Annotated in this window: 52 protein-coding genes and 1 pseudogene (2 of these 53 cut by a window edge); 17 read left to right on the top strand and 36 right to left on the bottom strand. The window is 38.3% G+C overall.

Features of this window, described 5'->3' with window-relative positions; all coding sequences use genetic code 11:
• The 7 genes from rsmG to tkt all read right to left on the bottom strand — a co-directional run.
• Positions 1-187, bottom strand: partial view of a 16S rRNA (guanine(527)-N(7))-methyltransferase RsmG gene (rsmG, locus tag ACMAZA_RS00865; RefSeq protein ID WP_435189198.1) — the start only. It extends 425 nt beyond the left edge of the window; the window shows 187 of its 612 coding nt (coding positions 1-187); the start codon lies at positions 185-187; its stop codon lies off the left edge, out of view.
• Positions 184-2,055 carry a tRNA uridine-5-carboxymethylaminomethyl(34) synthesis enzyme MnmG gene (gene mnmG, locus ACMAZA_RS00860; protein WP_435189196.1) on the bottom strand — a complete coding sequence of 624 codons (1,872 nt, stop codon included), beginning with the start codon at positions 2,053-2,055 and terminating at the stop codon, positions 184-186. The genes rsmG and mnmG overlap by 4 nt, the downstream gene beginning before the upstream one ends.
• 107 nt (positions 2,056-2,162) lie before the next feature.
• Entirely contained in the window at positions 2,163-3,224 is a 1,062-nt protein-coding gene (locus tag ACMAZA_RS00855) for a class I fructose-bisphosphate aldolase (RefSeq protein WP_435189194.1), read from the bottom strand.
• A gap of 23 nt (positions 3,225-3,247) precedes the next feature.
• Positions 3,248-4,696: a pyruvate kinase gene (pyk, locus tag ACMAZA_RS00850; RefSeq protein ID WP_435189192.1), complete on the bottom strand. Its 1,449-nt coding sequence runs from the start codon at positions 4,694-4,696 to the stop codon at positions 3,248-3,250.
• Positions 4,689-5,861, bottom strand: coding sequence for a phosphoglycerate kinase (locus tag ACMAZA_RS00845; protein ID WP_435189190.1), 1,173 nt, complete (start codon positions 5,859-5,861; stop codon positions 4,689-4,691). The genes pyk and ACMAZA_RS00845 overlap by 8 nt, the downstream gene beginning before the upstream one ends.
• A 28-nt stretch (positions 5,862-5,889) precedes the next feature.
• Positions 5,890-6,888 (bottom strand): type I glyceraldehyde-3-phosphate dehydrogenase, encoded by a 999-nt coding sequence (gene gap / locus ACMAZA_RS00840; RefSeq protein WP_435189189.1) that lies wholly within the window; start codon positions 6,886-6,888, stop codon positions 5,890-5,892.
• A gap of 21 nt (positions 6,889-6,909) precedes the next feature.
• Positions 6,910-8,898 carry a transketolase gene (tkt, locus tag ACMAZA_RS00835; RefSeq protein WP_435189187.1) on the bottom strand — a complete coding sequence of 663 codons (1,989 nt, stop codon included), beginning with the start codon at positions 8,896-8,898 and terminating at the stop codon, positions 6,910-6,912.
• A 293-nt stretch (positions 8,899-9,191) separates the two neighbouring features.
• On the opposite strand from tkt, the gene ppsA reads away from it, so the two are divergent.
• Positions 9,192-11,555 (top strand): phosphoenolpyruvate synthase, encoded by a 2,364-nt coding sequence (gene ppsA, locus ACMAZA_RS00830; protein ID WP_435189185.1) that lies wholly within the window; start codon positions 9,192-9,194, stop codon positions 11,553-11,555.
• Positions 11,556-11,572: 17 nt separating this feature from the next.
• Positions 11,573-12,385: a posphoenolpyruvate synthetase regulatory kinase/phosphorylase PpsR gene (gene ppsR / locus ACMAZA_RS00825; RefSeq protein WP_435189183.1), complete on the top strand. Its 813-nt coding sequence runs from the start codon at positions 11,573-11,575 to the stop codon at positions 12,383-12,385.
• A gap of 46 nt (positions 12,386-12,431) precedes the next feature.
• Here ppsR and fdhF read toward each other — a convergent pair whose 3' ends face one another.
• From fdhF to ACMAZA_RS00765, 12 genes are all read right to left on the bottom strand, one after another.
• Complete coding sequence (gene fdhF, locus ACMAZA_RS00820; RefSeq protein WP_435189181.1) at positions 12,432-15,146, bottom strand: formate dehydrogenase subunit alpha; 2,715 nt, start codon at positions 15,144-15,146, stop codon at positions 12,432-12,434.
• Position 15,147: 1 nt separating this feature from the next.
• Positions 15,148-16,788 carry an NADH-ubiquinone oxidoreductase-F iron-sulfur binding region domain-containing protein gene (locus ACMAZA_RS00815; RefSeq protein WP_435189179.1) on the bottom strand — a complete coding sequence of 547 codons (1,641 nt, stop codon included), beginning with the start codon at positions 16,786-16,788 and terminating at the stop codon, positions 15,148-15,150.
• On the bottom strand, positions 16,789-17,649 hold the full coding sequence (gene fdhD / locus ACMAZA_RS00810; protein WP_435189177.1) for a formate dehydrogenase accessory sulfurtransferase FdhD: 861 nt from the start codon (positions 17,647-17,649) through the stop codon (positions 16,789-16,791).
• A gap of 3 nt (positions 17,650-17,652) precedes the next feature.
• Positions 17,653-19,332 carry a formate--tetrahydrofolate ligase gene (locus ACMAZA_RS00805; protein ID WP_435189175.1) on the bottom strand — a complete coding sequence of 560 codons (1,680 nt, stop codon included), beginning with the start codon at positions 19,330-19,332 and terminating at the stop codon, positions 17,653-17,655.
• Positions 19,333-19,522: 190 nt separating this feature from the next.
• Complete coding sequence (locus tag ACMAZA_RS00800; protein WP_435189173.1) at positions 19,523-21,070, bottom strand: trimethylamine methyltransferase family protein; 1,548 nt, start codon at positions 21,068-21,070, stop codon at positions 19,523-19,525.
• A gap of 20 nt (positions 21,071-21,090) precedes the next feature.
• Positions 21,091-23,031, bottom strand: coding sequence for an ASKHA domain-containing protein (locus ACMAZA_RS00795; protein ID WP_435189172.1), 1,941 nt, complete (start codon positions 23,029-23,031; stop codon positions 21,091-21,093).
• An 8-nt stretch (positions 23,032-23,039) separates the two neighbouring features.
• The gene (locus ACMAZA_RS00790) at positions 23,040-23,444 is read right to left on the bottom strand and encodes a GFA family protein (protein ID WP_435189170.1); all 405 of its coding nucleotides are present in this window, start codon (positions 23,442-23,444) and stop codon (positions 23,040-23,042) included.
• A 3-nt stretch (positions 23,445-23,447) separates the two neighbouring features.
• The gene (locus ACMAZA_RS00785; RefSeq protein WP_435189168.1) at positions 23,448-24,344 is read right to left on the bottom strand and encodes a dihydropteroate synthase; all 897 of its coding nucleotides are present in this window, start codon (positions 24,342-24,344) and stop codon (positions 23,448-23,450) included.
• A 16-nt stretch (positions 24,345-24,360) separates the two neighbouring features.
• A complete protein-coding gene (locus ACMAZA_RS00780; protein WP_435189166.1) occupies positions 24,361-25,263 on the bottom strand; it encodes a methylenetetrahydrofolate reductase in 903 nt (300 codons plus the stop codon).
• A gap of 23 nt (positions 25,264-25,286) precedes the next feature.
• Positions 25,287-25,922 (bottom strand): DUF1638 domain-containing protein, encoded by a 636-nt coding sequence (locus tag ACMAZA_RS00775; protein ID WP_435189165.1) that lies wholly within the window; start codon positions 25,920-25,922, stop codon positions 25,287-25,289.
• On the bottom strand, positions 25,909-26,613 hold the full coding sequence (locus ACMAZA_RS00770) for a corrinoid protein (RefSeq protein ID WP_435189164.1): 705 nt from the start codon (positions 26,611-26,613) through the stop codon (positions 25,909-25,911). Before ACMAZA_RS00770 ends, ACMAZA_RS00775 begins: the two co-directional genes overlap by 14 nt.
• A gap of 215 nt (positions 26,614-26,828) precedes the next feature.
• A complete protein-coding gene (locus ACMAZA_RS00765; protein WP_435189162.1) occupies positions 26,829-27,542 on the bottom strand; it encodes a type 1 glutamine amidotransferase in 714 nt (237 codons plus the stop codon).
• Positions 27,543-27,651: 109 nt separating this feature from the next.
• On the opposite strand from ACMAZA_RS00765, the gene ACMAZA_RS00760 reads away from it, so the two are divergent.
• Positions 27,652-28,872, top strand: a complete 1,221-nt coding sequence (locus ACMAZA_RS00760) for an MFS transporter (RefSeq protein WP_435189160.1) — start codon at positions 27,652-27,654, stop codon at positions 28,870-28,872.
• Here ACMAZA_RS00760 and modC read toward each other — a convergent pair.
• Genes modC through modA form a run of 3 tightly spaced genes read right to left on the bottom strand, consistent with a single transcriptional unit; the run spans position 28,865 to position 31,382 of the window.
• The gene (gene modC / locus ACMAZA_RS00755) at positions 28,865-29,926 is read right to left on the bottom strand and encodes a molybdenum ABC transporter ATP-binding protein (RefSeq protein WP_435189158.1); all 1,062 of its coding nucleotides are present in this window, start codon (positions 29,924-29,926) and stop codon (positions 28,865-28,867) included. The two genes, ACMAZA_RS00760 and modC, sit on opposite strands and share 8 nt — an antisense overlap.
• Positions 29,923-30,612 (bottom strand): molybdate ABC transporter permease subunit, encoded by a 690-nt coding sequence (gene modB, locus ACMAZA_RS00750; RefSeq protein ID WP_435189156.1) that lies wholly within the window; start codon positions 30,610-30,612, stop codon positions 29,923-29,925. Before modB ends, modC begins: the two co-directional genes overlap by 4 nt.
• Positions 30,612-31,382 (bottom strand): molybdate ABC transporter substrate-binding protein, encoded by a 771-nt coding sequence (gene modA, locus ACMAZA_RS00745; protein WP_435190514.1) that lies wholly within the window; start codon positions 31,380-31,382, stop codon positions 30,612-30,614. Before modA ends, modB begins: the two co-directional genes overlap by 1 nt.
• A 185-nt stretch (positions 31,383-31,567) precedes the next feature.
• On the opposite strand from modA, the gene ACMAZA_RS00740 reads away from it, so the two are divergent.
• Positions 31,568-32,104, top strand: a complete 537-nt coding sequence (locus ACMAZA_RS00740) for a tetratricopeptide repeat protein (RefSeq protein ID WP_435189154.1) — start codon at positions 31,568-31,570, stop codon at positions 32,102-32,104.
• Between the two features lie 26 nt (positions 32,105-32,130).
• Here ACMAZA_RS00740 and ACMAZA_RS00735 read toward each other — a convergent pair whose 3' ends face one another.
• From ACMAZA_RS00735 to ACMAZA_RS00700, 8 genes are all read right to left on the bottom strand, one after another.
• Entirely contained in the window at positions 32,131-33,165 is a 1,035-nt protein-coding gene (locus ACMAZA_RS00735) for a Gfo/Idh/MocA family protein (protein ID WP_435189153.1), read from the bottom strand.
• A gap of 14 nt (positions 33,166-33,179) precedes the next feature.
• Positions 33,180-34,025, bottom strand: a complete 846-nt coding sequence (locus ACMAZA_RS00730; RefSeq protein WP_435189151.1) for a sugar phosphate isomerase/epimerase family protein — start codon at positions 34,023-34,025, stop codon at positions 33,180-33,182.
• 10 nt (positions 34,026-34,035) lie between these two features.
• The gene (locus ACMAZA_RS00725) at positions 34,036-35,190 is read right to left on the bottom strand and encodes a Gfo/Idh/MocA family protein (RefSeq protein ID WP_435189149.1); all 1,155 of its coding nucleotides are present in this window, start codon (positions 35,188-35,190) and stop codon (positions 34,036-34,038) included.
• Positions 35,191-35,205: 15 nt separating this feature from the next.
• Entirely contained in the window at positions 35,206-36,285 is a 1,080-nt protein-coding gene (locus ACMAZA_RS00720) for an ABC transporter ATP-binding protein (RefSeq protein ID WP_435189147.1), read from the bottom strand.
• Positions 36,286-36,448: 163 nt separating this feature from the next.
• Entirely contained in the window at positions 36,449-37,654 is a 1,206-nt protein-coding gene (locus ACMAZA_RS00715; RefSeq protein ID WP_435189145.1) for an ABC transporter substrate-binding protein, read from the bottom strand.
• A gap of 78 nt (positions 37,655-37,732) precedes the next feature.
• Positions 37,733-38,617, bottom strand: coding sequence for a carbohydrate ABC transporter permease (locus ACMAZA_RS00710; protein ID WP_435189143.1), 885 nt, complete (start codon positions 38,615-38,617; stop codon positions 37,733-37,735).
• Positions 38,614-39,537: a carbohydrate ABC transporter permease gene (locus tag ACMAZA_RS00705; RefSeq protein WP_435190512.1), complete on the bottom strand. Its 924-nt coding sequence runs from the start codon at positions 39,535-39,537 to the stop codon at positions 38,614-38,616. The genes ACMAZA_RS00710 and ACMAZA_RS00705 overlap by 4 nt, the downstream gene beginning before the upstream one ends.
• 10 nt (positions 39,538-39,547) lie before the next feature.
• Positions 39,548-41,539, bottom strand: coding sequence for a beta-N-acetylhexosaminidase (locus ACMAZA_RS00700; protein WP_435189141.1), 1,992 nt, complete (start codon positions 41,537-41,539; stop codon positions 39,548-39,550).
• Positions 41,540-41,885: 346 nt separating this feature from the next.
• Here ACMAZA_RS00700 and ACMAZA_RS00695 point away from each other — a divergent pair, with 346 nt between their 5' ends.
• From ACMAZA_RS00695 to ACMAZA_RS00680, 4 genes are read left to right on the top strand one after another with little or no spacing between them, the layout of a single operon-like run.
• Positions 41,886-42,638: a GntR family transcriptional regulator gene (locus ACMAZA_RS00695; RefSeq protein ID WP_435189139.1), complete on the top strand. Its 753-nt coding sequence runs from the start codon at positions 41,886-41,888 to the stop codon at positions 42,636-42,638.
• Positions 42,635-43,783 carry an N-acetylglucosamine-6-phosphate deacetylase gene (gene nagA, locus ACMAZA_RS00690; protein WP_435189137.1) on the top strand — a complete coding sequence of 383 codons (1,149 nt, stop codon included), beginning with the start codon at positions 42,635-42,637 and terminating at the stop codon, positions 43,781-43,783. The genes ACMAZA_RS00695 and nagA overlap by 4 nt, the downstream gene beginning before the upstream one ends.
• Entirely contained in the window at positions 43,780-44,559 is a 780-nt protein-coding gene (gene nagB, locus ACMAZA_RS00685; RefSeq protein WP_435189135.1) for a glucosamine-6-phosphate deaminase, read from the top strand. The genes nagA and nagB overlap by 4 nt, the downstream gene beginning before the upstream one ends.
• A 44-nt stretch (positions 44,560-44,603) precedes the next feature.
• Positions 44,604-45,320: an MBL fold metallo-hydrolase gene (locus ACMAZA_RS00680; protein WP_435189133.1), complete on the top strand. Its 717-nt coding sequence runs from the start codon at positions 44,604-44,606 to the stop codon at positions 45,318-45,320.
• Here the strand turns inward: ACMAZA_RS00680 and ACMAZA_RS00675 are convergent.
• Entirely contained in the window at positions 45,317-45,799 is a 483-nt protein-coding gene (locus ACMAZA_RS00675; protein ID WP_435190511.1) for an Lrp/AsnC family transcriptional regulator, read from the bottom strand. The two genes, ACMAZA_RS00680 and ACMAZA_RS00675, sit on opposite strands and share 4 nt — an antisense overlap.
• A gap of 160 nt (positions 45,800-45,959) precedes the next feature.
• On the opposite strand from ACMAZA_RS00675, the pseudogene ACMAZA_RS00670 reads away from it, so the two are divergent.
• The 3 genes and pseudogenes from ACMAZA_RS00670 to ACMAZA_RS00660 all read left to right on the top strand — a co-directional run.
• Positions 45,960-47,123 (top strand): annotated as a pseudogene (locus tag ACMAZA_RS00670) (PrnB family protein); the annotation flags it as partial.
• 126 nt (positions 47,124-47,249) lie between these two features.
• Entirely contained in the window at positions 47,250-48,260 is a 1,011-nt protein-coding gene (locus tag ACMAZA_RS00665) for an aminotransferase class V-fold PLP-dependent enzyme (RefSeq protein WP_435190509.1), read from the top strand.
• A gap of 42 nt (positions 48,261-48,302) precedes the next feature.
• Positions 48,303-48,689 (top strand): DUF2721 domain-containing protein, encoded by a 387-nt coding sequence (locus tag ACMAZA_RS00660; protein WP_435189132.1) that lies wholly within the window; start codon positions 48,303-48,305, stop codon positions 48,687-48,689.
• Here ACMAZA_RS00660 and ACMAZA_RS00655 read toward each other — a convergent pair.
• Positions 48,686-49,684, bottom strand: coding sequence for an arginase family protein (locus ACMAZA_RS00655; RefSeq protein ID WP_435189130.1), 999 nt, complete (start codon positions 49,682-49,684; stop codon positions 48,686-48,688). The genes ACMAZA_RS00660 and ACMAZA_RS00655 overlap by 4 nt on opposite strands.
• A gap of 28 nt (positions 49,685-49,712) precedes the next feature.
• Positions 49,713-50,285 (bottom strand): hypothetical protein, encoded by a 573-nt coding sequence (locus tag ACMAZA_RS00650; RefSeq protein ID WP_435189128.1) that lies wholly within the window; start codon positions 50,283-50,285, stop codon positions 49,713-49,715.
• A gap of 133 nt (positions 50,286-50,418) precedes the next feature.
• Between ACMAZA_RS00650 and ACMAZA_RS00645 the strand changes: the two genes are divergently transcribed.
• Positions 50,419-51,135 (top strand): SDR family NAD(P)-dependent oxidoreductase, encoded by a 717-nt coding sequence (locus ACMAZA_RS00645; RefSeq protein WP_435189127.1) that lies wholly within the window; start codon positions 50,419-50,421, stop codon positions 51,133-51,135.
• A gap of 59 nt (positions 51,136-51,194) precedes the next feature.
• On the opposite strand, the gene ACMAZA_RS00640 is transcribed toward ACMAZA_RS00645, so the two are convergent.
• Positions 51,195-52,202, bottom strand: a complete 1,008-nt coding sequence (locus ACMAZA_RS00640) for an Ldh family oxidoreductase (RefSeq protein ID WP_435189125.1) — start codon at positions 52,200-52,202, stop codon at positions 51,195-51,197.
• Positions 52,203-52,512: 310 nt separating this feature from the next.
• Here ACMAZA_RS00640 and ACMAZA_RS00635 point away from each other — a divergent pair, with 310 nt between their 5' ends.
• Positions 52,513-53,286 (top strand): carbon-nitrogen hydrolase family protein, encoded by a 774-nt coding sequence (locus ACMAZA_RS00635; protein WP_435189124.1) that lies wholly within the window; start codon positions 52,513-52,515, stop codon positions 53,284-53,286.
• A gap of 13 nt (positions 53,287-53,299) precedes the next feature.
• On the opposite strand, the gene ACMAZA_RS00630 is transcribed toward ACMAZA_RS00635, so the two are convergent.
• Complete coding sequence (locus ACMAZA_RS00630) at positions 53,300-53,827, bottom strand: pentapeptide repeat-containing protein (RefSeq protein WP_435189123.1); 528 nt, start codon at positions 53,825-53,827, stop codon at positions 53,300-53,302.
• A 52-nt stretch (positions 53,828-53,879) separates the two neighbouring features.
• Between ACMAZA_RS00630 and ACMAZA_RS00625 the strand changes: the two genes are divergently transcribed.
• The 3 genes from ACMAZA_RS00625 (at position 53,880) to ACMAZA_RS00615 (ending at position 56,088) form a co-directional block, all read left to right on the top strand.
• Positions 53,880-54,245, top strand: coding sequence for a cupin domain-containing protein (locus ACMAZA_RS00625; protein ID WP_435189121.1), 366 nt, complete (start codon positions 53,880-53,882; stop codon positions 54,243-54,245).
• A gap of 67 nt (positions 54,246-54,312) precedes the next feature.
• Positions 54,313-55,491, top strand: coding sequence for an SRPBCC family protein (locus tag ACMAZA_RS00620; RefSeq protein ID WP_435189120.1), 1,179 nt, complete (start codon positions 54,313-54,315; stop codon positions 55,489-55,491).
• 54 nt (positions 55,492-55,545) lie between these two features.
• Complete coding sequence (locus ACMAZA_RS00615; protein ID WP_435189118.1) at positions 55,546-56,088, top strand: dimethylsulfonioproprionate lyase family protein; 543 nt, start codon at positions 55,546-55,548, stop codon at positions 56,086-56,088.
• A gap of 9 nt (positions 56,089-56,097) precedes the next feature.
• On the opposite strand, the gene ACMAZA_RS00610 is transcribed toward ACMAZA_RS00615, so the two are convergent.
• Positions 56,098-56,790 carry a glutathione S-transferase family protein gene (locus ACMAZA_RS00610; protein ID WP_435189116.1) on the bottom strand — a complete coding sequence of 231 codons (693 nt, stop codon included), beginning with the start codon at positions 56,788-56,790 and terminating at the stop codon, positions 56,098-56,100.
• 220 nt (positions 56,791-57,010) lie between these two features.
• On the opposite strand from ACMAZA_RS00610, the gene ACMAZA_RS00605 reads away from it, so the two are divergent.
• Positions 57,011-57,671: the 5' portion of a bacteriorhodopsin-like gene (locus tag ACMAZA_RS00605; RefSeq protein WP_435189115.1), read on the top strand. The gene runs 44 nt beyond the window's last position; the window shows 661 of its 705 coding nt (coding positions 1-661); it begins with the start codon at positions 57,011-57,013; its stop codon lies beyond the right edge, outside the window.

The following is a 57,671-nucleotide window of genomic DNA, read 5'->3' as shown; positions in this document are numbered from 1 at the left end:
TCGATAGACTATCCAAAAAATGTTTTTTGATTGACTCAATTGGGTCGCGTATTGCACTCAAATTGTAGACCTTATTCCATTTACCAATAAGACCATGATAAGCTAGTAGCTGATCAAGCTGCTCATCTGAAAAAGATATATCCATAAGCTCTGCACCCTCACAAAGCAGACTGTCTATTTCATTCACGAATGCGTTTTATAGGTTTTTAGAAATACAAGGAGTATCGAAATTGATGCAGGAGTCACGCCTTGAATTCTACTGGCCTGACCTATTGTTTCTGGCTTAAACTGATTCAACTTTTGTCTTACTTCATTTGACAACGCTTTAATCTCATTGTAATCAATATTTGAAGAGAGCTTTGTATTTTCATTTTTACGATATTTTTCAATTTCGTCCAACTGCCTTTTAATATAACCCTCATATTTAATTTGATTCTCGACCTGCTCAATAATCAATTTATCTTCTAAAAAGGGTTTAGCCTTTTCAATTTTACTTAGTAATTTGTAATTGATATTGGGTCTTTTAAGCAAAGCTTCTAGGCTATATTCATGATTCAATTTTATTCCAAGCACTTGTTCTGCTTGACTATCATCTGATTGGATCCAAAAAGTCTTTAAGCGTTTTTTTTCATTAGCAACCTGCTCATACTTTCCATTGAAGGCTTCCCAGCGAAAATCATTGATAAGCCCCAACTCTCTCGCCTGTGGTGTCAATCTCTCATCTGCATTATCTTCTCTTAGCAATAATCGGTATTCAGCCCTTGAGGTGAACATCCTATATGGTTCGGTTGCTCCCTTAGTTGTTAAGTCATCAACCATTACTCCAATGTAAGACTCATCTCTCTTAGGAATCCATGCATTCTTTTCTTGAACTTGAAGTGCTGCGTTAATTCCTGCAAGCAACCCCTGTGCCGCTGCCTCTTCGTATCCAGTTGTACCATTAATCTGACCAGCGAAGAATAGGCCAGATATTTTCTTAACTTCTAGGGTCTGTTTTAAACCTCTTGGATCAAAAAAATCATACTCAATGGCGTATCCTGGACGGATTATCTTGGCATTTTCAAAGCCCTTAATTGAGTTCACAAATTCTTCTTGAACCTCATAAGGTAACGAAGTAGAGATACCATTCGGGTAAACCTCGTGAGTAGTTAAACCTTCAGGCTCAACAAATATTTGATGTGAATCACGTTCTGCAAACCTTACAACTTTATCTTCAATTGAAGGGCAATATCTTGGGCCAACACCTTCAATTTTGCCACTAAAAAGTGGTGAGTCTTTCAGGCCATTATTGATGAACTCATGGGTTTTTGAGTTGGTATGTGTTATGAAGCAAGGTATCTGTTCAGGGTGATCTGATGATTTACCTAAAAATGAAAAGCTCGGTAATGGGTTATCTCCCTCTTGTTTTTGAAGAACATTGAAATTAATTGTTCTACCGTCCAGTCTTGGTGGCGTCCCAGTTTTAAGCCTTCCAACGCCTAAATCATAGGATCTTAGTCTTTTAGATAGTATGTTGGCAGGAGCATCTCCAGCCCTTCCGCCCTGATAATTTTGTTGACCAATATGAATTATTCCACCCAAAAAGGTACCCGAAGTCAAAATAACTCTGTCTGCAAAAAATTCAAGGCCCATTTGTGTAACTACGCCTTTAACCCTATTATTTTCTAAAATTAAATCATCGACTGGCTGCTGAAATATTGTTAAATTCTCTTGATTTTCAACTATATTTCTGATTTCGGCTTTATACAATAGTCTGTCTGCTTGAGCTCTTGTAGCTCTTACTGCAGGACCTTTTGATGCATTTAGAGTTCTAAACTGTATGCCAGATAAATCGATTGCTCTTGCCATTGAACCGCCCATAGCATCAATCTCTTTTACAAGATGTCCTTTCCCTATTCCTCCGATGGCTGGATTACAACTCATCTGGCCAATAGTTTCTATATTGTGAGTGATTAACAATGTATCCACACCCATTCGAGCTGAGGCAAGTGCAGCTTCAGTTCCAGCATGGCCGCCTCCAACTACAATTACAGGGTAATATTTACTTTGTTTCATTCTTAATTAGATTTCAATAAAAAAGGGCCCGATAAATCGGACCCTCAATTATACGCCTTAAGCCTATGACTTGATAAATTTAGTCAGGGCATGATTCTTAATCAAAATTAATACTTATATCCAGCTTCAAAAAGAGTCTCTTGTGACGATGGCTGAGAACCGGCAACATAGTCTCCTGTAGAAGCCTCGGAATTAGCCTGACATCTTGCCAATAATGCTTTCTGACCGGCCTCTAGATTTTCTCCATTCCAGGCCTGAAGACAAGATTGCTGTAAGGCTCTTCCATATGAGAAGGTGAGACTTGTAGCACTCTTGTGTTCGATACTATTCATGGTATTTAAGTAAACAGAGGCATCCTCTTCAGTTAAACCTCCAGATAGAAACATGATGCCAGGAACTGCTGCTGGAACGCATCGGTTCATTGTCCTAACAGTCATCTTAGCAACCTCTTCAGATCCAGCTTTATTTTTGTTATCTGCACCTGAAACTGTCATAGAAGGTTTTAGCAATGTGCCTTCTAAAAACACATTATTTTCTGAACAAGCTTTATAAACCTCAACCAGGACTTTTTCTTGAACTTCTGCAGTCTTTTCAATCGTGTGATCACCATCCATAAGAATTTCAGGCTCAATGATTGGAACAAGTCCTGATTCTTGGCAAATCTTAGCATATCGAGCTAAACCCCATGCATTCTCTCTAATTGCAAGATCAGTTGGACAGCCGTCAGCAGTAATTTGAAGAACTGCACGCCATTTCGCAAATCTTGCTCCCTGCTTATAATACTCAGCAGTCCTCTCCGCTAAACCTTCTAAGCCTTTACACCATGTTTCAACTTCATGTGCTCCAGCTAGAGGGCTAAGGCCCTTATCCACCTTGATTCCAGGGATAATGCCTAACTTTTTTATTTTTGAAACCATAGCTTCGCCATCAAGATGGTTTTGATAAAGTGTCTCCTCAAAAAGAATAGCGCCACTGATAAATTTCCCAAGCCCTTCAGTTGTGAACAGCATACCGCGATAAGCCTGACGATTTTCTTCAGTATTTTCTACATTGATACCTGCAAGTCGCTTCCCAATAGTTGGAGTAGATTCATCCACTGCAAGCAATCCTTTACCTTTAGCAGCAAGTTCATTTGCTGTCTGCCTTAACTCTTCTTGATTATTTACCATATTATTCACCTTTTTATTTTCTATTAATAATTTCCATCACCAACACGCAAAATTTTCATCAGATTTGTACCTCCTGATTTATCTTTATGCATCCCCTTCGTAACAATAACTATGTCTTTATCATCCACCACAGACTTGTTGATAAGGTTTTCAATAACCTTACTATTTACATCATTCCAATCATCAGCACTATTTTTTTCTATAGAGCAAGGGTATACCCCTCTATATATAGTAACTTTTTTTAATGTTTTATAATTGTCAGACATCGCAACAATTGAAATGTTTGAACTAATTCTTGACATCCAAAGAGCTGTTTTCCCAGTTTGAGTGAGAGTCGCTACAACTTTTGCACCAAGATGATTGGCTGCATACATTGAACTCATAGCAATCGTTTCATCAACACCTTCAAAATTCTCATGTAGCCTATGGTGTGAGACTTTTGCAGTTGGACTCTTCTCTGCCTCAATACATACATCACTCATAGTTTTAACTGCTTTAATTGGATATGAACCCACCGCAGTCTCCGCTGATAGCATAACTGCATCTGTCCCATCAAGTACAGCATTTGCTACATCAAAAACCTCAGCTCTGGTTGGGATAGGGCTAACGATCATTGATTCAAGCATTTGAGTTGCAGTAATAACAAATCTGTCATTAGCTCTTGCAAGTTGTATTAAACGTTTTTGTTGAGCTGGCAATTGTGGGTCTCCAATCTCAACACCAAGGTCTCCACGAGCCACCATGATTCCAGCTGACTCTTGAATTATTTCAGTAATGACATCATCTTGCAATGACTCGGCTCTTTCAATTTTTGCTATAACGCTTGCGTTTGAGCCTGCCTCTGCCAGTAGTCTCTTAGTTTCTCGAACATCATCAGCATTCACTGGAAAAGAGATTGCTACATAATCTGCGTCTGCTTTAGCAGCTGTAATAATATCTTTTTTATCTTTTTCAGTTAAAGCACTTGCGCTCAATCCACCCCCACGTAAATTAATGCCCTTATTATTAGAGAGGACACCGCCTTGACTAACCTGAGTTATGATTTTATCTCTAGAAATTTTTTTAACCTCAAGAATTATTTTTCCATCATCGAGTAAAAGAATATTTCCAGAATTCAGATCACTTGGAAGTTGTTTATAAGCCAGGCCTACTTTACTCTGATCACCATCATTCTCAGATAGTCCGGCATCAAGAGTAAACTGGTCACCTTTCTTAAGTTCAATCTTTTCTGTTTTAAACGAGCCAATTCTGATCTTTGGACCTTGCAAATCCATCATTAATCCAATAAAAGCATCGTTTTCTTTTTCATATTGTCTTACCTGAGCTATACGTGCAAGGTGCTCTTGTTCATCATTATGAGAAAAATTAATACGCACAACATTAACTCCTGCGTCCAAAATGCCTTTTAAAACCTCTGGATCATCAGTAGAAGGGCCAAGCGTGGCTAGAATTTTAGTTCTTCTCTTAATCATCAGATGATTGCATTCTTTTCTCAAGAATCTCAACAACAGGCAATTTTTTTCCCTCAAGAAACTCTAAAAATGCCCCGCCCCCAGTAGAAATATAAGATATTTTATCTTCAATTTTAAACTTATCTACCGCGGCCAGAGTATCCCCTCCGCCTGCAATTGAAAAAGCATCAGACTCTGCAATTGCTGTTGCCAAGAGCTCAGTCCCTCTAGCAAACTGATCAAATTCAAAAACACCTACAGGGCCATTCCATACAATTGTTCCTGCGTTTTTCATAATCTCACAAAGCTCTGAAGTTGAGTTTGGTCCAATATCAAAAATCATATCGTCTGGAGCAACTGCACTAGAATTTTTACTTTCAGCCGTAGCAAATTCTGAAAACTCTTTACCACACACCACATCACCAGGAACAGGAATTTGACAATGCTCCATTAATGATTGAGCTGTTGGAATAAGATCATGCTCACATAATGATTGACCAACACTATTTCCTTGTGCTGCGATAAATGTATTTGCAATACCGCCGCCCACAACGAGCTGATCAACTACCTTGGAAAGCGCGTCCAATACTGTTAATTTTGTGGAAACTTTTGAACCTCCCACAATTGCTACCATTGGTCTCTTTGGGTTATCAAGCGCTTTACCGAGTGCCTCCAATTCTCCAACTAAAAGTGGTCCCGCACATGATACTGGTGCAAATTCAGTAACGCCATAGGTTGATGCATGAGACCTATGAGCGGTTCCAAAAGCATCTTGCACACAGATATCACATAACGCTGCCATTTTTCTTGACAAAGCCTCGTCGTTTTCTTTTTCACCCTCATTAAATCTAACGTTTTCGCACAGAACTACCTCACCATTCTCCATCTCTATTCCATCAAGCCAATTTGATATGAGCCTAACTTTTTGTCCTAGTAATTTTGAAAGATGATTTGCAACAGGTTGAAGAGAGAATTTTTCTTCAAACTCACCCGCATTTGGCCTTCCAAGATGTGATGTAATCATCACTTTGCCGCCAGCTTTAGAGGCGCTCAGTATGGTTGGCAATGAGGCGACAATTCTTTTATCACTTGTTACTTCACCATTTTTTATTGGAACATTTAAGTCCTGTCTAATTAAGACTCTCTTACCGTTTAAGTCCAGATCAGTCATCTTAAGTAAGTTCATCAAATGCTCCAACTAAATAGAAACAATACTATTGTGAGATATGGCCAGCTAAACGAAGCAAGTTACAAGTGTAACTATATTCATTATCGTACCATGAAACCATTTTAACGAAAGTCTCATCCATAGACATTCCTGCCTCAGCATCAAAAATTGAGGCGTGAGTGCTACCCACAAAATCTGTTGATACAACCTTCTCATCTGTATAACCTAGTACACCTTTCATTGAGCCTTCAGAGGCAGACTTCATAGCCTTACAAATTGCATCATAGTCAGACGCACTATTTAGCTCAGCTGTTAGATCGACTACAGATACATCAGAAGTAGGAATTCTAAAAGCCATTCCAGTTAATTTTCCATTTAACTCTGGCAATACCTTACCGACAGCTTTCGCTGCTCCAGTCGAGGAAGGAATGATATTTTCCAAAATACCTCTACCGCCACGCCAATCTTTCATTGATGGTCCATCCACTGTTTTTTGAGTTGCTGTAGCAGCATGAACTGTTGTCATTAGCCCTCTTTTAATTCCCCATTCATCATTAAGGACTTTTGCTATAGGAGCCAAACAATTAGTTGTACATGATGCAGCGGAGATTATTGACTGGCCATCATATGCATCATGATTAACACCATAAACAAACATCGGCGTACTATCTTTAGAAGGTGCAGATTGTATTACTTTTTTTGCGCCAGCATCAATGTGTGCTTGACAACCCTCTTCTGTTAAGAAAAAACCAGTGCAGTCAATAACAAGATCTGCGCCAATATCACCCCACTTAAGGTCAGCTGGATTGCGCTCTGCGGTTAAGCGAATTTTTTTTCCATCAATGATAAAATTATTGCCTTCAACCACAACGTCTTTACCAAAACGCCCATGAACCGAATCATATCTGAGCATATAAGACAGATAATCATTATCGAGAAGGTCATTTACACCGACCACTTCTAGATTGTCAAAATCCTTATCAATTGCGCGAAAAACCATTCTTCCAATTCTGCCAAAACCATTAATTCCAACTTTAATTGTCATCTCAAACTCCTAAAAAATTAATTAACTTAAAACCTCATCAACTGTAGATAAAACATTCTCTACAGTAAAACCAAAATGTTTAAATAACTCGCCTGCAGGTGCAGACTCTCCATAAGTACTCATCGCAACAATGCCTCCATCTAGGCCTACATATTTATACCAAGACTCTGCAACACCTGCCTCAATTGCAACTCTCTTGACCCCTGGAGTCAATACTGAATCCTTATAGTCTTGATCTTGTTCGTCAAAGGCATTTGTTGATGGCATGGATACGACTCGAACCTTTCTATTATTCATTACTTTTGCTGACTCCATTGCAAGTGAAACCTCAGAACCAGAAGCAATCAGTATTACATCAGCCTCTCCATTACAGTCAGAAAGGACATAACCACCCTTTTCTATGGCTTTTAACTGATCATTTGTTCTTTCCATCGGTGTTAGATTTTGCCTGGAGAAAATAAGTGCTGTTGGTGCTTCGCCTCTAAGCATAGCAATTTTCCAGGAGACAGCTGACTCTATTGCATCACAAGCCCTCCAAGTTTGAAAATTTGGAATAACTCTCATCGTAGCAATCTGTTCTACTGCTTGGTGTGTTGGCCCATCTTCACCGAGGCCTATTGAGTCGTGTGAATAAACAAAAATGGTTCCAATCTTCATCATTGCTGCCATGCGCAAAGCATTTCGCATATATTCCATAAACATCAGGAAAGTTGCACCATAGACTTTAAAACCTCCGTGCAAAACCATTCCATTCATCATGACTGCCATTCCAAACTCTCTTACGCCCCAAGAAATATAATTTCCATTGGCATTTTCAGCATTAACAATAACAGAGCCGGACCAGTTTGTTAAATTCGAACCAGTCAAATCTGCAGAACCACCAAACAACTCAGGAACAATTGGACCCATAGCCTCAATAGCATTTTGCGAGGCTTTCCTAGAGGCTATATTAGGCATATCTTCTTGAGTTTTAGCAATATACTCATCCATCTTAACTGAAAAATTTTCTGGCAATGTTCCAGCCATTCGACGCTCAAATTCAGCTGCTTCATCTGGAAATGAGGCACTATAAGCTCTAAACTTTTCATTCCACTCATCTTCTACATCTTTACCTTGAGCTTTGTGACTCCAGCCATCATATATCTCTTGTGGAATCTCAAAAGGCTCATGATTCCACCCAATATTTTCTCTAGTCTTAGCTATTTCTTCCTCACCTAATGGCGCACCATGACAATTATGTGAACCAGCTAAGTTTGGTGATCCATAACCAATAATAGTTTTCGTACAAATTAATGTAGGCCTATCATCGATTGACTTAGCCTCAATAATCGCAGCATTTATTGCCTCAGGGTCATGTCCATCGACATCAGAAATCACATGCCAGTTGTAGGATTTGAAACGAGTAGGAACACCTTTTTCCATCCAGTCACCAATGTGGCCATCAATTGAAATATCATTGTCGTCCCAAAATGCGATTAATTTTCCTAAACCTAAGGTCCCCGCTAAAGCGCATGACTCATGCGACAAACCTTCCATTAAACAGCCATCTCCCATAAAGACATAAGTGAAGTGATTCACAATTGAGTGTCCTGGTTTATTGAATTGTGCTGCAAGAGTTCTCTCTGCTATGGCCATACCAACAGCATTTGAAATGCCCTGACCTAAAGGTCCAGTTGTTGTTTCAACTCCATCTGCGTAACCATACTCTGGATGACCTGGGGTTTTTGAGTGTAGTTGACGGAAATTTCTCAGTTCTTCAATACTTAAGTCAAAACCTGTCAAATGCAGTAATGAATAAATAAGCATTGAACCATGGCCGTTAGATAACACAAAACGATCTCGATCAGCCCAGTTCGCATTCGATGGATTAAATTTTAGGTGTTTATTCCAAAGCACTTCTGCAATGTCAGCCATACCCATGGGTGCCCCAGGATGACCGCTTTTTGCCTTTTGCACAGCATCCATGCTCAAGGCACGAATTGCATTTGCTAATTCAAATTGTGTAGCCATTATTAAAAACCTATGAAAAAAATTATGAACCCTAAATTATACATTTTTTTTTCTATCATCCAGCTCTCAAAAGCCTGTATAAAGGCAAATATGAGGAAAAATATTCAATTGCAATATAATAACATTGTCGTATTGTGATAAAAAATGGACTCTCGATGAGAATGTCTAGTTCAGCTGCTTTTTTATGTATTAAAATTATACTTTTGGTGAAAAACTCTATTATTACATTTTGTGTCAAAAATAGCTGTCATCCCATCGTATTTCTATATTAGCACTTCAAATAAAGGGGCCTCATGATTGAGAATGTAATCTGGCTAAAAGATGTCGGAATGTCCGATGTAGATAAAGTTGGCGGAAAAAATGCTTCGCTTGGAGAAATGATAAGCGGCCTAGAATCTCAAGGGGTTCGAGTCCCAGGTGGTTTTGCAACAACAGCTGAAGCGTTTGAATCTTTTTTAGAGCACTCAGATCTAAAAAATAAGATTAATAAGCTTCTCTCTGATCTAGATATTACTGACATTTCAGCACTTACAAAAACTGGATTATTGATAAGACAATGGGTTGAAGAAGCCCCATTTCCTGACGAACTTCATCAGTCAATTGTCAAAAGCTATGATGAGCTTACTCAGCAGCTCGGACCTGAAGTTACATTTGCAGTGAGATCCTCTGCAACTGCTGAAGACTTACCCGAAGCTTCATTTGCTGGTCAGCAAGAAACCTACTTAAATGTTAGCGGAATAGAGAATATCTTAACTGCTGTTCGCAAGGTATTTGCATCACTTTATAACGATCGTGCTATCTCTTATAGAGTGCATCAAGGCTTTGAGCACGATATGGTTTCATTATCAGCTGGAATTCAACAAATGGTTCGCAGTGATATTGGTTCAAGTGGCGTCATGTTTACTTTAGACACTGAATCGGGGTTTGATGATGTTGTGTTTATAACATCTGCTTATGGACTCGGTGAAACTGTTGTCCAAGGGTCAGTCAATCCAGATGAGTTTTATGTTCATAAATCAACTTTAGCATCTGGAAAGCCAGCAATCTTATCCAGAAATCTTGGCTCAAAATCAATAAAAATGATTTATGCTGATGACAATGCGAAGTCGCCAGTCACTACAACAGAGGTTGACTCTAAGGATCGAATGAAGTTTAGCCTGAGTGACTCTCAAATTGAAGAACTTGCGCACTTCGCAATGAAAATTGAATCTCATTATGGCAGAGCAATGGATATTGAATGGGCTCTTGACGGCCTAGATGGAAAAATCTACATTGTACAGGCAAGGCCTGAAACAGTAAAAAGTAGACAAAGCTCACAAAATATTGAACGCTATAAACTCCTTGAAACTTCAAAGATTATTGTTGAAGGTAGGGCCATTGGGCAAAAAATTGGTAGTGGCAAAACGAAGATCATTAATGATTTATCCGAAATGGGCTCTGTCAACAAAGGTGATATTCTTGTCACTGATATGACTGACCCTGACTGGGAGCCTGTAATGAAACTGGCGTCTGCGATTATAACAAATAGAGGTGGTAGAACTTGTCATGCAGCAATAATCGCAAGAGAACTTGGAGTTCCTGCAATAGTGGGGACAGGGAATGCTACTGAGCTGCTAGAAAATAATCATGAAGTCACTGCTTCTTGTGCTGAGGGTGATACTGGAAAAGTTTATCAAGGAAAATTAAATTTTGAACATACTTTTTCAGAGGTAGAGGATTTGCCTGAAATTCCAGTCAAGATTATGATGAATGTTGGAAACCCTTCTCGTGCCTTTGATTTTGCGACCATTCCAAATACAGGTGTTGGTCTTGCTCGCCTAGAGTTTATCATCAATAATACTATCGGTATACATCCTAAAGCTTTACTTCAGTTTGATAGCCTTCCTAACGATCTTAAAGATGAAATCATCAAAAGGACATCTTGCTATCAGTCTCCAGTTGACTTTTATATTCAAAAACTAACTGAAGGAATTTCTACTATTGCAGCAAGTTTTTCTGAATCTCCTGTCATTATTCGAATGTCAGACTTCAAATCTAATGAGTATTCTAATTTGTTTGCTGGTGAACTTTATGAACCTCATGAAGAAAACCCTATGATTGGATTTAGAGGTGCGTCGCGCTATATTTCTTCTGATTTTAGAGATTGCTTTGAACTTGAGTGTCAGGCTATAAAAAATGTTAGAAATAAAATGGGCTTGAAGAATGTTGAAATCATGATTCCATTTGTAAGAACCACAACTGAAGCAGCAAAAGTTATTGAGCTGTTAAAAGATAATGGACTTGAACGAGGTAAAGACGACCTGAGAATTATAATGATGTGTGAACTGCCTTCAAATGCTGTGATTGCTGAAGAATTTTTAGAATACTTTGATGGTTTTTCAATTGGCTCAAACGATTTAACTCAGCTTACGCTTGGCATGGATAGAGACTCTGGACTCATTGCAGATGGCTTTGATGAGAGGAACAGTGCTGTTAAAAGTATGATCACTATGGCTATAGAGGCTTGTCATCGTAAAGGGAAATATATTGGAATTTGTGGCCAGGGCCCATCCGACCATATGGATTTTGCTCAGTGGCTTTTGGAGAAACAAATTTCAAGTATTTCACTAAATCCAGATACTGTTGTTGAAACCTGGAATAAACTTGGCCAGCTTTAAAGTGCAATCTGACTGATATGAGAACAGTTTTTTTTATTTCTGATAGGACTGGTATTACTGCAGAGGCCCTCGGTAATAGTCTTCTGACACAGTTTCCTGAAATAGAATTTAAGAGGGTTAATCTTGCATTTATAGATACAGAGAAAAAAGCACAATCGGCAGTATCCCTAATTAATGAGGCTTCAGAAGCTGATGCACAGCCAGCTCTCATTTTTAGCACCCAGGTTTCAAGCGAATATCGCCATCTACTTGAAGATAGTAGTGGAATTATGTTTGATTTTTTTGATACTTTTATTTCTCAACTCGAGACTACGCTTGAAACTAAGTCTTCACATGAAATGGGTCTTTCTCATGGTGTAGGAAATAAAAATACATACTCTGGAAGAATTGATAGCATAAATTTTGCGTTAAATAATGACGATGGTCTGACAACAAAATATTATGACAGTGCGGATATTATTCTTACAGGGGTATCTCGATCAGGAAAAACACCTACTTGCCTTTTTTTAGCGCTTCAGTATGGAATCTATGCTGCAAATTATCCTCTAATCGATGAGGATTTAAATTCCATCAAGATTCCAAGCCCTTTAAAACCATTCAAAGACAAGCTCTATGGTTTAACTATCAACCCTGTTAGACTTCAGAACATAAGAGATGTCAGAAGGTCCAATAGTGGCTATGCCTCTATAGAACAGTGCAGAAAAGAAGTTCGAAGAGCAGAAGATATGTTTGTCCAAAATGATATTTCATTTATTGATACAAGTCATATTTCAATTGAAGAAATTGCAGGGCGCATCCTTCAGAAAAGCAAACTAGAAAGACGCTACTAGTCAATAAATGAGCCAACCCTAAGAACTATTGGGCCGGCTATAACTTTTAAGAAGCTTTTAATACGTCTACAGCTACAATCTTATACTCAGGACATTTAGTCTCTTCATCAGTTACTCCACTGGTAACCTCGTTGATTAATACTTCAGGAAAGTGAAAGGTTGTTCTTACAACTCCCTTCTTCACTCGATCCGTAACCTCAACATCTAATGTTATCTCACCTCTATCCGACTTGAGAGTAGCGCGATCACCAGATGAAAGGTCTTTTGCCTTCGCATCTTTCGGATTGAGCATAATAACATCCTTAGTCAAGATTTGAACATTTGAAGTTCGCCTTGTCATTGTTGCACAGTTGTAATGCTGAAGCTCGCGACTCGTAGTCAGAATAAATGGGTACTCATTCTTATGCTTAGTCAGCTCTTCACTCTCTTTCCAGTCATGGTAATGGAACTTACCTTTACCTCTCTTAAATTCACCAATATGGAGAATTTGAGTATCCTCACCTTTTTTGTTAACTGGCCACTGGAGTCCCATCGGACTAGCACCAAGACCTTCCCAGGTTACGCCTTCAAAAAATGAAACAACACTTGATACTTCTTTAAGAACTTCTGCCGCATCAAAGTCTGGCTGATCGAAACCAAGCTTACGCATCATTTCAACTATGATTTGTCCATCTGTTTTGGTTCCTGGCAAAGGTTTAACCGCTGCATTCACCTGCTGTATCCTTCTCTCGGTATTGGTGAATGTTCCACTCTTCTCAAGAAAGGTTGTTCCAGGTAGAACCACATCAGCCATCTTTGCAGTCTCACTCATAAAAATTTCCTGAACAACTAACAAGTCAAGACTTTGCATTGCCTTAACAACGTGATGAGTATTTGGATCAGTTTGAACAACATCCTCAGCAAAAATCCATAATGCTTTCAGTGAGCCATCTATAGCGCCATCAAACATTTCAGGAATCTTTCTGCCTGGAGTTGTTGGCGTTGGAAGTCCAAGCTTATCCTCATAGAAATCTTGAACTTCTTTCTGGTCCATCCACAAATAGCCTGGGCCATGATGGGGCTGACATCCCATATCAGCTGCCCCTTGAACGTTGTTCTGACCACGAAGTGGGTTAACTCCTACTCCTGGTCTACCGAGGTTTCCAGTCATCATTGCTAGATTTGAAATCAGCATCACTGTCTTTGTACCCTGAGAGTGCTCAGTCACGCCCAAGCCATGAAATTCCATTGCATTATTAGCCTTAGCGTATGCAAGTGCGACAGCCTTAACGTCTTCTTTATCAAGACCACTAATCTCTGCCATTGCATCAACGTCTAGTTTCATAATTTGATCTAGAAACTCTTCTCCACCTTCACAGCGATCTTGAATAAACTGATGATCAACTAACCCGGCCTCAACAATATAATATTGAATCATATTCAAAACTGCTACGTTGGTACCTGGCTTCAGCTGCAAATGATGGTCTGCCATTCGGGCTAACTCAGTCCTTACAGGATCAATAACTACGAGAGTAGCTCCTGACATTGCTTGCTGCTTAATCTTTGCTCCAGTTACAGGGTGTGCTGAAGTTGGATTTGCACCAATAACCAAAAGAAGATCAGCCAGCGGAATATCTGCAGTAGAATTGGTACCTGCTCCAGTCCCAAAGCTTTGTTGCATTCCCCAAGCAGTTGGAGAATGGCAAACTCGGGCACAGCAATCAATATTATTAGTTCCAACAAGTTGACGTATCATCTTCTGAAACATGTAGTTTTCTTCATTTGTACATCGAGCAGACGAAATTCCAGCAATAGCATCTGATCCATGATGTGTTTTTATTGACTCAAATTTATCTTTGATAAAATCTAATGCCTCGTCCCATGAACACGGAGTTAATTCACCATTTTTTCTGATTAGTGGTGATGTAAGTCTATCCTCATGATTATAGAATTTAAAAGCATAACGCCCTTTAAGACAGGTATGCCCAGCATTAACTGCATCTTGAGGAGCGCGGATGGAAAGAACCTCGTCACTTTTTACAGCGACCTCCAAGTTACATCCAACTCCACAATATGAGCACGTTGTTCTAACTGTTTTGTCAGCCTCAATCGATTTAGATTGAAAGACATCAGAGATTGCTGATGTTGGACATGTTTGTGCGCATGCCCCACAAGATACACATGAAGAATCACCAAATAACATATCATTATCTGTAGTAATTCTGGACTCAAATCCTCTTCCAGTCATTGTGAGTGTAAATTGCCCTTGCACCTCATCACACGCACGAACGCACCTTGAACAATTTATACATTTTGAGAGGTCCATTCTCATATAAGAGTGAGACAAATCCTTTTCACGATCACAATGATTCGCTCCTTTTGCATATCTGATTTGACGAACACCGACACTTGCAGCTACATCTTGAAGTTCACAATTTCCATTGACCTCACAAGTTAAACAGTCTGGTGGATGATCACTCAAAACAAGCTCAACAATATTTTTGCGAAGTTTTTTAACGCTCTCCGAATTAGTAAAGATACGCATACCTGGAGTGACTGGGGTATGACATGAAGCCACTGTCCTTCTTGGTCCATCTTCTGATTGTTGAACCTCTACAGAGCATACCCTGCATGCTCCATAAGGATTTAGATTATCATCATTACAAAGGGTTGGTATTATCTTATCTCCAAGCGCCTTATCCGTAAAAGCTAAGATTGAAGATGAGTCATCAAAAGGAAACTCAACATCATCAATAAATACTCCTTGCGGGTTTTCTGACATACTATTTCTCCATCAAAGGTTTAAACTCGTCACCACAGTGCTCGAGTAAATTTCTAATTGCAAGGGGTAGACCGCCGCCAAGAGCGCACAAAGAACCTACCTCCATTGTTTCTAATAGATCATAAATCAATTCTTCTGAAAATTTTTGATTGTCGTCTATAGCAGAACCAAGCATTTCCTTACCACGAGTAGAACCTAAGCGACAAGGGAAACATTTTCCACATGATTCATGCGCTGTAAATGCAAATAAATGTTTTGCATACTCTACTGCAGAGAATGATCTAGGAATACAAACAAAGCTTGCATGTCCTAGTAAAAAACCTGCATCAGCGAAGACCTCAAAGTCTAGAGTTAATGATCTCAGAATATCAACTGGAACAATCCCTCCAAGTGGGCCACCAATCTGAATAGCCTTGATGTCTTCGTTAAAACCCCCACCAATCTCATCAATGATCCTGCTTAATGGTGTTCCTAGGTCGACTTCATAGAGGCCTGGATTATTAAAATGACCATCAAGTGAAATAAGTTTAGTCCCTAAGGATCGTCCATTCCCTATGTTCTTATAAGAATCACTTCCATACTTAAAAATTAAAGCAACAGCCGCCAAACTCTCTACATTATTGACCACGGTTGGTTTTTTATACAGGCCCTCCACTACAGGAAATGGTGGTCTTACATCAACCTCAGCCCGTCGGCCTTCTATTGAAGCAATTAGAGCTGTCTCCTCTCCGCAGATGTATGCACCTTGACCCTCAACAACATTCATATCAAAATCAAAACCACTTCCTAAGATGTTATTACCTAAAAGATTCAAGTCTCTTAACTTGGATAGGGTTTCATTTGTAATATCAATCGACTCAGGATACTCCCCACGAATATACATGAAGCCTTGCTTTGAACCAATGATGTAGCCACAAATAACCATACCAAAGAGAACCTTGAGTGCTTGCTCTTCAAGCAAATATCGATCAGAATAGGCGCCGGGATCACCCTCATCAGCATTACAAACTACATACTTTGCCGGTGCATCTTGGTCACTACAAAACTCCCATTTCATCCCAGTAGGAAAACCAGCTCCGCCTCTTCCTCGCAGCCCCGAATCCTTAAGGGTATTAATCAAATCATTTTTGTCAGTTTGAAAACATGTCTCAAGCAAATCTTTAAAGTCTTTGAAAGTTGAAAAAGCTTCATTCTCAACTAAAAATGAGGTGTCAGAAAAGGACCTCATTGTATAAGAAGTACTCTTGTGTTTACCGTCTATAATTTCATCCAATTGATTAATATCATCGCCGGAGTAGTTTTCACCATTGTAATAAAATGCACTATTTTCATAACATCTACCCAAGCAAATCATCTCACCAACAGCATCTTGACCGAACTTGCTCTTTAATTTTTGAGTGACATCCTCCTGAGTTCCTCTGCACATACAGGCACTGCCAGTGCATACATAGGCTTTCTTATTTTTAAAATCTTCGCTTAAGAAGTCATAAAAACTTTTTGTACTATGAATAGTTGAAACGCCCAGATTGTATTCACCCGCAAGCTGAGCATCACTGGTTTCATTTGGGCTTACAGATATTTTGCCAAATAAACTATTTTTATCGTCTTTCTTCCCTGAAAGCAAACTAATGTTTCTAGACATTTAATCTCCGAAAGTTTCACTGATACGCCAATTACCAGTGTATATATTATATTTGTTTTTCTTAATGAAACCAATTAATGTGATATCAAATTTTGTTGCTAAATCAAGAGCCAAAGAGGTTGGTGCTCCTATTCCAACTATCATTCCGATACTAGACATGACAGCTTTTTGAATGATATCAAAACCAAGGCGTCCTGAACACATGACAAATTGCTCTATTGGTTTCAACATATCATTGCAACGGACGTGTCCAATAAGCTTATCAAGAGCATTATGCCTGCCAACATCTTCTGCCAAATGTAATACTTCGCCCTCTTTTGTTATTAAAGCGCTAGCATGAACTCCGCCAGTATTTGCAAATTGCTGCTGCTTACTTTTCAAAATATCAGGCAACTGACTAATTAAATCAATATTCACCATTGGACCCTCTTGATTAATTTTTGGCTCGTAAGCAATTTCAATCGCGTTCAGTGTTCCTTTGCCGCATACACCACAACTTGAATTAACCATAAAGTGTCGCTGTAGGTTTTTTAAATCTAATTGATTACCCTTTGTAAGAGTAACAATTAAAGAATTATCAACATCATATTTACCTTTATTTTGTCCGTTAACCTCTATTGAATCAATTGCAGTTTTATCCAGAATAATTCCTTCAGAAAATAAAAGTCCACTAACTAAACTTTTGTCATCTCCAGGCGTCCTCATCGTCACCATCAGTGGCTCAATAATCCACTCACCATCTTTAAAATATCTTACAATAATCTCAAGCGGCTCTTCAATTGCAATACAATCGCTAGAACTCTCTCGATTTGAACCATCTACCCTATGGATCTCATAATCAACTGACCCAATTGTTCTCATGTCTTAAAATAGCCCTTGAACTAATCCATTTTCATCTAGATGAATCTTATCTGCAGCTGGAACTCTTGGTAAGCCTGGCATTGTCATAATCGCACCGCAAACCACAACAACAAACTCAGCACCGGCAGATAATCTTACTTCTCTAATCGAGAGTGAATGTCCAGTTGGTGCTCCAAGAAGCTGTGGATCTGTAGAAAAACTATATTGTGTTTTGGCAATACATACTGGAAGATTTCCAAACCCATTCTCCTGGAACCAATTGAGCTTATCTCTAACCACCTTGTCAGCCATAACTTCATCAGCTTGATAAAGTGTCTTGGCTATTGTTTCAACTTTCTCTAGTAGTGGAAGTTCATCATCATACAAAGTTTTAAATTGAGATGCGCCTGAATCTGCCAACTTTGCCACCTTTTCAGCTAAATCTATTGCACCATCTCCGCCATGCTCCCAGTGACTTGTAACACTGACCTCAACATTAAACTGCTCGCAATAATCTCTGATGGCTTGGAATTCATTTTCTGTGTCAGATACAAATTTATTTATACCAACCACCATGGGAACACCAAACTGGCTTAGATTACGAATATGTCTACCCAGATTTGAACATCCAGCCTTGAGCGCCTCGACATTTTCCGAGTTTAAATCTTCTTTAGATACCCCACCCTGATGTTTTAATGCCCTAACAGTTGCAACTAAGACCACAGCATCTGGAGCAAGTTCAGCCTTACGACATTTAATATCAAAGAATTTTTCCGCGCCCAAGTCTGCTCCAAATCCAGCTTCAGTTACAACATAATCGGATAACTTGAGAGCTGTTTTAGTTGCGATAACTGAATTACAGCCATGTGCAATATTTGCAAAAGGGCCTCCATGAATTAAAGCAGGGTTACCCTCTAAAGTTTGAACTAGGTTAGGCCTGAAAGCATCCTTTAAAAGCACTGTCATTGCCTTATGAGCATTGATTTGTTTTGCTCGTACCGGTGTCATCTCTCTAGTATAAGCAATGATAATGTTTCCAAGTCTCTCCTCAAGCTCTTCCAAGTTTTGCGATAAACAAAAGATAGCCATAACCTCAGATGCAACAGTAATATCAAAGCCATCCTCTCTTGGATATCCATTTGTTGAACCTCCCAACGAGGAAGTAATAGTTCTCAGAGATCGATCATTCATATCAACAACTCTTCGAAACGCAACTTTTCTACTGTCAATATTTGTTGAATTTCCCCAATATATATGATTATCAATCATCGCTGAGAGCAGACTATGAGCTGATGTAATGGCATGGAAGTCGCCCGTAAAATGAAGATTAATATCCTCCATTGGAATCACCTGAGCATACCCTCCACCAGCTGCACCACCCTTCATTCCAAAACATGGGCCTAAACTTGGTTCGCGAAGACAAACCGTAGTTTGTTTACCAATCTTATTAAGACCATCAGTCAGTCCTACAGAAGTTGTTGTCTTTCCTTCTCCGGCTGGAGTAGGAGTGACAGCAGTAACAAGAATAAGCTTTCCATCTTTATTACTTTGGACGCCATCAATTGCACTCCATGAAATCTTAGCTTTGTCATGCCCAAAGGGAACTAGGTCCTCCTTATTAATGTTGAGCTTTGCTCCAATATCATTTATATGTTCACCAGAAACTTCTCTAGCAATGTCAATATCTGTTTTGTACTCGCTCATTTCTTCTCCCAATTGCGATGTAAAGCATAAAATAAAGAAACAAATCCATGACCACTAATCATTTTGGTGGCAAGAAATTGCTTTTTTGACGTAAGATTTTTAGTCTAGATATTATCTTACAAATTTTTTATGCTATTAATAATTAAATTCATAATAGCTTGAATTCTAATAAATCTGAGATTCGTCCCTTTTAAACATTAGAATCCTCAAAACTATCTTTTCTACTCTTCATATATGCAAGTAATGCCTTATCAATTTCTGGATCTAGTGGAGGCAACTCATAGTCTGAAAGCATTTTCTTATAAATCCCATTTGCAATCAAGGCTGTATCTCTTGAACCGTCTTGAACCCACTGTTCAAAACTATTATCGTCAAGAACATCTGACATATAAAAAGCTGTCTTAAAATTTCTCTTGGTGTGTTCACATCCTAAATAATGCTTAGGCACATCATCTGAAAAACTTCCAATTTCTCTAATTGCCTCCATTGCCTGACCATTTTCAGTCATATCAATTCCCTCAGCAGAAACTCGCATCATCCCAGCTTGATCAGCATCCATAATAAATTTTTCATAACTCATGCATAATCCACCTTCAAGCCATCCAGCAGTATGAAGATTAAAATTCACACTTGCATTCAGGGTTGCTTGCATAGTGTTAGCTGCTTCATAGCCTGCCTGAGCATCTGGCATCTTTGCTCCATTAAAGCCACCCCCACTTCGAAATGGAACACCCAATCGCCTCGCTAATGCTCCAGAAATATTCATCATATGTGCGGCCTCAGGAGTGCCAAAAGTTGGCGCCCCAGATTTCATAGACATTGCAGTTACAAAATTCCCATAAATGACTGGCGCTCCTGGTCTAATGAGCTGAGCAAATGCCATTCCTGCTAGTCCTTCTGCCAGGCTTTGCGCTGCAACACCTACTGCAGTTGTAGGAGCCATAGCTCCTGCAACAATAAATGGTGTTATTATTGTTGCTTGATTATTTCGTGCATAGACTTTAAGTGCGCCCAACATTGTTGCATCAAACGACATTGGGGAACTAGCATTAATTAAATTAATCAATACACAGTTTTTATCAACAAACTCATCTCCGAATACTATTTTCACCATATCAACTGAATCCTGCGCTCTTTCTGCAGCAGTAACAGAGCCCATGAAAGGCTTATCAGAATATTTAATGTGACTGTACACCATATCGAAGTGGCGCTTATTAACTGGTAAGTCAACTGGCTCACAAATGGTTCCACCTGAATGATGAAGATTATCTGACAAGTAAGCAAGTTTAATAAAATTCCTAAAATCCTCAATTGTTGCGTAGCGTCGACCCTCATCGAGATCATGAACAAATGGGGGGCCATAAGCAGGCACTAAAACCATATTGTTACCCCCAATCTCAACATTTCTTTCAGGATTTCGTGCATATTGAGTAAACTGCTTTGGCGCATTATCTTGAATTAGTTTTCGGCACATTCCTCTTGGAAATCTAACTCTCATACCATCAACACTTGCGCCAGCTTTTTCAAGGATATCAAGTGCCTCTTGATCTTCAGAAAAAACAATGCCAATCTCTTCTAGAATGGTATCTGCATTTTCTTCAATAATACTAAGATCATCATCACTTAGAATACTGTAGTGTGGTATTTTTCGTTTAATATATGCAGGCGCTTTAGGAATGCTATTTGAATCTGATTTTTCTTCAGATCCACCTCTACGTCTTCTTCTTTCTCTAGCCATTTAAATTCTCCATACTATAATTATGACACTCGTTTTCGGCGTCTAACTTTTTTGGTTTGTTGTTGCTCTACTGGTGATACACTGAACTTCATTGCTTCAACAAAAAACTCCTGAAACCTTGGTTCAGTAGCGGTTTCAATCTTCACTACCTTGTCAACAGCTTCAATAATTGCGTTACGCTTATTAACATCCAATAGCGCTGCACTTGCTCCGATACCTGCAGCATTTCCTACTGAAACGATTTTTTCAGCAGTTGAAGTTGGAATAATATCCAGCAAAGCAACATATCTAGCATCTAAATGCGCTCCAAAAGCACCTGCTAGCAGTATTCTATCAAAGTGATCACATTCGAGATAGTCCATCAGTATTGATACCCCTGCAGATAGTGCAGCCTTAGCCAACTGAATAGATCGAATATCTACTTGCTCAATATAAATTGATTTATCACCCTGATCAACTAATAAAAAACGAGTGGTATTTCCTTTTTTTGAAAAAAGCTCAGGTGCAATTGACTCAACAAAAAGCCCACTTTGATCTATTATCCCAGCTTCGGCAAATGCAACAATGGCCTCAATAATTCCACTTCCACAAATTCCAACCGCCTTCATTTGAACTAATTCAAAATCTGGCTCATCTGACCACGCATCACAGCCAATCACTTTAAAGCGAACCTTTAAAGTCTCTTTGTCTATTCTCACTCTCTCAATTGCACCATAGGTTGCTCTAACACCAGAACTAATTTCAGCACCTTCAAAAGCAGGGCCTGTGGGTGAGGAGGTTGCATATACTTTGCCATTTTTGGAAAGCATAATTTCAGCATTTGTACCAATATCAACAAGTAAAGTTGTTTCGGAATGCATGATATCAATTTGGCTAAGATAGGCAGCTGCAGTATCTGCACCGACATGTCCAGCTATTAGAGGAAAAAATGATAATCTCGTTTTTGGATAAAGTTCAAAACTTAAATCCTTGGCATCAACATCTAGCCAGCTTCGAATAGAGAGAGTGAAAGGAGCCTGTCCCAATTCAACTGGAGAGATTCCAAAAAATATATGGTGCATAATTGGATTTCCAACTAGAACAACTTCTAGTAATTTATCCCATTCCACCTCAAGGTTTTCGCATGCATCATGAAGCATTTCAGTGATTTTTGTTCTAACAGCAATTGTTAATTTTTCATCCCCACCTTTATTCATCATCACGTATGAAACCCTACTCATTAGATCTTCACCAAAACGAATTTGTGGGTTCATTGCTGAGGATTCAAAAACTAATTCTCCATCTTTTAAATCATAGACATACAATGCTAGAGTGGTAGACCCTATATCAATTGCCGCGCCGAATATTTGAAGTTTTCCTTGAGGGTATGCAGCGACAATTTGTTTATTATCTCGAACTGCAACTGTTAGATTTCCTTTGGTTTCATGAATTAGAGGCTGCAAGCCTCTTAAAAGATTAAAGTCAATCTTTGCTTTAACACCTTGTTTGTCTAGTTGAGCAACTAAGTTTTCAGATGCAGATGGATTCTCATCAAGGGTTGACTCGTCCAGAGTGCAATCAAAAAGACTAATTGCACTTGCAACTGTATAATTCTGCTTTTCATTTTTTTTACTGATATAGGCTTTATGCTCTTGACTTTCCTCGGGAACATCAATCACAAGGTCGCCCTGAATACAAGATTGGCAAGCCAATCTCTTACCCTTATAGGTTGGATTATCAATTATTAATTGTTTTTCAAGCCTAGTGACAGCACTGACATTATCAGGTTCACACTTAACGCCAAATTTTGAATGTTCGCCCTCAGAAACTTCAATCCAACATTGATGGCACTGGCCATAGCCCCCACATAATGAGCGTATTGCAACTCCAGCATCCTGGGCAACCTGAAGCAAAGTGTCTCCAAATTCGCCTTTAAATTGACGACCTGAAGGGGTAAAACATACTTGAAAATTATCTTCCATCTCTATTATCAATCAATATTACTTTCACCATATCCTTTGAATTGAGGGCTATTAGAATTGATATTGTAATAACACCCTTTTTCTTCAACAAATATATGGTGCCAAGTTTTCAAACCCTTTGAATCCTCGAGACTGCCTGCTGTTACGCTTATAGTAGACTTGTCATCATTCTGCCAAAACATATTGGCTCCACAATTATCACAAAAGCCATGTCTTGAACCTTTGTGAGTATAAAACCACTTTATCTTACCCTTGATCTTAATGTTATCTCTACTTACTTGAGAGGCAGCCATAAAGTGTCCAGTCATTTTTCTACACTGTTCGCAATGGCAGTATGAAATGTCATTTAAATCATACGCTATATATGACGTCTTTCCACAAACACAAGAACCTTTATACTCAACACTCGGCATAAATTATGCGCGTCTCCTTCTTCTCCTTTCACCTCTGGGATTATCACCCTCTTTTGCAGGTTCTTTATAGGCCGATATCCAAGTCGTACAACCCTCATCCACTCCAGTTAAAACATCACCTGCTCTAATTGCTTGCACAAGCTCTGGATGCAAAGGATTAACAATTGCAGAGGTCATTCCTGCAGCAATTAGCATCGGCAAGAAAGCATTATTTATTCCATTCCTTTGTGGCAATCCAAAACTTACATTGGATGCGCCACAGGTAGTATTTACCTTTAACTCACTTCTGAGCTTTCTTACTAATTCAAAAACTTGATTACCAGCTTGAGAGATTGCACCGATTGGCATGACCAGAGGATCAACTACTACATCTTGAGGTTTAATGCCATAATCAGCTGCATGCTCAACAATCTTTTTAGCAACCTTGAATCTTTCATTTGGATCCTCACTGATACCAGTCTCATCATTTGAAATAGCAACAACCGCAGCATCATATTTCTTCACTAAAGGGAGAACACGTTCAAGAACCTCAGTTTCACCGGTAGTAGAGTTGACAAGAGCTCTACCTTGATAAGCTGCCAATCCAGACTCAAGCGCCTCAATAATTGATGAGTCAATTGATATGGGAACGTCTACAACTGCCTGCACGCGCCTAATAGACTCAGCAAGAATCGCAGGTTCATCAGCCAAAGGAATACCTGCATTGACATCGAGCATTTGAGCACCAGCTTCAACTTGTGCTATTGCATCAGCAACTACCCTTGAGTAATCCCCTTCCTTCATTTCTGCAGCTAGAATTTTTCTTCCAGTAGGATTAATCCTTTCTCCAATCATTACAAATGGATGGCCAAAGCCGATTGTTACCTCTTTGGAGGTTGATGATAGTGTCGTTGTTGCCAATTTATTTACTCCTAAGTTAGTTATTTGTTGCGCTCTTTATCCATGAAGCATTAACATTAATCCCTCCCAATGGGAAAAAATGAATATTGGTAATATTGAAGCCAGGATTTGCTTTTTTGTGCTCAGCTAGAGCTTCTAAAAACTCATTTGGCTCAAAAGGTAGTAGTAACTTCTTAACATCTTTTGCTCTTTTTTGCAAAACCCTAAGTGATGGTCCTACCCCGCAAGCAATGGAAAACTTAATCAATGTCTGCAATTTAGCAGGTCCAGCAACCCCAATATGAATTGGTATATCTATTCCTTTCGAGGTCAATGAATTCGCCCACTCAATAACAGGTTCAGCCTCAAAACAGAATTGTGTAGTTAAAGCCAAAGCAATATCAGTCCGTTCTTTAAATTTCTGCTTCCAACTTAAGGCCGCATCAACATTTTTATTTGAGCCATCGGAGTCAATATCTTTATTACCCTCTGGATGTCCAGCAAAATGCAAGTGTTTAAAATTATATTTTTCAAATAATTCTGTTTCAACAAGCTGCATTGAGTTTTCATAATCCCCATGAGGCTTACTGACTCCTCCAGCTAGAAGCAGCGCTTGTTCAATTCCTGCCTCACCCTGATATCTATTTATCCAGTCATCGAGCATACTCTTATCTTTAATGATGCGAGCTGGAAAATGAGGCATCACATTAAACCCCTCACTAGCAAGTCTTTTAGCAGTTTCAACCATCTCCTCAATAGGCACACCCTCAATATGGGCTATATAGATTCTAGTGCTCTGGGGCAATATTTCAGTGAAACTCTCAATTTTTGAGGCAGTACGGGGCATAACCTCTATTGAAAAATCACCCAAAAAATCTTTAAGAGATTCGCTCACCTTTATATTTTCCTCTTTTGAGGTGAATGCACTTAAAATTGACATAATTCTTTCATCCTAAATAACTCTTAACTTAACAACCCAATGTCTATTTCTTCAAAAACAGAATCAAGACTCCCTGTTCCTACTAGCCTATATTCATAATCAAAACCAAAATCCTTAGCGTATTTCTCTGCATCTTTTTTCCAATCATCATTTTCTGTTTGAGCCAAATAAACAAGTTTTTTATAATGCTTAAAGTAGGCATCAAAAAGTTCAGGATGCTTATCAAGTCCAAGACCTTTAATCATTATCCTGTTGAAATTTTTAACCAAATAGTCGGTCAGATAAAAAGTTCCTATTTCCTCTTCTGAAAGTTTTTCAAAAGCATCTGTACCTGCAAAAAATTCATAGCAATGAGCTCCCTCTATTCGTTTCGCCTTATACTTATTGAGCACCTTATCAAGCGCCCCACCAGTTCCACAATCAGCATAGGCTATATATACTTCCTTATAAAGATGAGCATTCTCAGACAAATACTTCTCCACACCTGGTGCAATTAATTGGGGGGAGTTGTGCCAACTAGCAGGTAAGCATTGAATGTTGACTCTATCTGAAAACGAAGGGTTTTGCTTTAACAATCTTAAAAGATCGTAAACAAGCGCACCACAACCTAATACTAATCTTTTATTATTTTCATCAACAACTGCCTTATCTGTGAGCACGGTTTTTACCAAGGCCGCGGACATGTTCTTCGGCCATTTCAGCACTTCTTGCAGCATCACGACCATAAGCAGGCACACCAATTGAATCAGCAAATTCTTGATTCAAAGGAGCGCCGCCACACATTATGTGTACGTCTTTTCGCATTCCTCTTTTTTCCATTTCCTCAACAACAACTCCCATGTAAGGCATTGTTGTGGTGAGTAATGCAGACATTCCAAGGATAACCGGCTCATGAGTATCAACTGCCTCTAAATAGTTTTCAACAGGATTGTTAATGCCGAGGTCAATGACCTCAAACCCTGCTCCCTCACACATCATCCCCACAAGGTTTTTACCGATGTCATGAATGTCGCCTTTAACAGTACCAATAACAAACTTTCCTAATGATGTATCTTCAGCTGATTCGGCAAGTATAGGTCTTAATATACTCATACCGCCCTTCATCGCACCAGCACACTTTAAGACTTCTGGAACAAAAAGAATACCATCCCTGAAATCTATTCCTACAATCTTCATACCACCAACTAAGGCTTCACCTAGAACGTCGTTAGCATCCCATCCTCTTGAAAGTAGAATTTCAGTTCCCTCAGTTACTTCAGCATCAAGACCATCATAGAGGTCATCTTGAATTTGCTCAACGAGCTCCTTATCATCAAGATCATTTAGGTCAAAATCGTCTTCTTCACTCATTAGCCAACCCTCGAAATGTTAGGAATAAATTTAACTTTAAAAAAACGGAAAGATACCTTGAATTAAATTCGGTGTCAATCATTAAATTTACATTTTAATCTTTTTTCTTTTGAGGAAAAAAAATTGACTGTTAAAGCCTTTTAAATCAATGTTATTTGTGAATATTGACATGTCCAAAATCAAATGAAAAAAACGACAAAAAAAGTTGAAATAAACTAAACTATTTGTCCCATAAAGTTGTCATAAATTTGCTTAGCGCAACTTAAACATTGACTAATATTTTGATCAGTTTTTTGCTTGAGTTCTGATAAGGCGCCCTGACCCAATGTATTTCTCAGCGCTTCTGCATATTCTGGAATGGCTCCCCAATTGTCAACAGTATCCGACTCTATTTCTACGTGATACTGCATAGACCAAGCATTCTTTCCAATTCGCATTGCTTGTATTGAACATACATCTGAATTCGCCAAAATAATTGCTCCCTCAGGCGCCTGAGCAACCCTGACAGAGTGCCATTGGAGGCATTGCTGTTTCTCTGCTGTTCCTTTAAATAGCGGATCTTTTTTTCCTTCTTCAGTTAACTCAATCTCAAGCACGCCAATTTCTGGAATTTTTTGGGGTCCACAGGTTCCGCCCAATGCATCAGCAAGCAACTGATGCCCCAAACAAAGACCAAGATAAGGCTTTCTTAAATCTTTAACCCAGTGCCGAATTGCAGCTTTTTCATCAACAAGCCAAGGATTTTCCTCAATATCCCATACATCCATTGGACCACCCATTACCCAAAGTGCATCATAATCATCAAAATGTGGAATTTTATCACCGCGATGCAAATAAACAGGATCCCAATCAATGCCGTCCTCGGCTAAAAATTGTCTCAGTGATCCAGGGTGCTCACAATCAACATGCTGAAAAACCAATACTCGCATAGAAACCTCTCTTGGATTAATGAAAAGAACTAACTCTCATCTTAATATTAATAAGTAGGTTCGTCAAATTATATTGGTTATACTGTCGGAAACTATTCTTGTTAAACAAATGGCTCATCATAAAAAAATAATTAGTTTAGCAATTTTATTGGCGAGTGTTCTTTTGGCTATTAACTTTGGCTTTAGATCTTCACTTGGTCTTTTCTTAAAGCCTGTGTCAGAAACATTCGGATATGGACGCGAGGTTTTTGCATTCTCTCTAGCACTTCAAAATCTATTGTGGGGCTTGTCTCAACCCATAGCAGGTGCAATAGCAGATAAGTTTGGTACCTCTAGAGTTATTATAGTGGGCTCGATTTTCTACTCTCTAGGCCTTTATATTACAGCAACCGCTGACAGCTTTATTGGCCTCCACTTAGGAGCAGGAATTCTTATTGGAATGGGTATCTCTGGAACAGGCCTAGGCGTTGTTCTGCCAGCAATGGCAAGGATGGTTGCTCCTGAAAAAAGAGCTCTTGCACTTGGAGTAGGAACAGCTGCAGGCTCAGCTGGTCAGTTCATTTTTATTCCTGTTGCAAGAGAGTTTCTAGTTGCCTATGGGTGGCAAGTTGCACTGATCTTGATGGCGATCGGAGCACTAGTTATGATTCTTTTTTCGCCCGTATTCAAGGGTGATGTGAAAACTAATATTACTGTTGATAATGAACCTCAACAAAACCTAAAAGAAGCTCTGAGTGAGGCTTCTGGACACATTCATTATTGGCTTCTCATTGCTGGATTTTTTGTGTGCGGGTTTCAGCTAGCCTTTATTACAGTTCATATGCCGTCTTACCTTGCGGATAAGGGGTTTGATAGCTCTGTTGCAGCAATTAGCTTATCGATTATTGGTCTTTGTAATATTATTGGCTCACTCGTCTCTGGTCATCTATCTGGAATCTATTCAAAGAAATGGATTTTGACTTATATCTATGCAGCAAGGTCTGTTGTGATTGTCTTGTTTCTTGTTATTCCAATTTCTACACTTACAATCTATGCATTCTCTTTTGCTACTGGCCTTCTATGGCTTGCTACAGTTCCGCCAACTTCAGGATTGGTCGCCCAGATGTTTGGTTTGAGATTTATGGGAACTCTCTACGGAATCGTGTTCCTAAATCATCAAATTGGCTCATTTACAGGTGTTTGGCTTGGGGGCTACCTTTTTGACACAACTGGTTCATATAATCAGGTCTGGTGGTGGGCTGCAATAATTGCAGCTATTACTGCGCTTATTCATGTCTTTATTGATGAAAGGCCTATCCAAAGACTCAGAACCAATCTTCAGACTAGTTAAGAATCGCAACGCTTTTAACCTGAACAAATACGCTGGATCCTTTGTCTAGTTTAAGAGAAGCTGAAGACTTTCTAGTCAAGCATGCAAGCAATACAACTCCGTTCAATGTCAGTCGAACGATGACTTGAGCATTCCCTTCAGGAACTATCTCTTCAACAACTGCTGGAAAAATATTTAGAATACTTGTATCAGACCGCTTCTTTTTTGTAATACTAACATCACGTGCTGCAACTCTTATTCTGACAAGACTGTCTATTGGCAACGCATTATCCGGAACAATAAATTGTCCACCATTAAATTCAAGATGCATCAAATTAAAATCAGTATCACGACTAATCACTCTGACCTCAAAAATTGATATTGCATCACCACTGTGAGACAAGGGCATTTCAAAACTAGTCAACATCTCATTAATTGGTCCATTCCCAATAATTTTTCCATCTTCAATAAGCATAATGTGGTCTGCTAGTCTTGAGGTCTCATCTTGTGAGTGAGTTACATAAAGAATTGGAATCTCTAATTGATTATGAAGACTATCGAGGTAGGGAAGAATTTCATTTTTACGCTTAAGGTCAAGAGCTGATAGAGGCTCATCCAAGAGTAAAATTTTGGGATTAGTCAATAACGCTCTTGCAATTGCAACCCGCTGCTTTTCACCACCTGAAAGCTGACCTATTCGCCTATTCAGTAATGATTCAATATCTAGTAAAGTGTATATTGAATCAATAAAAACTTTTTTGAGCCCAGTTTTTCTTTTTGTTACGTAATTAAGGTTGCCACTTACATCAAGATGATCAAATAAGCCAGCATCCTGAAATACATAGCCGATCTGACGTTTATGTGTTGGAACAAAATTATCATCTGTTTGCCAAATTGAATCGCCAACTTTAAGAAAACCTGAATCGCTCTTTTCAAGACCTGCAATAGCTCTTAATAATGTTGTCTTACCTGAGCCAGAGGGTCCAAAAATAACGGTTATACCCTTATCAGGTGTAGTGAATTTAGCATCTAATGTGAAGCCTTTTAACTTGATTTTTAACTGGCATTCAATCACCAGTCCCTGCTCCTCATTAGTGAAAAATGACGATTAAAGAGATACACAAAAATTAGCATTACAAAAGAAGCTACCAGTAAACCACCAGCTAATAAATGGGCTTGAGAATACTCCATTGCCTCAACATGATCATAAATGGCTATTGATAAAACGCCTGTTTCGCCTGGAATGTTTCCTCCAATCATTAGCACAACTCCAAACTCACCTACGGTATGGGCAAATCCGAGAACTGCAGCTGTTATAAAACCAGATCGTGCTAATGGAACAGCAACTGTAAAAAATCGATCGATATTTGATGCTCCTAAAGTTGCTGCCACTTCCAAAGATTCACTTCTAACTGTGCTGAAAGAATTTTGAAGTGGCTGAACTACGAAAGGAAGTGAGTAAATTACAGATCCAACAACTAGGCCACTGAAAGTAAAGGCAATTGAACCCCCTCCAAAATATTCTAAAACTCCAGCTAATGGACTATTGGAGCCTAATGTCATTAGTAAATAAAAGCCTAATACGGTTGGCGGCAGTATCAGAGGCAATGCAATAATAGCCTCAAATACAACTTTAAATTTAAACTTTGTTTGCGATAACCACCAGGCTAGCGGCGTTCCAATAGCAATTAATATGGCTGTACTGAGTAAAGCCAATTTAATGGTAACACTAATCGCTGAAATATCTGTTTCACTTAACATTAGGGTAAATCATATCCATTTTTTTTAATTAGATTTAATGCCTTCTCAGATTTTAAAAACGCAATAAAGTCTCTTGCCAAAGTGCTATCTCTTAAAAGCACTGCTTGCTGTTCAATTGGATTATACAACGACTGAGGAACTAGCCAAAAAGAGCCGCCTAAATTAAAATTTGAATCTAAAATTTGAGAATATGAAACAAATCCCAACTCTGCATTTCCGCTGCTGACGAATTGAAATGTCTGTGCAATATTTTCTCCTCTTACAATTTTTTTATTCAAATCTTGCCATAACTTCATGGACATAAGTACCTCTTTAGATGCTATTCCATAAGGTGCAATTTTAGGATTGGCTATAGCTATAAATCTAAAATCTTCATCAAAAAGAGCCTCTCCCTCTGAATCAATGAATGGACTTCTAGGGCTCCAAAGTGCAAGCCTTCCTAATGCATAAGTGAATCTTGATTGTTCTCTGATAGCTCCTTGCTCCTCGAGTAATGTTGGTCTTATTTTATCAGCTGAAAAAAACAGATCAAAAGGTGCGCCATTGATAATTTGGGCAAAGTGTTTTCCCGAGGAGCCTGGAATAAGAACTATTTCATTTGCTTTAGAAGTATCAGTGTTTTCTAATTCAAACTGGACAATAATCTCCTGCATCGTTGAATAGAAATTACTAGCCACTGCAATTCTGATTTCACTGGACAAAGCTTGAGTGATAAAAAGAAATTGGCAGGCAAATATCAACACAAAGACCTTTAACTTAGCATGCAACATATAGATTTTTGGCATTTTAAAATGATTAGCAAATGTGGGGTCAATCTTAGCAATTTGGTAAATACATTCTATAGTGAATAACTCCTCTAATTGTTATAATTGTCCCCATTCAAAGCTGCATAATTAAATTCAATTATGTTAATATATTAAGGATTAGTAAGAATGCAGAAAATTAAAGGAAAATAATGTCTAAAAATCATGTTTTATTAGCTTTTTTATGTTCTTTTTGTTTTACATTAAGCGTCTCAGCCGACTACATTGATGGACAGAGAGCTTATGCTAGTGGGGACTATGAAGGAGCTATACTTGAATGGACCCAAGTCGCACAAGATGGAAATGCCAGGGCTCAATATAATCTTGGATGGATGCATGCAAACGGAAGAGGCATAGCTCAGGACTTCCAGGAAGCAATTAAGTGGTATACAAAGTCTGCAGAGCAGGGTAATGTTAATGCACAATACAATTTAGGCAATCTCTATCTTCGGGGACAGGGTGCCACTCAAAACGATAACCTGGCGTTTAGTTGGTTCATCAAGGCAGCAGAACAGGGTGATGCGCCTGCTCAATACAATCTTGGAAGAATGTATCTTCTTGGAAAAGGTGGAGATAAAAATTTTTTAGAGGCTAGGTTTTGGATTAAACAGGCCCTAGAAAATAATGATGAGTACATTGGGGCACTTGCTCAGCAAGTTTGGGATGATTATAAACTTGGCACCTATTAGGAAGTATTAAGCCTAATTAATTTGATTTAAATCTTTATCGAAACCAATGAACAGGTTTCTATACTCGTCTTTTCTGCCTCAATAATAGCAATAGTCTCTGAAGCCTGCCTCAATAAATCAAGATTTGTAGAATTACCTGACAAAATTTCATCGACAAATGTGCGTATCTCAAATTCATAGCCCATGCCTTCTTTTAAATTAATTGATTCTGGCTCAGAGCCAGATCTAAACAGTTTAAGGGTCTCATCCTGCTCTAAAAGATAACTGAGAGTTCCATTCTCAAAATTAGCAGTGTACGACATATTAAATCCATAACCCTCTTGCATAGTCCATGATCCTTCAGAGCTAACTAGTGGTGATAAATCTGATTGATTGTAAATATAATGAGTAGCAATATGATCAATCCCTCCACTTGGCCCTTTATAGCCTTGACTAAAAACTGCCTCTGGCAAGCCTAAACAGTAACTAACAAAATCAGTGTCATGCACATGAAGATCTAGAAGCGCTCCGCCGCATTGATTATGGTCAGAGTAAAAAGCGCCGCCAGGAAAACTGGTTTGCCTCTTAAAGTTAAGAGACAAGCATTTACCGTAAGCATTTGAATCTATTGCTTCCTTGAGAAAAACCCAAGCAGGCCAATATCTAAGACACATTGCTGACATAACATATTTGCTAGATTGTTCTGCCAATTGAATTATTTTTTTAGCCTCATCATAAGTTCTTGCTAAAGGTTTTTCGACCAAAACATGCTTTCCTTTTGAAAGTGCTGCCTCTACAAAAGTAAAATGAAGGTCTGTTCCAACGCAAATATCAACTATATCTATGTCAGGATTTTCAATAAGCTCCATACCATCAAGATATTTTATTGCACTCAATCCAGTAACACCCCCTTCAGCTTGACCGCTTATATTGCCCTCAGCTTTAGAAGAGCCATCAAGCCTACTCTGAATTGAATCCGCAATAGCAATCACCTCAACTTCTTTTATTTTTAAATAAATGTCCAAATGAGTTGATCCCATACTACCAAGCCCAATAATTCCAACCTTAAGTTTGTTAGCCATATCGTTAAAAAAGTCTATTTGAAATTAAATAATTGATCCATTGCTGCTGAGGTACGAGAGAGAATAGTCTCGTCCCATGGAAGCATTTCAGCAATAATAGTGCTCTTGTACTGGATAGCATTTAAAGCCGCTATTGTCTCTTTCCACGGAACATCGCCCGCACCAATATCACAAAAACTGAAGCTACCTATCCAGTCAAAATTCTCCTGAAAATCTTTAATCTGAACTCTTTTAATTCTTGAGTTGAGAAGCTCTACCCAGTGCGGTGGATATTGCTGATAGCCAATTAAATTTCCTATATCTAGATAGACACCTAACCTGTCCGAATCAAATGAATCTACAAAATCTCTGAGCTCAATGGGTGAGTAGAAAAAACCATTCCATACATTTTCCATACACAAATCAACATTTAAATCCTCTGCTATTGGCAACATTTGATTAATAGCCTCTCTAAGTCGATCCAGGGCTTTGTCATATCGAACTATATCCGTTGAAATTGGACTTTTGACAACTCCTGGAACGAAAAGCAGAGCTTTGCAGTCAAGGAAGCTTGCAACTTTTAATGCATCCTGATGAAGTTTAATTGATTTTTCTCTTATCGACCTGTCATTACTTGTTGGACTCACTCCCCAACTCATTCCAGTAGCAATGCTATCAACAAAAATTCCAGAGTCATCAATTTTTTTTCGAATTATTTCGCATTCAGCTTTTGAGGTGTTTGTATTGATAACCCCTTCACTTGAGACAGAAAGTTCAAGTGCATCAAAACCATTTTTTTTAGTTTGAGATAAAGCCGACTCTATAGATTCATTGTTTGAAAGACCATTCTCAAAAGAGAGATAACTTATACCTTTAATCAAAACCTACTCCTTAATATAATGAATCGAGCTCTACCCAGGTTTTAGTCATGTCGACAATCTGACCAGTCTTCATACTCTCATCAATTGCCATAGCGACAAGACCTGCTGCTATTGCTTCTTTTGGGCCTACTGGCAAAGAGGTTGATTCTCCTCTTAAAAAACTAACAATGTCTTCACTCATTAACTTGTCTGCACCATAGTGAGCTGGATAGTTGCCAGTCTCAGAGGAAACTGGAACACTAAAATCATGGTCCTCAAGACACTCACCAGTACGAGCATCTGTAACTTTAAGACCGCCTCTACCAAAATCTCCTTCAGCCATGCCTCTAGACCCAATAACGCAGAAACGCCTCTGCTCATCAGGAACATTGATACTTGTATGGAAAGTAAACGTTACATTATTTGGGTATTCAATTAATGCATTTTGGTGATCTATTATGTCAGCATCGCTCGTGAAAGGATTGTCAACGTTTTCCCAATAGGACAGCTTTTTTTGATAGACATCATCATGCTCACTTCCCTCAGGCTCTTCTGAAGGTATAAAATTATCTCTTCCTCCAAAACTAACAACTCTCTTTGGCCTATCTCCAACAATTCCATTGTATAAGTCGATGTCATGACAGCACTTTTCAAGCATAAAGCCACCTGAATATTTTTCAAGCCGTCGCCAATCTCTCATAAAAAATGAGCCATGATAAGGCGCTATGTGCTCATTAGCTTCAAGTGAAGTTATCTTGCCTAGCATGCCATTATCTATAACTCTTCTCATTTCACGCATATGAACTGAGTATCTTAAAACAAGCCCAACAATTAATTGATTTTCGCCAAATTTTTTAATTAATTTAGCAAGAGCAAAACTGTCTTCTTTAGTTGTTACTATTGGCTTTTCTGAAAAGACCTTCAGGCCTGCTTCAAGCCCTAAACGAATATGTTCTAAATGAAGGTGATTTGGAGAAGCTACCCACAGAAGATCAAGATTAGGCCCTTTAATCATTTGATCAAGAGACTGGTATTGGGTTAAGGAATTGGAATGCTCTTCAATAATTGATAAGCCACATGGATCAGGATCTACATAACCAACTAGTTCCATTTCTGGCATATCTTCCATAATCATTTTAAGAACATTTCCAGCCCTTAAGCCAAGTCCAACGATACCTGTCCTCATGATTAATCTCCTATTCTAAATTCTTTTAAGTGCTTGACCTGCTAGATTGAAAGCATGGCATTTATTTGAATCTATCGTAAGATGAATCTCATCACCCGGCTTAATAACTGAATCACTAGGCAGCACTGCACAAAAATTACTATTATCTAAGACAGAACCATATAAGATAACAGTTGCTCCAACATGCTCTACAACATCAACATTCATTGGAACACCTCCTTTATTAGACACTACAGTATCTTCAGGTCGAATCCCAATTTCTATACTATCACCGTCTTTGGTGTCTCCAGCCTCTAAAGGTATATTCACAGTAGAATCGCCAAGAGTTGCTGTCAATTTACCCTTGTTAATTTTTGTATCACTTGCTTGTAAAAAATTCATATTAGGGTGGCCAATAAAGCCAGCGACAAATTTTGTTTTAGGGTTGTGGTATAAATCCATTGGGGAGCCAACTTGTTCAATCACACCATCATGCAAAACTACAATCTTATCTGCCATCGTCATCGCTTCAATCTGATCATGCGTGACATAAATCATTGTTGAATTTAAATTTTGATGAAGTTTAGCGAGTTCGACCCTCATATCACCTCGAAGAGCTGCATCTAAATTCGATAACGGCTCGTCAAAAAGGAACACTTTTGGGTCCCTAACAATAGAACGACCAATCGCCACCCTTTGACGCTGCCCACCTGAAAGTTGACCAGGTTTAAAATCTAAACGATCTCTTAATTGCAAAATATCGGCAGCTTTAAAAACCTTTTCCTCTAATTCTTTTTCATTAACTTTTGCAACTCTTAGAGGAAAAGCAATATTTTCAAAAACTGAAAGATGGGGATAAAGTGCATAAGATTGAAATACCATAGAAATGCCTCTCTCGACTGGAGGTGCATTCGAAACATCATTGCCGTCTATAAGTACACTGCCAACGGTTGCCTCTTCTAGGCCGGAAATAATTCTCAGTAAAGTTGTTTTTCCACAGCCTGATGGTCCAACAAAAACAACAAACTCTTTATCATTAATCTCAAGATTAATATCAAACAAAACTTCAGTTTCACCAAAGCTCTTACTAATATTTTCGAGTTTTACAGACGCCATATTGCTTTCCTAACTTAAGCGTATTTCATACGCATTTTTAAAATAATTAAATACTTTTGACAAAGCCTGCCCTAAAAGAACGCTCAATAAATTAAACGTACTTTTAATGCTCACCTCATTAAATTCAGGGGCAATTTTCATTACCCCTGATTAGTTTCTAGACTTACAGACCCTCTGCTAGAGTTTCAGCAGCCTCTGCCACTAGATCAGCAGCAGATCCCTCGCCCAAGATTATGCCTTGGATGGCGCTGTTGATACCTGCCTGAAGTGCTTTAAAGTCCTCAAACATTGGCTCTGGTCCACCACTACCAATTGGATCAACAAAAACTTTCCAATAGTCAGTTGTGTAGTAGACATCATCCATCATTTTCTCATACTGCATGATTGGAGTTAAACCCCAGCTCATGTCAAGATCGTACTGAGCCTCACCTGATGAAAGCATTGAAGCCAATTCCATTGCAAGATCTTCATTTGCAGAACCTTTAAAAACCGCAATTGAGTCAGTGATTAATAATGTTCCACTTTCACCACTTGGTCCAGCGGGAATTGGAACTACGATTTCAGCAATGTTATCATTATGCTGTCCAGCGCCCCATGGTCCATTGATATACATTCCAATTTGACCATCGTTATATAACTGAGTCAATTGAGAACGCTCATATCCAGATGGTCCTTCCTGAGCAACACCAGCCAATTTGCCAACAAACTCAAGTGTTTCGACAGTTTCTGGACTGTTAAAAGTAATTTCTCCAGTATCTGCATTACTTACAGAACCGCCATTACTATAAAGATAGTTCAAGAATTGGTGCATTGTATTGTCAAAGTCTTTAGCAGCTAAGCCAACACCTGCAGCTGAAGTATTGTCATTAATTGCTTTAGCCATGTTATACATACCTGCCCAAGTCTTTGGAGCTACACATGCCATACCTGCCTCTTCAACTAAACCACAGTTGATGAACAAAGCTTTTGTAGAAAAAGCGTGTGGGAATCCCCAAGTTTTTCCACCATCAGTAACTGTATTGAGAATACCTGGCTGATACATGCCTTGCTGTTCGTCGGAAATATCAACTGGAATAATCAATCCACTACGTGCCAATTGCTTTAGGGTACGTGAGCCCATGTAAGCAAGACCTACAGGATCACCAGCAGCAGCTAATGTCATAGATTTATCCTGACAAGTTCCCCATGGAACTGCTTCTGCATTGACTGTAACACCCGAGTGCTTGGATTCAAAAGCAGAAATTACTGCTTGATCAGCTTCACGAATTTCACCACCGCACATAATCATGTGAACTTCCTCAGCCTGAACTGGAGCAATTAAACCCGCTCCAATTACTGCCAAGAAAAGTGCTTTAGTTATATTTTTCATTTACTTCTCCTTTTATTTTTACAACAAATTACTAGAATAAAATAGATCTAGTAATACTAAATGTGAGTATTTTAATTCTCACTCCTTTACTGCGCCTGATGTTAATCCTGCTATCAAATGTTTCTGCATAAACAGGAAAATTAACAACACGGGCAGAATTCCTACAAGACTTGCGGCCATCATTTCGTTCCACAATACGTCTTGGTATCCAATAAATTCAAATATGCCGGCTGGAAGTGGCATATAGTCTCTATCTTGATTAAATGTAATCGCAAATAAGAATTGTTGTGCATATGCTCCAATAAACATAGCAACACCGACCACAATTAATCCTGGGACCGCTAAAGGCAATATTACACGGCGCAAGGTATAAAGTCTAGATGCTCCATCTACAAAAGCAGCTTCCTCCAGCTCATAAGGAATTTTTTCCAAAAATGACTTGAGCAGCCAAATTCCAGTTGGTATAAGAAATGCTACCCCTGGAATAATCATTGCCCAATAGGTGTTTAATAAACCATAAACCCTTAATAGTTTGTATAGAGGTATTAGAAGCACAGCGCCTGAAAACATATTCACTGCAAGAAATAGAGTAAGACTTGTCGTTTTTCCACGAAAGTCAAATCTCGCATAGGCATATGCAGCAGGAACAATAAAACACATAGAAAAAAATGTCACAGCAGTTGATAAAAATACACTATTGAAAATGTACCGTGGTAACTGAGGAACAGTAACCCACATATCTCTATATGCTTGAAAGCTCATTTTGTCAGAATAGAAACGACTCATAAAATCCATAAAGGTCATAGTTTCACCAACAGGAACATCAGGCCTACTAAACAAATGGGTCAAAGGCCTCAATGAAGCAATAAACATCTCTACAAATGGCAGAAGCATAAATAGAATGAACAAAGCAAGAGAAGAATAAATCCCTATTTTTTGTAGGAATGTATATTTATCCATCATTTTTGAACTCCAGAATAACCATACCTTTTGTTAAGCTTATCAAGTACCGTCAAATAAATTAGAGAGAATACTCCGAGTATTAAAACAACTAACACCGCTCTTGTTGCGCCTGCGCCAAACTTGTAACTAAAGATTGCAGTCTTAAAAGTATCAATAATTAATGTAGTAGTTCCTCCACGTGGGCCACCTTCAGTTAATATCCAAATAATTTCAAAAGAATTAAAGGTCCATATTGCAGAGAGAAGAGCCATTGAGACTATTGTTGGCATAATTTGAGGCAAAGTTATTCTTCTAAAGCGATACCAACGAGAAGCACCATCAACGTATGCGGCTTCATAAAGATCTCTTGGGACACCTTGAATTGCAGCCAAAAAGAACAGGGTTACCATTGGGGTTCCAATCCATACATCAGTAACAACCGCAGAGTAAAAAGCACTTTGTTTATATGCCAAGAAACTGAAAGGTCCATCAGTAATGCCGACCATTTCTATAAAGTTTGAGATGAGTCCAAAATGGCCATTATATAGCCACAACCACCCAAAACAACCTATTGCTATTGGTACTATCCATGGCGGCATAACCAGAGCACGAAAAACACCTCTAGCTCTTATGTTACTTGCAAGTAAAGATGCTCCAATTAACCCCAAAACTATCTTCAAGCCAACTGATAAAAACATCCAGTAAAAAGTTCTTGTTACAATTGATGGAAACTTTCGACCACCTATTGCCTTTTCATAGTTTTCCCATCCAATATATTCCGCCCCACCCATGAGTGTACCTAGATTAGAATTTGTAAATGAGAGTCTAAAAGTTTCATAAAGAGGCCAAACGACTATCCAAAACATGACCAGAGCTGCAGGCGCAATAAGCGCCCATGCAAAAAGCGTGGTGGTTTGAGATTTAGTTTTAGGTTTAAGCATTTGTATCAAATTACTCATTGACCAATGCCTCCTTATTCATTGCTGGATCGGACATCATATCAAAATTCTCTGGCTTATAAAAGTCCCATTCGATTTTTTTAAATAGGTTTCTGTAACTACTCAATACTAAATCATTTAATTCGCCGCCACTCCTTCTATTACTTTGGCTCGACCAAGCACTTTCTGATAGACCTAAAATTCTTGGACACAGCATAGACTCCATTTCATAGTCTTGAAGAATAGTTTCACACCATAGATGGCCCTGAATACCCTCAACATTTGCTTCAAGCTCAGGCTCATCCTTTGGAATAATTGACCAATCTAAAGTTTTTTCAAATGGAATAACTGCTGCCCAGTTTGCTCCTCGATCCGCATAGTTTCTACTTTGAGCCATATCAAAATAAATAAACTCAGCTGGACACAGTACAACTTTAAATCCTTGCCGTGCAAGGCTAATACCAGACTCTAAATTCTGCCAAGAAAATAATAACTTATCTATCTTCACATCCTGATGCTTTCCATCCTCAGCCTCTTGCCAAGCGGCAGTTTTTTTATTGTTTAGTTCTACTCTCTTTGAAAGTTTATTAATAAACCATGAGGCTACATCTTTGCTAGTATTGAGATTATGCTTAGACTTAAGAGAATCAATGGCAGGAGATTTACTCCATGCATCAGGCGCAATCTCGTCAGCTCCTAAGTGAATATATTCACCTGGAAATACTTTACATAGATCATCAATTACCTTTTCCAATATTAAAAAAGTATCTGGCATAGCTGGGTTTACTGTGTTTTCAGTATATCCCTGGACTGAGACTTCATAACTTTTATCCTCTGGATCTCGCATACTTGGATAAAGTTTGACGAGTGACATATTATGTCCTGGCAGGTCAAACTCAGGCATTACTTCAATGTAGTTTTCTGAAGCCCTATCAATAATTCTTTTAATCTGAACTAAGTCATAACAGCCTCCAGATGGAAATGGTCCAGATCCGAACACAGGAGGTACTAATTGACCATCACCTCTTGTTGAGGTTGAAGTCGCGATTTCATAATCATCATCTAATTTAAATCGAAATGCCTCATCATCTGCTCCATGCCAATGAAACTTATTGAGTTTAAATAAGCTCATTAAATCTAGAAGTTTTAAAATACTGTCGGCAGAAAAGTAGTGTCTTACTGTATCTAAGTGTTGTCCTCTCCAACTAAAGCGAGGCTTATCAATTATTGCTCCGCAGGGCACTAATTGATGATAGGTTTGAGCTAGTTGCATTAGAGAGATCAGGCCATAATAAATCCCAGTTTCATCTCCCGCAATAATCTCAATGACATCACTGGTGATTATAATTTCATAGGAAGACTCATCCATTGACACAAGGTGTTTAATCTTAACTGAGGTTGAGGCATTGCTGATTTCATTATTTATTTTTTCAGGAAACAAATTAAGATTTATGCGTTTTCCTAGCTGACATGCAGATTCATAGGCACTATGAATTATTGAGTTATCGTCAAAGAAAACATTGACAGGTGGACATAGGTTGCACACTCCTGCACTCGCAGTCCATGAATAAGGGTGTGGCACCAATCGTAGTGATTCATAATTTAATTTATCTCCCGAAATATGGGGGATTGGTGCCACGGAGGAGATTCTTTCTAAGTCTAAATCTATAACATTTAAGTTTAATATTTCTTCATTTTCTGTTTTTAAAAAACATCCTTGAGGAGACCATCTATAATTCATCGGCTTGTGTCTTGTTTCTTCATAAGCAAACTTAAAGCTCCATTCATCGCCAGGTTTTAAAACAAACCCAGCATTCGGTTTTAACTCAGCATATCCGCCAGAGCTAAAATGTAAAACGCAGTTATCTATGATCTTCACAGGTGCGAGCACGCTAAAGCAAAACATAAAGCCTTCAATTGATTCATTCGAATTATTAATCAGCTTAGAGCAAAAATAATTCTCGGAATTGATTGATGTTTTAATTACAAAATCTGTTGTACTCATCTTCAGTTCTCGCTATCTTAAAAAAGGCTATTTCTCACTAATTATGAGTACATAGCTCATTTCAAATTGGTAATATAATGGTATTATATAACAGGAATTTAATAAAAAACAAATTAAATGCTCAAAAAAAATTGTTTTTTAGTTTCTATCACAATAAAGCCAAGTAGATAAGCCTTATATATTGAATTTTTAATCTTGTTTTAAATATATTGATCTAATATTTTCTCAATTATATTTTGTTATAAAGATTGACTGCTTGTAAATAGTCAGTTTATAATAATACCAATTAAATACCAATTTTTAATAATTTATCATATTATTTTAAATTTAGTAAACTAAAGAGATTATGGCTACTAATGACAATTTGATTAATTTTTTAAAGCCATCGAGTGATAGCTCTGAATCCTTATATAAACAATTATCTCGATCACTCAATAATGCCATCCAGGAGGGTCTCCTGAGTCCTGGAGATGCACTTATTCCAGAGAGAGACCTGGCCACTAGTTTAAAAATGTCTAGAATTACTGTTCGTAAAGCTATTGATCAGCTTGTTGAAATTGGCCTGCTTGTCAAAAGACAAGGAGCAGGAACTGTTGTCTCTGAAAATGTTGATCTTGTGCTTCATAAAAACCTTTCATCTTTAAACAGTTTTACGGCGGATATGAAAAAAAGAGGGCTTGAGTCATACTCAAGAGTGGTTCTTAGGGAAGAGGGAAAGGCCTCACCAAAAGAAGCCTTAATTTTGAATTTAAATGAAGGTGATTTGGTTCACAGACTAAATCGAGTTCGCTACCTGGTTAATGAACCACTACTCTATGAAATAGCAGTCATTCCTGCCTCTATTATTTCAATCACATCAGCATTGGATAATTCTCTTTATGAATTATTAGAATCTAAAAATATGAATCCTGTAACAGCAAAGCAAAATATTCATGCCATCATAGCCGATGATAATCTTGCAGATAAACTTGAAGTGACCCCAGGCAGTGCTGTTTTGTTTGTTGAGAGGCGCGGCAAGGATGCTAATGGACGAGTAGTTGAATATACTCAGTCTTACTATCGAGGCGATCGTTATGATTATGTGGTAGAACTGGGATGAAAAAAGCACTGACAGGGGCTCAACTTTTTTCTGGCAAAGAATTGGCTGACAATAAAGCACTTTTATTTGAAAATGAAGAAATTATTGAGATAGTTGATGAATCTCAGATTCCACAGGATTTTGAGACTCAAAATTTAAATGGTGGCATTCTCTCTCCTGGCTTTATCGACCTTCAGGTCAATGGTGGAGGCGGTAAGCTATTTAATAACTCGCCAGATAAAGACAGCCTAAATACAATAATAAGTGCGCATCAACATTTTGGCACAACTAGCATTATGCCTACCGTGATTAGTGACTCACTCAATGTACTTCAAGAATGCACAGACACCATTTCAAAAGAGATTCATAACAATCAATCTCTGTTGGGCGTTCATATAGAAGGTCCATTTTTTAATGTTAAATATCGTGGGGTTCACCAAAAGCAATACATCAATACTATTAATGCCACCTATATGAGTCTATTTGAAACATTGAATGAGTTCCCTGTGATGTTGACACTAGCGCCTGAATGCATTTCTATTAAACAACTTAAGAGCCTAAAGTCATTAGGATTTAAAATCTTAGCTGGCCATACAGATGCAAACTATGATCAACTTGAAGAGTCTATTAAGTATGGGTTAGATGGCTTTACACATTTATTTAATGCAATGGGTCAAATTTCTGCTCGAGAGCCTGGAGTTGTTGGCTCTGCATTAGATTTTGATGAAGTCTGGGCTAGTATTATTGTTGACTTACATCATGTACACCCATCCTTAATTAATTTATCATTTAAACAAAAGCCTGAAGGTAAACTGTTTTTTGTCTCTGATTCGATGGCTACCATTAACCATGGTGAGCCCTCTTTTGAGCTTTATGATGAAGTAGTCAGTGAATCCAAAGGACGAATTATTAACTCTGAAGGCAAGCTAGCGGGATCCTCTATAACGCAAATTGATGCGATAAAAAATGCTTACGAGAAATGTAACATTCCGCTCGAGAGTGCAATCTCAATGGCAACGCTTTACCCAGCTGAGTATATAGGCGTATCTGACCGCCTAGGGCAACTCAAAAAAGGCTACAGAGCCGACCTTGTGCATTTTAGCTCAGATTTCAAAATCCAAAATGTCTGGTTAGCGGGCAACCCAATAGAGCGCATACAACCATGAGAGTAGTCATCCTTCCAACAGAGGTTGAGGCCAGTAATTTTGCAGGTCAATTTATTACAGATTATATAAATAATAACAAAAATCCTATTGTTGGATTAGCAACAGGTGGCTCAGTTCTTTTGACTTATGAAGCATTGATAAATCATTATAAAAATGGAATGCTTAGTTTTAAAAATACTATTACTTTTAACTTAGATGAATACATTGGCTTACCTCCAAATCATATTCAGAGCTATCGAAATTATATGAACCAAAAGCTATTTGATCATATTGATATTGATCCAAATAATGTCTATATTCCTGAGTGTTTTGATGAAAACTTTGACTCAGCTAGCTCAAACTATGAAGCTAATATAGCTAAACATGGAGGCATTGGTCTTCAGCTCTTAGGGGTTGGATCGAATGGGCACATTGGTTTCAATGAACCTACTTCGAGCTTACAGTCTAGAACAAGAGTTAAAACATTGACAAAAAATACACTCTCAAAAAATGCTCGTTTTTTTAAGCCTCATGAAAACCAGCCATCACTGGCACTAACAATGGGAATTGGAACCATCATGGAAGCTAAAAATATTCTGCTGATTGGCCTGGGTAAACATAAAAGCAAGGCGGTTGCAGATGTCGTAGAAGGTCCACTCTCTGCATTTTGTCCTGGCAGTGCTCTTCAAAATCATCTTAATGCTACTATAGTCTTAGACAAACTTGCGGCCTCAGACCTCAAGCTCTATGACTACTATTTACAAACTGAAAAAATGAAGACTAAATACAACTGCTAAAAATTGAGTTATAATTTTAGTATGAATGAACAAAGTCTTGAGATATGAGCCTAATCTTTAAACAACTCTTTGAAAGAGAAAGTTGCACTTATACTTATTTGATTGCTGACAGTGAAACTAAAGAAGCGGCTATAGTTGATGCAGTAGATATCATGATTGATAGAGATACAGCTCTACTTAAAGAGCTTGATCTAGACCTGAAATTCATTATTGAAACTCACATACATGCAGATCATATTACGAGTGCCTGCCCCCTTAAAAAATATTATCCAAAAGCAAGAATTGTCATTGGAATGGAGAATGTTGATGCTGAGGCCTGTTCAGATATTATGGTTAGTGAAGGACATATCTTAAATATTGGACAATATCAAATCACAACAATTGAGACGCCTGGACACACCGTAGGGTGCATGTCATACCTTGTTGAAAATAAACTATTAACAGGGGATACGCTCTTTATTAGGAGTACCGGAAGGTGTGATTTTCAGGGTGGCTCTGCTGAATCTCTCTATGAGTCTATTCAAAAACTATTTAAACTTCCCGATACTACTGAAGTCTATCCTGCTCATGATTACAATGGGCTTTCAGTGAGTACAATTGGAGAGGAGAAAAAATTCAATTCAATGATAAGAGAATCTTTTGATCAAGAGACTTTTATAGAGAATGTTAATAGTCTAGATTTAGGCTTGCCAAAGAAAATTAAAGTTGCAGTTCCTGCGAATCAGAGCTGTGGGCTTATATCAGCAAACGCCTCAGTCTAGAAAAAACTAGATTTTTTTTCAGTATTATCTATCGGCAGTTCATATCTGGCAAAAGTCTGCTTAAGTACAACAGTAGATTCAATGCTTGAGACACATCTTAAATTTCCGATTGATTGTTTAATAAAACTTTCATAACTTAGCAGATCTCTAGAGATAATTTTTAAAAGGTAATCATGGGATCCAGAAATGACTGAGCACTCCTGAATCTCAATTAATTTCTTAACAGCACTCTCGAACATGTCAGCATTAGCATTAGAATTCTCGGTGAGTCGTACAAAAACATAGACAATAGCATTAAAGCCAATACTGTCGGCAGAGATGTTTGCAGAATACCCACTAATCACACCTGATTCTTCCATTTTTTTGACACGCCTTAAACAGGGCGTATCAGACATATTGAGTTTTGTAGCTAATTCTGAAATTGGCATTCTTCCATTTTGTTGAAGTAATGTCAAGATACGTAGATCTTTCGAGTCCATAGTAATATTCATTATTATTATTTGTATTATTAGCTATATTCTATATTAATTATTATTATTTTAGTGATTGTATTCAATATAATTTTAATTATAAGTTGATTTTAGTTAAATAAATTTAAAGAAGAATGATAAGATTTGCTTTTTTAAATAATCTTTGCTCATGACGCCAAATTCAATTGCTTTTGATCATTGGATAAGAAATAGTTTTGTTGAAATGAATACAGAACTTGAATTTCTTTATAAAAAACAGCCTGAACGAATCAATGTTCATTTGGTTGGGGATGAGCTAAAGAAATCAATCGAAAATGAGGGCAGGGAATATATAAAAAAACTGCTCTATGAAGGAAATACGGACGAGGGATTTGATAGCGCTTTTGATTTATTGGGGAATGTTGGTCTCTATATGGCCTCTTGTCGAAGACATGAAATTACCGATCCCTCTAGAGATTCATCTTCGCCTCTTAAAGAAGCATCTGGACTAGCGATGAATATTGGCGCCTCAATTGGTGTCACTCCTCGATTTGCAACAGCCCACCTATCCACACACAATAAAGCGATTAATGGTGTCTATAAAAGTTTTACAACTCTTCCTGCTGAAAAATTCTTTCTTGATTACAACACTAAAGCCATACTCGCATACAAGAGAGCTGGTGACGCCCTTCTAAAACTCCACTCTCTAGGAATATCACATCCTATGAGTGAAGAGCTATTTGAGGTGACAAAAGAGTCACTTGAAGAAGTTATAAAATCAAATCAAATTCTTTTTGACAGACTTGATGTTGATGATTTTTTTTATTGCGTAAGGCCATACTATAAGCCTTATCATGTAGGATTCCAAGTCTACCGTGGAGCAAATGCTGGCGATTTTGCTGGAATTAATGTCATCGACATACTTTTAGGACTTTGCCTCGCAAAGGAACCAGCCTATTCTCAAATGCTTGTTGATAAGTTTATGTATATGATGCCGGAAGATCAGGCCATTCTCAGAGACTGCATGAGACGATCAAGTTTTATGGATGAGTTTTTAAACACGAAAAATGTAAATCAATCATGGTATAAAAAAAATTTAACGCTGTTTTTAGAGTTATGTGAACTACATGGTGATGCTGCAAAACAACACCACAATCAACTTGTTAAAAAATACATTGCTGCTCCGTCAGGTGCTTTAAAAGAGTCTCAGCTAGATAATATTACGGCAAGTGGACCGCCACTAGAAATTTTAATTAATTCACTGGAGAAACTCAGAGATAGAAGAGCTGCAGCAGACCGAAAAGATATACCTTCGAGGCACCATGATATTAAAATTCTCAAAAAGAAACTTAAAGACAAAGAGTCTTCGTTAAATACGTTAAAAAATGATTTCATATTAACAGAAGCCAACTATCTTTTAAGTCATTCAGTTGGAAGGCCACTCAAAGAAACCGAAAAGTTTTTTAATAATCAGTTTTTTATGACATGGTCCAACTCTCTGAGTGAACCCTGGAATGATTGGCTTCAGTCAATAGAAGACTTTACCTCAGAACTCTCCAAACTCTTTAATGCTAAATCAACGGAATTCTGCCCTCAAGTCAATTTATCCTCTGGACTTAGTAAAATAATATTATCTCTTCCAGACACGCAAAAGAGCACTAGAACTGTTCTAATGAGTGAGATAGATTTTCCAGGAATGGGCTTCACGTTAAAAAAATCACTCCCTGAGGGCTCTGAAGTTCGATTTATACCTTCCAATGAGGATGTCACAGATCTTGAAGTTTGGAAAAAATACCTGACCAATGATATTGATATAGTCTTCGTTAGTCACGCTTACTCAAATACGGGCCAGATCTCACCTATTTCAGATGTGATTAATCATTCAAAATCAAAAAATATAATCTCCATACTTGATATTGCTCAATCTGCAGGAATTGTTCCAATTGATTTAAACATCCTTAAGCCAGACTTTATGATTGGCTCATGCGTCAAATGGCTCTGTGGTGGTCCCGGTGCAGCTTTTTTGTGGGTTAATTCTAATCGCTTGCCTTTTTGTAATCCTCGAGATGTGGGCTGGTTTAGCCATGAAAATCCTTTTGAGTTTGATATTCATGATTTTCGCTATACAGATACTGCATTAAGATTTTGGGGTGGAACTCCATCAGTTGCTCCTTATATTACCGCTACGAATAGTATCAAATACTTTAATCAATTAGGAATCATTAAAGTTAGAGAGCACAACCAAAAACTCATTAAGGTTGTTGAAGAATCTTTCGATGATGAATTTGTATCTCCAAGAAATGAAGCAAAGCGAGGCGGCACAATGATTCTTAATTTTAAAAACTACCAAGAGAAAATTTTAAAAAGTCTTAGTGATCATAAAATTAGTGTTGACCTTCGAAGTCAAGGAATTAGGCTATCGCCACACATTTATTCGGATGAGGATGATATGCATCAGCTTATTGATGTCATTAAATCAACTAAGTTTTAAATAGTCTTAATAGGTGCCTAATAGTTATTAAAATAATCATCTATGGATATTACAACTCCCGCACTTCTCTTCCCTGCAATCTCTCTTTTGTTTGTGGCCTATACAAATCGGCTTCACTCGCTTAGCGTCTTAATTCGTGCAATGACAACAGAAGGAAGCGATGAATCTAAAACCAAGCATGCAGATGAACAACTGAATATTCTAGAAAAGCGCGTGATCTATATAAGAAGAATGCAAGTATTCGGTGTTATGAGTTTTATCTTTAACTTAATGACAATTATTTTGGTTTATCTCAAATACTATTTATTTGCCAATTACGTATTTGGCTTTGGACTTCTTATGTTATCTGGCTCGCTCTTTTTTGCACTCCTAGAAACTTTGATATCTACGAAGGCTTTGGACATTCATCTGGAAAATTATAGGTCTTAAGACTTATTACCCATATTGTCAGCAATCAAACAGACCATCTCAAACATGATAGAGTTTGCAACATGTGCTGTAATCTGATTAGGTGAGTCAACTGTTGGCATCAGACAGACAACGTCACCACCAATAATATTTTTACCTCTTAAACCTTGAAGCATTTTAAGAACATCTGGCATCTTGAAACCCTCAATTGCCGGCTCTAGATTAGAGACTCCAGGTGCTACGGTCACGTCTAAACAGTCTAAGTCAAATGTAATGTAGATTGGCGCATCACCAACACGCTCTTGAATCATTTCTATACATTTTTCAACACCGTATTCATCGTACTGATCCTTGGTAATAATTTCGTATCCGAGCTCATAACTTGAATCAAGCCAGTCAAGCGTTCTGGTATTGCCCCTAATGCCAACCTGTATGCTTTTTGACGCATCAACAAATCCATCTCTGACCAAATAGCTCGCCCAATGGGCCGCTGATTTAACAGCACCTAGGAAATGATCGAGCTGATGAAATGCATCAGTATGAGCATCAAAATGAACTAGTACTGCTTTTTCACCATTTGTGAGTTTGGACTTGGGGCCTGCAATGGCCTGCAGAATTCCTCCAGTAATTGAATGGTCACCGCCAATTGAAATAGGCCTAACACCCGACTTTGCAATGACATCATAAAACTCAGTAATGCGCTCAATACATTGCTCATTATTGTTAGCTTCGGGAAGGGGAACATCACCAAAATCTCTAATTTCACACATCTCCCAGGGAGAGATTCCAAACTTTAAGTGTCCTCTTCTGCCCTGAGCTGAAATATTTCTAACTGCCCTAGGTCCCAAATGCTGATCGCGCTGTGTTGTCCCATTCCCGGTGCTATGTGGAACGCCAACAAGTGCAATATCACAGCCATCAGTCTCAGGCTGATGAGGACATCGAAACAAAGTAGGAACGCCCCACCAATAGAGGCCATTCATCATTGCGGAGTTGTCTCTTGTTTTCTTATCCATTATAAATCTTAGTATTAGTCATCAAATTCTACTCAAATTTTTCACTGACTTTTAAAAGAATAGCTTCTTTGTAAGGCACCTCTAATTCCTGTGATGCCCATGCGACAAAACCTAAATCAACCTGTTGCCCCCATGTTTTGATAGGGTTTTTGAATGAAGTAACAGTGGTTTCAGTTGGGGCTGAAAGAAATAACTCCATCTCAGCAGCATCAGATTCCTCAGTACTGTCCTCAGTAGCCACATACTCACTAATATTAATAAATTTTGCGACATCAGTCATCCAGTAAATGCACCCTCTATATTCCTCAGCAAGATTTACGCCTTGAATGTATTCTTGAGTGAGCTTTGTTATAGCATCTGTCTGAGCTTCAGTAATTTGACCATTGGTCATTTCCAAATCCTCATTATCATCAATCATATGATAAGCATAGACTCTATTCATTAATGCCTCACCCGCAGTTAGGCCTGCCATTTCAGGTCTTATGAGCTCAATATAAATAAGAGCTGAGCATCTAATTGCTCTATCAGCAACCTCTTTTTCTGCATATATAGGCGAAACCAATCCAACTAAAAGCAATAATATAGGGACTATTTTTTTCATAGATTTAGGAAGGAGTATGAATAAATAAACGTTAAAGTATAAACAAAATAAACACTTAAATCACATCTAAATTACATCTTCATTAAGAGGTCATAAGTAAAATGAAAATTATTTTTTAAAAATAGTAGTATATATGTCAGATAAATATCTTATTTTTGGTGCAACTGGATCTATAGGCTCTAGTCTTGCTCAACAACTTAAAGATTCAAATCAAGAAGCACACCTTATTTCTAGAAATGAAGATGAGCTCAAAGCCCTTTCTGAAAAACTTGGATTTAGCTTCACTGTTGCGGATGTTTTAGAGGATGGTTTTATTGACCAAATTAAATCTGATGTCTCTGATAATATTATTAAGGGACTTGCATACTGTATTGGTTCAATTGACCTTAAACCATTAAAAAGAGTTACTGAATCTGATATGAATAAATGTATGAAACTTAATCTTTATTCTGCAATCGAGGCGATTCAAGGCTTTCAAGATAATCTAAAAAATAATCATGGATCAATCGTACTATTCTCCTCTGTCGCAGCACAAAAAGGCTTCACAAATCATACGATAATTGCTTCAGCAAAAGCTGCTATTGAGGGCTTAACGGTTACCCTTGCTGCGGAGTTTGCCCCAACTATTCGCGTCAACTGCATAGCCCCAAGTCTGACTGATTCAAAAATTTCTCAGTCAATGCTTAAAAGTGAAGTGGTTGCTGAGGCACTTGCTAAGGCGCACCCTCTAAAGAGGCTGGGCGAAGGAAAAGACTCAGCAGCGCTTGCGAAGTTTCTTCTGAGTGACGAGAGTGCTTGGGTGACAGGGCAAATAATTGGGGTTGATGGCGGAAGATCAGCCCTAAGCTAACTCAGCCGCCATAAAAGACAAGAACTAGCTAGTCTGTGATAACCAAAGGAAAGGCTAATTTAGGTTAAATCACTTATCTTCTCAAAGAGTTCTTTTGAAATGGTTATGCTTTGCGAACTAACGCGCAGTTTTCTTTTTTCTAATCTCTTATTGCCAGGCAACCTAGTTGAAGGCTGCTCAAGAATAGAATCAACAATGGTTTCAGTTCTTTCTGAGAATCGCTCGCCCGAAAAGAAGCTAGGATCAATTGCAATAATAAGCTGACCAACGCCTGGTGAATCACCTTCGGCGTTAAGAAAAGAGCTAGCCTCAAAACCAAAGTTAGATCCAGTTAATCCTGCAGCTAATATTTCAACCATTAAAGCTAGTGCACTTCCTTTTGCATCTCCTATTGGGAGCATCGCTCCAGCTAAAGCCTTCTTTGGATCTGTCGTTGGTTTGCCATCACTATCAATCGCCCAGCCCTCAGGAATTTTTTCATTTTGCTGATTTGCAACCATGACTTTTCCCCGAGCCACCTTGCTCAGGCTCATATCAATAACGAGCGGCGCCTCATGTTCACGTGGCGTAGAAAAGGCAATAGGATTAGTTCCAAATAAAGCTTTTGTCCCGCCCCATGGCGGAATAGCCTTAGGCGTATTTCCAAACATTAGGCCAATGAGTCCGTTCTCAGCTAAGATCTCAACATGTCTTCCTGCTTGGCCAAAATGATGAGAGCGAGAAATACTTGCCGCTGCAATACCAAATTTTTTACAGGTTGAAGTAATCTCTTTAAGAGCCAAGGATATCGCAGGGTAAGCAAAACCATTATTAGCATCGATCCTTATTACACTTCCATTAGAGCTGAGAATTGAAGGCGCTTCATTTCCATTCACTTTGCCCGATGTCAGTTGCTCGACATAAGAGGGTATTCTTGATAAGCCATGACCAGACTGTCCATCAAACTCAGCGCTGATAAGTGCATCAGCCACCTCTTTTGCATTATCTTCAGATGTCTTATTATTGACTAGGGCATTAAATGCCAAATCCCAAGCTTCTTTTTCAGAAATTTGAACTGTTTTAACCATCGATAGTTCCTATAAATTTAGAAGGTAAATTATAGTTATGTTGAGTCTTATAAAGTATATTTATTTGATATGTTAAAGTTCTCATTAAAAACAAGAGTCAATCTTTATTTGAGTTTTGGATGGCTTTTATTTTCATTTTTTATAGCAACGACCTATTCAAAGCTCAACAATCAAATCATCCTCGGATGGTTTGATTTCTTAAATGTGTACTGGCATATCTTTTATATTGTTGGCGCCCCAGTATGGTTATACTGGATTGTATTTAGACCTTACAAATGGATCAAAAAAATTCGTAGTGGTAGGAATAAAAATGAAACTTAATATCGGTATTTTCCAATATGAAATGCAGGATGAAAATCCCTTCGAAAAAATTAATAGACTAGAGAGTCATTTAAATAGGAATGATAAATTAGACCTAGTTGTCTGTCCTGAACTCTTTATTTCAGGATATGGAAGCCTTGATAATATTAACAAATTTAGTGAGAATCATGACGGCAAATACGCTAAAAAAATAAGCACTCTTGCCAAGAAATCTTCTACAGCGATTATCTATGGATACCCTGAAATATCTAATAATCAACTATATAACTCTGCTCAGCTTTTTGATAGCGAAGGTCTATCGCTAGCCAATCATCGAAAAAAACTTCTGCCGCTAACAGCAGATGAGTCGAAAATATTTACTCCTGGTAAAGATAGCTCAATCTTTTCAATAAAGGGAATCAAATCAGCCATCGTTATTTGTTATGAACTAGAGTTTCCTGAACTAATTAGAGATTTGGCTCTTGAGGGTGTTGAATTAATTATAGCCCCAACTGGACAGTCGTCACATTGGCCAGCAGCTGCTCTTCATAATTGCAGAACGAGGGCGTTTGAGAACGGAATATTTGTGGCTTATGCCAACTCAACTGGACAATTAAATGGCATCAACTTTATTGGCGAAAGCAAAATTATTGGCCCCAATGGTATAGATATTGCAAACGCAAATATCGGCGAAAAACTAATCTTTGCGAAGATTGATACTGATCAAATCAACTTAGTACGAGAAAAGCTTCCTTACCTAAACGACTCAAAATCGCTTCAATAAGTTAATTTAGCTTTTACTGGCAGGATGAATTGTCAATACCCCAAGGCATTAATGTGTTGCATAGAAAAGCGCCATCTAAAATTGCATCGCTCAACTCTGCACCTCTCAAATTAGCATTAGTCAAATTAGCTTGGGTAAAATTAACACCGTTTAAACTCGAAAGGCTTAAATCTGCCTCAATGAGATTTGCACCAGCTAGGTTGGCGCCATCTAAGTTTACTGCAAAAAGATTAGAGCCGAAAAGATTTGCATTTTTGAGGTTTGAACCATTTAATTTTGCGCCAAAAAGACTAGAGCCCTCTAGATTTGCATTATAGAGATTTGCATTTGAAAGGTCTGCCGATATAAAGTCGGCACCTGAAAGAAATGCATTATTTAGATCTGCCCCAATAAAATTTGTGTTTCTTAAAAGACACCCCTGGCAACTGTTTAATGAGTTTAATTTAATAATATTCTCATCTATATTCTGCCAATCATTGTTGCCATCTGCATAAGTTAATCCACAAAAAGAAAGAATGATTAATGCTAATATTTTTTTCATTTTGTCCCTAATATGTTAAAGTTAACTTGCATAATAATATAAAGGAGAGAAAATGGCAAACTTAGTGAAGAAATCATTCGACAAGCCTGATGATCTTGTTGCGCCGGATAAAACTCGAGCAGAAATTCTTGAGTTTGGAACGATCAAGGCTGTCAAAGTAACTGCGCAACCTGGTTGGACATGGTCTGAATGCATCAAACCACATGTTGGTGGTGAGAGCTGTCAAGCTGGTCATTTAGGTACATGTGTTCAAGGCAGTATGAGAGTGACTCATGATGATGGAACAGAAATGACTATTAAAGCTGGTGATGTTTACTCTATTTCACCGGGTCATGATGGAGAAGTCATCAGTGATGAAGCATTTATTGGTTATGAATTTAATAATCAAGGCAAGTCATTTGCAGTTTGGGATAGCTAAAGCTTTATCAAAGTAAACTAATTTTCTGTCTTATTGACAGAGTTTTCTTTCATGATACAATTTTTTCATGAAGATAGAGCCTGTTCTAAATACTTACACTAATAAGTCTCTTAATGAGTCTCTTAGTAGCCTTCAAGAATGCTCATCTCAACCTTTTGAAGAATCATCTCCAATCCCTCCTAGTAATAATCACTCGATTCATTTCTATAATCATGAGCAGGATAGAATCTTCAATCAGGAGTGGATTTGCATTGGTCGTTGTGATGAGATTCCATTAACTGGTGACTTCCTGACCCATGAGATTGCTGGGACTCCTGTGCTTATTGTTCGTCAAGATTCTGGTGAAATCATGAGTTTTGTTAACGCCTGTGCCCATAGGTTTACATGTCTGTCAAAAGAAAAATCAGGTCACGCGTTTGCATTCTCATGTCCAAATCATGCATGGACTTATGGAATAGATGGTCAATTAAAACATGCCCCATTCATGGATATGAAATCAAACTTTATTATGAGTGATCATAATTTAGAAAGACTTCATACTGAAATCTGGGAGGGTTTTATTTACGTATCTCTGTCAAAGAAGCCAAAAAAAGGTATAGCCAAGTCGCTAGATGCACTCAAGAAAAATATTGTTGGTCGATACGAGATGGCTAGCTATAAAACAGTAATTAGGGAGAGCATGTGCTGGAATGCAAACTGGAAAAATCTAGTTGAAAACTTTACTGAAAGTTATCATGTTCCTATTGCCCATCCTAAAACTTTTGCGGGCCATGAAAAACAAATCAAAGATTATGAGTGCGGTGAAGATAGTGATCATTACTGCTACCACTTTGCGCCTCAAGAATTAGAAGAGGGATCAGGTGCAGCTCATCCACTCAACACAAACCTCAAAGGTAAGTGGCGTCGAACCATGGTTGACTTCTGTGTCTTTCCAAATCATCTCGTTACCCTGATGCCAGATTATCTTTGGTGGGTCTCAGTAATGCCTAATGGTGTTGGTAGCTTTAAGGCAACCTGGGGGGTGGCAGTCCCTCAAGAAATACTTAATGATATTGCTGAGGAAGATTATGAGAGATGGGTTAAGGAAAAAATAGATTACATGAATACAGCAAATGAAGAAGACAGAGTACTTGTTGAAAGGCTCTTTCAAGGAAGTCAATCTGTAAGAGTGCCTCAAGGGACTTACCATCCTATTGAAAAAAATCTGTGGCAGTTCACGAAGTATCTTTCAAAAATAACGGCCTAGTTTGTAATGGAGCCATTAAAGCAGCTATATTTGTCTCTATCAGAAATATTTAATTTGGAAGACCGTAAAGGCGGCAAGCAAGCAGCAGATGCACTTATTGATGCTAGTCATCAAATAAAAGAGCCTAAAACATTTACAAACCCATTTTTAGATGAAGTTGAATCTAGTCTCAACATACAAGGTCACTTTTTAAACAGTCTGGTTTTAAAAGCATCTCCGAATATTAAGTGGACTAGTTCTGATTTAAGGGAAGGGAGAATACCGGATGATTTGGCAAATCAGATGCCGATGGCTGAACTAGTGGGACCTGATGGTATTTTTTTCAATGACACTGTTCGTGTCGGTCTGTGGCTTCAGAATAAAAACATTGTCTATGGACCGAGACAGCATGCAGCCGAGGAAACATTTTTCATTTTTAATGGAGAAGCTTCGTGGACAACTGAATCGAATGAGTCAAAAGTTCAAGGGCCAAATACCTACATTTATCACCCCTCTAGCGTTCTTCATACTTCAATAACCACTAACTCATTCGTCTTTACCGCATGGCGATGGTCTGGCGACATAGGCTTCGAAAAATACTCACTTCACACTAGATAAAATTAATCGCTAAATTGAATCAGGAACATGGTAGTTATACTCGCCAGTTGATGACTGATCATATGCATAGGTTAGTCTTTTCCACTCCTGAACCTTTGGCATTCTACCCATTGCATTGTAGAGGCTTGTAAGCCTTTCAAAAGGCTTTGACAGATCATGAGGTATCCCATCAAGAACGCCCTGTGCAATCCATCCAAGCAAACTCCAAACTGCGATATCTGCAACTGTCATCTCATCCCCTACAAACCAGCCAGAATCATTTTCCTCAAGGATCCTTTCTAGATATCCAAAATATTTTGGCAAAGCATCACTGCTCAGATCATCACGCATTCGTTTCTTAAGCTCTGGATCACTTTCTCGCATAGAAGGATTAATAAGTACATTAATGTCAGTTACCGTATCAATCACTTGGTCAACCTTTCCAGCCTCAATAATATCCGTTGGATACATCCCAGCTATCTTCCCACAAATCCTAGAAATAGCTCCTGTTTGGGCAATACTTTCTCCCTCAATCACTAGAACAGGTAATTGCCTAAATGGAATGAGGGTTCCATCACTTAGCATGCCATTTTCCTTTAGATAACTATTGTCTTCGCTGGTAATTCTAAAATCTTCGAACTCAATATCTGAGATAAATAAACATAGTCTTGCAATCTCTGCACGCCAGAAAGGCATGTCAAAATAAATCAGTTTTAGCTGCATTTTTATGACTCCAAAGTGAAATTTTATAATAATATCAATTACTTATTAAGATCGATTTTACACATGAAAATAGATATTTTTGAATTGAATAAACATCAATAAAAACCTTACTTTTAGTGTGTATTTTTATATTGGTTTTTTGTTGGTATAATCCGCAATTGTAGATAAAGGGGCTACATGTAACATTTAATTTTTTATCTTTTAAGTTAAGGAGTTTTGCATGGAACATTTTTTACAAGACGGCGATTTTGTCGGCGTTTCTTTCTGGATTGTCTCTGTAGCTATGGTTGCTGCAACTGTGTTCTTTTTTTATGAAGGAATGGCAGTAAAAAAGGAGTGGAGACTTTCAATGACAGTTGCTGGACTAGTAACATTAGTTGCAGGTGTTCATTATCTCTACATGAGAGACTACTGGGTTGCTTCGCTCATCGCTGGTGAGGCTCAGTCTCCAATTGTCTACCGATACATTGATTGGCTAATTACAGTGCCTCTATTAATGATTGAATTCTTTATTATTCTTAAGGCCGTAGGTGCTGCAGTTTCCTCTAGCTCGTTCTGGAGACTTCTCATAGGTACCCTGGTCATGCTCATTGGTGGTTACCTTGGTGAAGCAGGCGTTATGTCAGCAAGCCTAGGATTCATTATTGGTATGATTGGTTGGGCTGTTATCATCTGGGAAATCTTTGGTGGAGAGGCAAGTAAAGCCGCAGAGGCTAATGCTGGTGTGAAAGCAGCTTTCAATGCGCTGAGACTTATCGTGCTCGTTGGCTGGGCAATTTATCCATTAGGATACATTTTCGGCTACATGATGGGCTCCGTAGATAACGGCACTCTGAATATCGTATATAACCTTGCGGATTTTGTTAACAAAATCCTATTTG

Source organism: Pseudothioglobus sp. nBUS_23, from assembly GCF_051201565.1.
GTDB lineage: Bacteria > Pseudomonadota > Gammaproteobacteria > PS1 > Pseudothioglobaceae > Pseudothioglobus.
This window is presented reverse-complemented; position numbering and strand designations above follow the sequence as displayed.

Excerpts from the sequence above, each read along its gene's own strand:
- mnmG (WP_435189196.1), bottom strand. The coding sequence starts at position 2,055 with ATGAAACAAAGTAAATATTACCCTGTAATTGTAGTTGGAGGCGGCCAT.
- ACMAZA_RS00855 (WP_435189194.1), bottom strand. The coding sequence starts at position 3,224 with ATGGTAAATAATCAAGAAGAGTTAAGGCAGACAGCAAATGAACTTGCT.
- pyk (WP_435189192.1), bottom strand. The coding sequence starts at position 4,696 with ATGATTAAGAGAAGAACTAAAATTCTAGCCACGCTTGGCCCTTCTACT.
- ACMAZA_RS00845 (WP_435189190.1), bottom strand. The coding sequence starts at position 5,861 with ATGAACTTACTTAAGATGACTGATCTGGACTTAAACGGTAAGAGAGTC.
- gap (WP_435189189.1), bottom strand. The coding sequence starts at position 6,888 with ATGACAATTAAAGTTGGAATTAATGGTTTTGGCAGAATTGGAAGAATG.
- tkt (WP_435189187.1), bottom strand. The coding sequence starts at position 8,898 with ATGGCTACACAATTTGAATTAGCAAATGCAATTCGTGCCTTGAGCATG.
- ppsA (WP_435189185.1), top strand. The coding sequence starts at position 9,192 with ATGATTGAGAATGTAATCTGGCTAAAAGATGTCGGAATGTCCGATGTA.
- ppsR (WP_435189183.1), top strand. The coding sequence starts at position 11,573 with ATGAGAACAGTTTTTTTTATTTCTGATAGGACTGGTATTACTGCAGAG.
- fdhF (WP_435189181.1), bottom strand. The coding sequence starts at position 15,146 with ATGTCAGAAAACCCGCAAGGAGTATTTATTGATGATGTTGAGTTTCCT.
- ACMAZA_RS00815 (WP_435189179.1), bottom strand. The coding sequence starts at position 16,788 with ATGTCTAGAAACATTAGTTTGCTTTCAGGGAAGAAAGACGATAAAAAT.
- fdhD (WP_435189177.1), bottom strand. The coding sequence starts at position 17,649 with ATGAGAACAATTGGGTCAGTTGATTATGAGATCCATAGGGTAGATGGT.
- ACMAZA_RS00805 (WP_435189175.1), bottom strand. The coding sequence starts at position 19,332 with ATGAGCGAGTACAAAACAGATATTGACATTGCTAGAGAAGTTTCTGGT.
- ACMAZA_RS00800 (WP_435189173.1), bottom strand. The coding sequence starts at position 21,070 with ATGGCTAGAGAAAGAAGAAGACGTAGAGGTGGATCTGAAGAAAAATCA.
- ACMAZA_RS00795 (WP_435189172.1), bottom strand. The coding sequence starts at position 23,031 with ATGGAAGATAATTTTCAAGTATGTTTTACCCCTTCAGGTCGTCAATTT.
- ACMAZA_RS00790 (WP_435189170.1), bottom strand. The coding sequence starts at position 23,444 with ATGCCGAGTGTTGAGTATAAAGGTTCTTGTGTTTGTGGAAAGACGTCA.
- ACMAZA_RS00780 (WP_435189166.1), bottom strand. The coding sequence starts at position 25,263 with ATGTCAATTTTAAGTGCATTCACCTCAAAAGAGGAAAATATAAAGGTG.
- ACMAZA_RS00770 (WP_435189164.1), bottom strand. The coding sequence starts at position 26,613 with ATGAGTGAAGAAGACGATTTTGACCTAAATGATCTTGATGATAAGGAG.
- ACMAZA_RS00765 (WP_435189162.1), bottom strand. The coding sequence starts at position 27,542 with ATGCGAGTATTGGTTTTTCAGCATGTTGATTGTGAGCACCCTGGATCA.
- ACMAZA_RS00760 (WP_435189160.1), top strand. The coding sequence starts at position 27,652 with ATGGCTCATCATAAAAAAATAATTAGTTTAGCAATTTTATTGGCGAGT.
- modB (WP_435189156.1), bottom strand. The coding sequence starts at position 30,612 with ATGTTAAGTGAAACAGATATTTCAGCGATTAGTGTTACCATTAAATTG.
- modA (WP_435190514.1), bottom strand. The coding sequence starts at position 31,382 with ATGTTGCATGCTAAGTTAAAGGTCTTTGTGTTGATATTTGCCTGCCAA.
- ACMAZA_RS00740 (WP_435189154.1), top strand. The coding sequence starts at position 31,568 with ATGTCTAAAAATCATGTTTTATTAGCTTTTTTATGTTCTTTTTGTTTT.
- ACMAZA_RS00735 (WP_435189153.1), bottom strand. The coding sequence starts at position 33,165 with ATGGCTAACAAACTTAAGGTTGGAATTATTGGGCTTGGTAGTATGGGA.
- ACMAZA_RS00725 (WP_435189149.1), bottom strand. The coding sequence starts at position 35,190 with ATGAGGACAGGTATCGTTGGACTTGGCTTAAGGGCTGGAAATGTTCTT.
- ACMAZA_RS00720 (WP_435189147.1), bottom strand. The coding sequence starts at position 36,285 with ATGGCGTCTGTAAAACTCGAAAATATTAGTAAGAGCTTTGGTGAAACT.
- ACMAZA_RS00715 (WP_435189145.1), bottom strand. The coding sequence starts at position 37,654 with ATGAAAAATATAACTAAAGCACTTTTCTTGGCAGTAATTGGAGCGGGT.
- ACMAZA_RS00710 (WP_435189143.1), bottom strand. The coding sequence starts at position 38,617 with ATGATGGATAAATATACATTCCTACAAAAAATAGGGATTTATTCTTCT.
- ACMAZA_RS00705 (WP_435190512.1), bottom strand. The coding sequence starts at position 39,537 with ATGCTTAAACCTAAAACTAAATCTCAAACCACCACGCTTTTTGCATGG.
- ACMAZA_RS00700 (WP_435189141.1), bottom strand. The coding sequence starts at position 41,539 with ATGAGTACAACAGATTTTGTAATTAAAACATCAATCAATTCCGAGAAT.
- ACMAZA_RS00695 (WP_435189139.1), top strand. The coding sequence starts at position 41,886 with ATGGCTACTAATGACAATTTGATTAATTTTTTAAAGCCATCGAGTGAT.
- nagA (WP_435189137.1), top strand. The coding sequence starts at position 42,635 with ATGAAAAAAGCACTGACAGGGGCTCAACTTTTTTCTGGCAAAGAATTG.
- nagB (WP_435189135.1), top strand. The coding sequence starts at position 43,780 with ATGAGAGTAGTCATCCTTCCAACAGAGGTTGAGGCCAGTAATTTTGCA.
- ACMAZA_RS00680 (WP_435189133.1), top strand. The coding sequence starts at position 44,604 with ATGAGCCTAATCTTTAAACAACTCTTTGAAAGAGAAAGTTGCACTTAT.
- ACMAZA_RS00675 (WP_435190511.1), bottom strand. The coding sequence starts at position 45,799 with ATGGACTCGAAAGATCTACGTATCTTGACATTACTTCAACAAAATGGA.
- ACMAZA_RS00665 (WP_435190509.1), top strand. The coding sequence starts at position 47,250 with ATGACATGGTCCAACTCTCTGAGTGAACCCTGGAATGATTGGCTTCAG.
- ACMAZA_RS00660 (WP_435189132.1), top strand. The coding sequence starts at position 48,303 with ATGGATATTACAACTCCCGCACTTCTCTTCCCTGCAATCTCTCTTTTG.
- ACMAZA_RS00655 (WP_435189130.1), bottom strand. The coding sequence starts at position 49,684 with ATGGATAAGAAAACAAGAGACAACTCCGCAATGATGAATGGCCTCTAT.
- ACMAZA_RS00650 (WP_435189128.1), bottom strand. The coding sequence starts at position 50,285 with ATGAAAAAAATAGTCCCTATATTATTGCTTTTAGTTGGATTGGTTTCG.
- ACMAZA_RS00645 (WP_435189127.1), top strand. The coding sequence starts at position 50,419 with ATGTCAGATAAATATCTTATTTTTGGTGCAACTGGATCTATAGGCTCT.
- ACMAZA_RS00640 (WP_435189125.1), bottom strand. The coding sequence starts at position 52,202 with ATGGTTAAAACAGTTCAAATTTCTGAAAAAGAAGCTTGGGATTTGGCA.
- ACMAZA_RS00635 (WP_435189124.1), top strand. The coding sequence starts at position 52,513 with ATGAAACTTAATATCGGTATTTTCCAATATGAAATGCAGGATGAAAAT.
- ACMAZA_RS00630 (WP_435189123.1), bottom strand. The coding sequence starts at position 53,827 with ATGAAAAAAATATTAGCATTAATCATTCTTTCTTTTTGTGGATTAACT.
- ACMAZA_RS00625 (WP_435189121.1), top strand. The coding sequence starts at position 53,880 with ATGGCAAACTTAGTGAAGAAATCATTCGACAAGCCTGATGATCTTGTT.
- ACMAZA_RS00620 (WP_435189120.1), top strand. The coding sequence starts at position 54,313 with ATGAAGATAGAGCCTGTTCTAAATACTTACACTAATAAGTCTCTTAAT.
- ACMAZA_RS00610 (WP_435189116.1), bottom strand. The coding sequence starts at position 56,790 with ATGCAGCTAAAACTGATTTATTTTGACATGCCTTTCTGGCGTGCAGAG.